A 56288-nucleotide genomic window follows, 5' to 3' on the forward strand; every position below is an offset into this window, starting at 1 on the left:
ACCCATACCAACGCGGCTGTTCTAATCCGTCATTCTTTAACTGATTAAATGTCTGCTCAATCGAGTTGCGAAAACCAAACAACCACTTTCCGAATTCTGTTTTCAAAAACGAACGAATCATCCGACCATAGGCATCTTTTCGTTCATCGCTATTTCGAGGATTAATAGGTGAAACGAAAAAAATTCCTGTCTGTTCGGCTATTTGACGGACTTTTTCGCTGTCATAGGCGGCATCTCCAAGGGCAAATTCAATCTTCCATTCCTTTAAAGATGGAAATAATTCGAGCGCAACGGCTGCATCATTTCGATTCGCAGTCGTGAAGACATGGGATAGGACGATTCCTTCTGTGGTTGTACAAAGGTGCAACTTATATCCTTTGAACCAGTTATACCGAGTCGAAATCCCCCATCTCGCTTGAGAATCATAAAAACTGCTTCGGAGTGCCGTACTGTCGATGATGACAATTTTGGGATACCGAACACCTAAATCTTTTAGAAGTCGAGCATTAAATGTGGAAAATCCTTGTTCTCGAAACCACTTACCTGCACGTGAAAACGTAGAAAGATGTGGAACCTCTTTGAGTCCACAAATACGCCGGAAGTAGCCAAATCGATCGAGTGTTTCCACTAACTGACGTAAAGAATCAATGGAAAAATAGGTTTTTAAAAAGAAACATTTTAACAATGATTTTTTCGAAATCGGTGGTCGCCCGGTTATATAAGGTGTTTCTGGTAAAGAAAGTTGGTCGATGTATTGAAATAAAGCCTGTAAAAGAGGATCCATTTCGCTATTCAGTGCATGTTCGATAACAAAATTGGAAATCATGATAGTGTCCACCCCTTGGAAATGTGTTTTTGGTCACTGTATATGATTTCCAAGACGGTGGATTTTTTGCGTCCTTTTATGCACCCGTTATGCGTTTTGCAACACGTTCGGTATTAATTGCTACTGCAGTGTTATGCTCTAGTCTTTCCACGGTAACCAGCAATACTTTAGCTAATAATAAGGTTACTACAGAACAGCAATTGCAAGCTGAATGGGAAAAGGAAGAAAGAGAAACTCAACAAGCTATCAAAAACTTTCAACCGACTACTGCTGAAGAAAGTAGAAAAAACCTTGAAGCATTGAAAAAAATGGCACCTGAAAAATATGAAGAAGCAACAAAAGTTAACATTCTAGCGAATTCAGGAAAAATGGGAACTGTAGGAGATATTTTAATTACTTACGATAATAAAACATCTGTTTGGGCACATGGACACGCTGCTATTGTTAGAGATAATAATGACTATATTGTAGAAGCGTGGCCGGATGTAGGTGTCCGTGTTTACCAAAATAACTGGGCAAATAGATTCTCTACCAAAAAGAAGTTTTATGTAAAAGACGCATCTTATTCGAAATATGACTCTGCTCAAAAATGGGCTTATTATCAAGTAGGAGATCCTTATAGCCTCACAGCAACAAAAGATAGTGTAGACAAGTTTTACTGCTCACAACTAGTCTGGAAAGCTTGGAACAATACAGGTTATGATTTAGATGCTGATGGTGGCCAAATTGTGACTCCTGCTGATTTAGAAGAGCATAGTTTAACAATAGCATATTAACCATTTTTCAAAAGCAGAACCATTTTTGTTGTTCTGCTTTTGAAAATATAATCATAGAGGAGATAAATTTATTATGAGTCAAAAAGAAAAAAGGACGATAAAAATACTATTAATAATAGTAGCATCAGCTGCATTCATTTGGTTTTTAGGTAATTTACTCTTAGACTTTTTATCTTATAAAAAAAGTAATATTGTAATGAATGAAAATATAGAACTTAAATTAAATGATGGAGAATTGCATTTTATATACTCTCATCCATTCGATGATGGAAGTTATTATTTAAAAACGAAAGACGGCCTTAACTTTGAAAAAGTAAAATTTGACCTAAATGATATATCATATCTTTATAATGACTTTGACAATAATGTTTATTTATTATCGCAACATGCCTTTTCTTATTATAAAATTACAAAAAAAGGAGATGATATCGTTGAAAATAAAATTCCATTTCCTTTAACTTTTATGTTTAAGGATCAAAATCTAGAAGTGTTTGGAATTAATAAAGACATTCAATCTAATACGCTAGATGTTCGTGATTTAAAATATCATAAGAAATACCAAATAGAATATCCCACTTATTTATCTTTAATGAATTATGATGATAAATACATATATTTATCTAATGATGTTATAGATAAGGAAAAATCTGTGATACGAATCATCAGTAGAGAAAATGGAGAAGAAGTTAAAACAATTGAAATATCAAGCACAGCAACTGATTTAGTATTTTATAAAGATAAAGTGGTTGCTGTAACGGATCATTTTCTACATTTCATAGATAAGAATACTTTTGACGTTATGGACATTTCTTATCCATTAAGTTCAGCAGTAGGAGAAGGCGATAAAGCAATAAGTATAAATAATAAACTCTATGTTAGCTACAACAATAAAGGGAAAGTTTCAATTCTTACTCTTGATGAAAAATACAAATGGGAAAATACTATTAACTTGGATATTAATTATGGTTCAGGTAAATTTATCGATCATCAATTTTTTGTATTAGAACAATACGAGCTATCAGAAGATGCTGGTGGCAAATTAAGTGTTTACGACATCACTGAAGATAAAGTTACATCCATTTTTTTACCGAAACAAGATCGTAAAGTTCAAGATTTTGTCCTGACTAAAAATAATTAAATAGGCAGGAATGAATCCATTCTTTGCAGGGCAATATCATACCCGACACTCCATGTGAAGCGGTGAATATGCAATAAATGGTGTCTATCCTTAATTCCCACTAACAATTTTTTCTTTCAAGTCCCCGAAAACCTTTCTAATAGGAATGCTCCCCCACCTACATTTCGCTTAGAGGTGGGAGACTCCTTTAAGAGATTATGGCAGATGGTTTACTTCAAGTGCCACGCGGATTCCTGATTTAATCGCTGTTTGGATCCATCCGTGCGGGACATCCGTGTGCTCGCCGGCAAAATACATTCTTCCTTCTGGAGAAGCGATATGTGGCGAAAGCTCTGTTTCTTGCCATGGTTTATATAATGTAAAACATCCGCTGGAATAAGGATATTTCCCCCAATTATGCGAGATCCCTATCACAAAATGATCGAAAATAGACTGATCATAAATAATCGATAAGGTGTCCAAAGCCTTTCTAATTTGCTCATCTTCGGTTAGGCTTTCCCATGGTAACGCATCATCTTCCCATGTATAGCTAGCTAGCATGACTCCATGTCCTTCTGAGTCGAAATCATGACTTGGAAAATAGGAAAAGCGAGTAGGAAGATCAGTAATGACTCTTCCGCCGTACATTCCTTCCTTTTCCCAAAAACGTTGGCTGAATTGTAAGCCTATTTTGGCCGAAGTAACATAATGAAGCTCGCGAATCGCCTTTCGTTTTTCGTGAGAAACAGAATCGTATGGTTCCATCTGAACAAACTGTAAGGTGGAGAAGGGAATGGTAATGATTGCAATATCACCAGTGTAGTGGTAAAGAGATTTTGTTTGCGGATGAATACAAGAAATGGTCACATCGTGCTGCGTCTGATGAATTTTGACGACTTGACGATTAAAATGAATGTTCGGATATAGTTCAGACAAAAAAGCGTTCGGCAATAAATCGTTGCCGCCTTTAATTTCATAAAAATGCACATCGTCGTTGAAAAGAAGGGACATTTCTCGTAAAACTTCAACCAAAGAAAATTCTGGGAATCCTTCGATCATATGCATAATTTTGATTAATTCAATGGCTGCGTTTGATAAGAAAAGACCATAAGGGTTTGAACGAAGATAGTCGTCCACTGAAAACTTTTCGAAATACTCAATCACAATAGGCCAATGTTTCTTCGGATTTTGAGAGACAAAACGGAAAATCGGTTCGACCATTTTGGTAATGAGTTGATTGACATTTTTTCCTTTTTCCGAAGGGGAGACAGGATAGTTCAAAATGTCAGGATTGCGTAAATATTGACCGTATGTCGTTTTAATTCCATTTAAGTAAAGGATGTCATGAGGGGATGAATTAATGAATGGCTGCAAAGGCAAATTGAATTTTTTTACATATTCCATCACTAAACGGTGAGTGTTCGGAATTCTCATTGCGCCAACATCTAAATAGAGCCCTTCTGTAAATGGAGCCCTTTTTGTAAAAACTCTTCCGCCCACACGGGTCGATGCTTCGATGATTTGCACATTATGTCCGGCGTGGTTTAGCAGGGAAGCTGCCACAAGTCCGGACATTCCTGCTCCTACAATTAAAATTCTTTTGGGATAACTTGATCTTTCTATTCCGCTTTGGATAATTTGGATCATTTTTTTTTCTGATACCATGCTCGTACGATTCCTCCCGCTCTGTGTTCATCACTACATTTTATTTTGCTAGTGAAGGGATTTATGCTATTTTTAACATGTTTTAACATATTTGCTAAAGAGCTTTCGCTTTTTAAAAAAAATATAGCGGGAGAGTTGAAAAGCAGATGCCATATAAAAAGCCATCCATTCCAGAGCGCTTTGGAATGGACGGCTGAAACGATGTCTTGTCTATCTTAATCGGATCGATGTTACCAAAGTTTATAGCCTTTTGAGCCAGGAGGAGCATTTTGGATCATATCAATGAACGGAATCGTATAAGCGATCAAAATCAAGATGATGGCGATGCCGATCCAAAGCTTCCAGTTTTCGAAAACAAGCGGTGTACGTTCTGCCTGTTCGGCTACTTCAGCGACAGGGAACTCTGTTTCTCCTTTTGGAGCAAAGAAAGCTAAATTGGTGACGATAACAAGCACTAAAATAATACCGATGAACAGAATGGTTCCCCCGACGGCTTGGGCAATTTGATATGGAATCCATTCAAGGGCCTGCGGTGAATTCGCATATGTTGAAAATGCCGAACGACGCGGAGCGCCAAGCAATCCAGCAAAATGCATCGCACCGGACATAAAGGACATGCCGACAACCCATACAATTGTTTGGATAATGGCCAAGCGATTCATCGCTCTTGTCATGATGCGGCCGCTTAAATGAGGAATAAGCCAATAGGCTGCGCCAAAAAATGTAAGAACAACGGTAGTAGCCAATGTTAAATGAAAGTGTCCTGTTACCCAAATGGTATTGTGGACAACCTGATCGAGCTGATGCGAAGCATTGACCAATCCGCCAGCTCCTGCAGGAATGAAAAATAACATCCCGACAAACGGAGCGAAAAAGCGGGCGTCCCCCCAAGGAAGCTTGCGCAGCCATCCAAATAAGCCTGCTGCTCCTTTCGAACGGCCGTACATTTCAAAAGTGGCGAACATCGCAAAAGCTGTCATTAATGATGGAATCACGACCATAAATGTTAAGACAACCTGAACGTATTTCCAGAACGGATCAATCCCCGGCTCCATTAATTGGTGGTGGAAGCCGACAGGGATGGAGAAAAGCAAAAATAAGATAAACGATAACCGAGCCAATGAATCAGAAAACATTTTGCCGCCGATTACTTTCGGAATAATGGCATACCAAACCATATAGGCTGGCAACAGCCAGAAGTAAACGAGAGGGTGACCAAAATACCAAAACAAGGTTCGGCTGACAAGTACGTTGATTTGATCGACGAGTCCAAGAGACCATGGTAATAGTTGAATTAAAACAGTGGCTGCTACTCCAAGCGAACAAATCAACCATAGCACCATGTTGACAACAGCCATAAACGAGAGAAGCGGTCCGACCTGGCCTGGATTCGCTTTTTTCCAGCGAGCATAATGAACAAATAAGACGAATCCGCTGATCCAGCTGCCGACGACGACAAGGGTTAAGCCGAGATAAAAGCCAGGATGCGCCTGCAGCGGGGCATAAAATGTATATAAAACAGAGGCTTCCCCAATTAAGATGAAAAAGGCTGTTACGGCTGTACCGATGGTCATCAGCCAAAAACCCATCCATCCCCAAAAGCGGTTGCGGTCGGAAAAGGCCCCAGTCGTTCGACTGACAGCGGCGAATTGAAATCCAATAATAAAGAATGTGGTTAAAACAAGACCAAGCAATACGCCGTGAGTGGTTAAAATGGTATAATAGCTAATATTTGCGGGTAAATTAAACTTTCCGGAACGAACTAGCGTCTGTAACAGACCCGCTAAGCCTCCGAGAGCTAATGCGATAAATGCTACATAAATATGGGCCAGCGCCAATTTAGCATCGCGACGAGCGACCTTTAGCACATCGTTCATTACTTATCCACCACCTTGATTCGGGCTGTCATCATATGGTGACCAGCTCCGCAATATTCATTGCATAAAATGGTATATTCACCGGTTTTGTCAAATGTTTTTGTGAATGAGTTCACATATCCGGGTTCTACCATCATATTTATATTTGTTCCCACTACCTCAAAACCGTGAATGACATCTTTTGTTGTAATATTAATCGTCACTTTTGCCCCTTTTGGAATTTCAACCTGAGCCGGTGTGTAAGCGAATGCTGATGCCACCATGTTGAGCTGATATTCGTTATTTCCTGTTTTGACTAATCCCGGTTTATTAAACGGGGGCGTTTGATCCACTTTCTCTGGATCGATGGTGGTCAAACAGCTTGGCGGCTGGTTTCCTTTAGCGAATGCGCTTACGCCAAGGACGGTTAAAAACACGAATAAGCAGCCAATACCAAAAATCAGCCAAATTTTTTCATATTTGTGTATGTGCATGCCGTCCATTCTCTCCTTTCACTTAAAGACGTTCTAAAAATAGAAAATAAACACTGACCCATGTGAAGATAAGGAAAAAACCTAGCAAAAACACAGCAGCCAGCGTTCCTTTTAAATGGCTGTCTTCTGTCGTTTTTCCTTTTGTCATCCTCCCATCCCTCCTTTCCGCTGTATCCCCCAACAAGTGATTACACCTTCATAATACAAAACAAATGGTCATTTGGTAGGGGATTTTTGTCATTTCACAAATTGTTCATTCCTTGCTTTAGCACTATTGGAATAGTAAGAAATTAATAGATCCACCTTTTTAAGCAAAATCGTTCATAGGAAATATGGCGATATTGTGAACATAGGTTTTCCAGCTGACCTATCATAGATGAACAGTGTTTGTAAAAAATGCACGGTCCGAAGAGTCTTGTGACTTGCTTTTTCATTACACAGCTATGAGGCAAAAGTCGCGACGATGGAGCTTGCAGATCCTGTAAAGCAGCTCGACTGCCTTCCTTTGTTTTAGGGAAATGGACCGGGTTTTCGCTTGTTCATATGTCAAGTTAAAAGATAAAACGAATGATCTCTGGAAAATCAATGAACGGAGGCGAATCTGTCCCTTGTTTTGGCGCGTTTTTGTATAGGAAAAGGAGAGGAATGAATGATAGAAAAGGCCGAGGCAGTGAATGGAATTAGCCGAATAATTCATCTTGTTTTTGTTAAAATGTTCGCTTCTCTCTTGCGATCTCTTTTCAAACAAGGGAAATCATGCTATACTGCTAATAACTTGATATCGCTGACTCACTCATATAATAGCAGGGATATGGCCTGCTAGTTTCTACCGATCAACCGTAAATTGATCGACTATGAGTGGCAATGTCAGAAACGGACGGATGGAATAAATGAAGGCCTTCATTTTGCCACATGACCCCATCCTTTGTTTTCTATTGGCTTAAAAGACATTGCCTTACTCATACAAAGAGTGGGGGCGATGTTTTTTAAGCTTTTTATTTTCAAAGGAGGAACAGCATGCGAGAATTAATGGAAAAAATCAGAGAAGAAGGAGAAGCGATTTCCGATCATGTGCTGAAGGTGGACCGCTTTTTAAACCACCAAGTTGACCCTGAACTGATGATGCGAATTGGCGAAAATTTTGCGGACGCGTTTCGGAATGAGAGGATCACTAAAGTGCTGACATTGGAATCATCCGGGATCAGTCCCGCTCTAATGACCGCATATATATTGAAGGTGCCGCTTTTATTTGCAAGAAAACGCAAATCTTTAACGCTGCAAAACGATTTGTATACAGCCAATGTCTATTCATTTACGAAGCAGGAATATACCGAAATTTCCGTATCCCGTTCGTTTCTTCAGAAAGACGATCGTGTTTTGATTATTGATGATTTTTTGGCAAACGGTCAAGCAGCATTAGGACTAACAGGAATTGTGCAGCAAGCGGAGGCAGAAGTAGCAGGAATTGGCATTGTGATTGAAAAAGCATTTCAAGATGGCGGAGAGCAGTTGCGCCGCTTAGGTTTTCGGGTGGTGTCTCTTGCCCGCATTACCTCTTTAAAAGAAGGCGTACAATTCGCAGAAGAGGTGATGTGCCAATGAATCCAATCAAATTAGGTTCTTTAGGCCTGCAGCATGTTTTGGCGATGTATGCCGGGGCCATTATTGTTCCTTTAACAGTCGGAGGAGCCTTGAAGCTGACATCAGAGCAGCTGACCTATCTTGTGGCGATTGATTTGTTAATGTGCGGGATTGCTACTTTATTGCAAGTATGGCGTACGGGGTTTTTCGGGATCGGCTTGCCGGTTGTATTAGGCTGTACCTTTACGGCCGTTGGCCCGATGATTGCGATCGGACAGCGGTACGGATTGTCAGCGGTATACGGCGCTATTATCGCTTCTGGAATTTTTGTTATCTTCATTGCCAAGTATTTTAGTAAACTGCGTGTTCTTTTTCCGCCGATTGTGACAGGTTCGGTTGTTACAGTCATCGGTTTGACTCTGATTCCGGCGGCCATGAACAACATGGCAGGTGGACAAGGGGCGAAAGACTTTGGTCATATTGATAATATTGCCCTTTCATTCGGTGTTCTGTTATTGATTATCGTGTTGTATCGGTTTTCTACTGGATTTATTCGTTCGATTGCGATTTTGCTCGGCATGATTGCTGGAACCATTGTGGCGGCATGGATGGGGAAGGTTGATATGAGCGCTGTTCAAGAGGCTTCGTGGCTTCATCTCCCTCATTTATTTTATTTTGGGATGCCTACTTTTAATCTAACAGCTGTCTTAACAATGATTTTAGTCGCAATTGTGAGTTTGGTCGAATCGACAGGCGTCTACTTTGCTTTGAGCGATATTTGCAAACAGCCGTTGACGGACAAAGACTTAGCAAATGGCTATCGCGCGGAAGGCTTGGCCATTTTGCTGGGCGGATTGTTCCAAGCGTTTCCTTACACCACTTACTCGCAAAATGTGGGCCTTGTCCAGCTTTCTGGAGTGAAGAAGCGCCGAGTCATTTATGTGGTGGGAACGATTCTGGTTGTGCTCGGATTGATTCCAAAAGTCGCCGCGCTGACCACGATTATTCCGGCTCCTGTGTTAGGCGGAGCGATGGTGGCGATGTTTGGGATGGTCATTGCTTATGGCATTAAAATGCTCAGCCAAGTGGAGTTTGCTTCACAAGAGAATTTATTTATTATTGCTTGTTCAGTTGGCGTAGGGCTTGGGGTCACAGCGGTGCCGAATTTATTTGCGGAGCTGCCGTCAAGCATTCGAATTTTAACCGATAGCGGCATTGTCGCTGGCAGCCTGACAGCCATTGTTTTAAATATCGTTTTCCATGTCTGGCCCGCGAAAAAACGCAGCCATTCCGCTTCTCCCCTTCAAGAGCAGCAAGTATCATAAAGAATAACGAACAGCGCCGTCTCGTATTTAGCAAAAGCGAGATGGCGCTGTTTTGTATTTTTCTATGCTTTTAAACACTGGACAGAAGGGAGTAAAACTAGCTAAAGATGGCTAACTTCATATATAATATAATGTTGTGGCTAGATAAAATGCCTTATGTGGTTTCAAAAGCGTCACAGATGGATCGATATGGCTTTGACAGATTCAAAATATAGAAAGAGAGTGAAGCGGAATGGGACGTAAATGGAACAACATCAAAGAAAAGAAAGCGTCGAAGGATGCGAATACAAGCCGTATTTATGCCAAATTCGGGCGGCAAATTTACGTGGCTGCTAAGCAGGGAGAACCAGATCCAGAGTCAAACCGGGCTTTAAAAATGGTGCTTGAGCGAGCCAAAACATATAGTGTGCCAAAAGCGATTATTGACCGAGCGATTGAAAAAGCGAAGGGAAGCTCGGATGAAAGCTATGATGAATTGCGTTATGAAGGCTTTGGACCAAATGGATCAATGGTCATTGTCGATGCGCTTACGAATAATGTGAATCGGACAGCATCAGAGGTGCGCGCAGCCTTCGGTAAAAACGGCGGCAATATGGGAGTAAGCGGATCGGTATCATATATGTTTGACGCCACGGCTGTCATTGGTGTCGAAGGGAAGACGGTGGATGAAGTGCTTGAACTATTAATGGAAGCAGATATTGATGCGCGCGATATTTTGGAAGAGGATGAAACGGTGATCGTTTACGCCGAACCCGATCAATTCCATGCGATGCAGGAGGTGTTTCAGCGCGCAGGAATCACGGAATTTACCGTGGCTGAGCTGACCATGCTCCCACAAAATTATGTCACGCTTTCTGATGAAGCGCTGGCTCAATTTAAAAAAATGATCGACGCATTGGAAGATTTAGAGGATGTTCAGCGCGTGTACCATAATGTCGATATGGATGAATAATGGCTTAAGCTCCGAAGTGTGTTGAAATAGGAAAAATAATGAACGATCCGTGCTGTGAACGGGAAAGATGGCCGATGTGCCAATCATTTTATCTTTGAGCGATAGGCATGTTGAATAGATTTGATCTGTATGACAGACAGAAGAGGCTGTTTCTATGAGCAGCCTCTTTTTTATATAGAATCGCTTTTCTGTTTCATACGATTTTTCGATGATTTCCATGAATGATGTTCCAACAGCGATGGACGGCACGCTTTTCTGACCAGGTGGAAGAAGAAAAGGAAAGAATGGAATCATTTGCATTTTTTTTTAACACAAAGGGAATAGTACAGGTAGCTGATGAAAAAAGAGGTGGTTGTATGCCTGCGATTATTTCCGCTGGTCTTGCTTCATTGCCATTTACGGTTACGCAAGACGAGATACGTCAATATGTGAAACGGCTTTTTGCGTCCTCTGTTCCACATATCGAGCGGCTGCTGCCGGTCTTTGCGAACGGCGGCATTCAATCGCGATCGTTCGTTCAGCCGCTTGATTGGTATGAAAAACGGCACGGCTTTTCAGAAAAAAACGAGCTATATATAGACCGCGCTGTCCATTATGGATGTGAGGCGATTGAAAAATGCTTAAGCAATGAGACCTTTTTGTCTAAACCGATCAACTATGAAGAAGTAGAAGCGATTTTTTATATTTCCACTACTGGCCTTGCCACGCCAAGTATCGAAGCAAGAATCATGAACCAACTGCCGTTTTCTCCTCATACGAAGCGTGTGCCGATTTGGGGATTGGGCTGCGCGGGTGGAGCGGCCGGGCTAGCGCGCGCTTATGAATATTGCTTAGCGTTTCCGAAAGCAAAGGTGCTGGTCGTCGCCGCTGAATTTTGCAGTCTCACCTTTCAGCCGCATGATACCGGAAAAAGCAATTTGATTGGCACATCGTTATTTGCTGACGGGGTTGCCTGTCTTTGTGTGGCAGGGGATGAAGCTGTCGATAACGTGCCTCGTCCGCATATTGTTGATGTGCAGTCGGTGCTTATGCCGCATTCTGAAGAGGTAATGGGGTGGAACATTCAGGATGATGGTTGGTTTGTCGTCTTTTCCAAAGATATTCCATCACTCGTTCGTTCATGGCTGAAGCCGAATGTAGAAGCATTTTTGCAAAGAAACGGCCTGGCGATGCAGGACCTGCGCCATTTGATTGCCCACCCAGGAGGAAAAAAAGTCATTGAAGCCTATCAAGAAGCGCTTATGATGGATGAGTCAAAAACAAATGGATCATTTGAGATTTTGCGTCGATTTGGCAATATGTCTTCTGCTACGGTCTATTTTGTTCTCGAACAATTTATGCAGCAGCCCATTCCAAAAGGTGATTATGGTTTAATGATGGCCCTTGGCCCAGGATTTAGCGCGGAGCTCATTTTATTGTGCTGGGAGTGAATAACGTATGCTCATTTATGCCTTCTTTTGTCTTATTGTGTCCATGCGGGTGCTTGAATTATGGATCGCTAAACGGAATGAGCGGAGATTAAAGGCGATAGGGGCAAAGGAATTTGGCCGTGCGCACTATCGTTGGATGGTCATTATGCATACGTTTTTTTTACTTTCCTTTTTGTTTGAGTCACTATACAAAGGAGGGCATCTTTCGCCATGGTGGCCGTTCTTTTTTGGCGTGTTTCTTATTGTTCAATGGTTGCGCATTTGGTCCATTGTTTCGTTAGGACTGTTTTGGAATACTAAAATTTTGATCTTGCCTAACGCACATGTCGTGGTAAAAGGGCCCTATCGCTTTTTGCGCCATCCCAATTATCTGGTTGTTGTTCTTGAATTTTTGCTTATTCCTTTGTTGTTTCAAGCGTACATAACGGCGGTTGTGTTTTCTGTTTTGAACGCTTGCGTCTTATTTGTTCGAATTTCGACTGAAGAAAAAGCGCTTGCCGCCATGACAGATTATGAATCTCGTTTTCAAAATCGCTCTCGTTTTTTTCCATTTCTCCCTGCCAAATAACGGCGGGAGATTTTTTTGCAATTTTTTATGTTGGGAAATGTGCGCAAATACAGTAAAATAGGTATATATGTTGCAAACGTAAGGGGTTTTGATACATGGTTCAGATAACACAACGTTCATCATTGCGTCCTTGGCTTGCCAAACTAGCTTATCTTCATGACGAATGGGTGAACAAGGGAGATCAAGAAAATGCCAAAAAAGCACAGCAGCTGTTGCGAAAAATAGCAGATGAGGAATTTTCCATTGCCTTTTGCGGCCATTTTTCTGCTGGAAAATCAAGCATCATCAATGAATTAATCGGTGAACCGCTGTTGCCGTCAAGTCCGATTCCGACAAGCGCTAACCTTGTCAAAGTGAAGGCTGGACGGGAATATGCCCGCGTTTTTTATAAGAACGGACAGTCGGTCGAATATGCGGCTCCCTATGAATATGAACAAATTCGTGCATATTGCAAAAACGGAGAGGAAATTGAAGCGATCGAGATCAGCCGGAAAACGACGCACATCCCCGAAGGTGTGGCGATTTTGGATACTCCAGGCATTGACTCGACGGACGATGCGCATCGGCTTGCTACTGAATCAGCGCTTCATTTGGCAGATGTCGTCTTTTATATGATGGATTATAACCATGTTCAATCGGAATTAAATTTTCAATTTACAAAGGAACTGACAAGTGACGGAAAGGCATTGTATTTAATTGTCAATCAGATTGATAAGCACCGTGATGGGGAGCTTTCGTTTTCAGAGTTTCAGCAATCGGTGCGCGAGGCGTTTCGCCAATGGAATGTTCAGGTGGAGCGTATCTTTTTTACCTCTCTGAAAGAACGAGAACATCCATTCAATGAATTGAATGAGCTTGTCCATTTTTTCCAGCTGCTATTTGCCGAAAAAGAGGCGCGGCTTCTCTCCGGAGTCGAGGTGGCAGCTAAGCGGCTTGTCAGCGATCACCTTGCTTTTATAGAAAACCAGGATGCCAAAGAGGAAGAGGCCATTTATGCTCGTATGGAGCATTTAACGAAATCCAAGGAAGAAAGTGATATCGATGATCTTGAGAGCCGACTGCATGAGATTGATGCGCTTTGCGCGGAGGTGGAGACGAAGTTTCAGCAGGAGCTTGACAGCATTTTAGAGCATGCGTATGTCATGCCGTTTGAAACGAGAGAATTGGCGAAAGCTTATTTGCAATCGGTTCAGCCGGATTTTAAAATCGGGTTCCTGTTTAGTAAAGCAAAAACAGAGCAGGAGCGGAAAGCAAGGCTCACGGCATTTTACGAAAATGTGAAAGAAAAAGCGACATCACAAATCGAATGGCATGTACGCGACCATCTTGTTCGGTTTTTAAAAGAGCATGACATTGGCGATGTCCAGTTAATGAGCCAATGTCAGCAGTTGTCTGCTGCCTGGAATGAGCAGCTGCTAGAGTCGCTTGTTAAAAAAGGAGCGGGGGTTACAGGAGAATCTGTATTAAATTATACAAATGATGTGGCGACGGAATTGAAAAAGCGGTATCGAAGCGATGCGATGCACATCTTTGCCTCTGTTTTTTCCTTCTGGAAAAATACGGTGCAAGCAGAGCGAAATGAGCTTGCCGAGCAATTAAAAATAGAAAAGGAAAAGCAGCAGCTGCTTGATGAATTAGCGAAACGAAAGCAGCAGCGTGACGACCATTACGCCCAATTGCTAGCGCTGTTGGAATCCGAGGCTCCTAGCCATATACAGGAAGCGCGGGTTCAGGAGCTTGTCAGCGAATTAACGCCAATTCAAGTTGAGCAGGCTGTGCCTTCTGTCGGCAAAGAACAGCATTCGAACGCTGCGCGTCAAGCAGAAAAAAGTGAGGCGATTCACAGCGAATCGGTGTCATTAAGCGGTGATAAAACAAAAGAAAAAACAGCGAAAGCGATTGCCGATTTACGCCAAGCTGCCGAGCTTGTGTCTGGCATTCCAGGCATGACACGCTTTATTCATGGATTGACGGAAAAAGCGTGTCGCCTTGAAAACCGAACATTTACCGTGGCGCTGTTTGGGGCGTTCAGCGCCGGAAAATCATCGTTCGCCAACGCGTTAATGGGAGAGCAGTTATTGCCATCGTCACCGAATCCAACGACGGCAACCATTAATAAAATTGTGCCGCCGACTTCTAGCTATCCACATGGCACAGTGGTCGTTCAGATGAAAACAGCCTCACAGCTGTTAAAGGATTTGCAAAACTCGTTGCGCTATTTTCATTTGAAGGCAGAAACGATGGAAGAGGCGCTGGGAGCGTGCGAAAAAGCGCTGTTGATCGAAACGGTCGAAGCGAAGGAAAAGCCGCATTATACGTTCCTGCAGTCGGTCGTCCACGGATACGCAGACGTAAAGGATGTGCTGGGAACCTCTTTGCAAATCGGTCTTGATGAATTCCAGCAATATGTAGCTGATGAGACGAAAGCCTGCTTTGTGGAGTGGATGGAGCTGTATTATGACTGTGCGCTCACTCGGCAGGGCATTGCGCTGGTCGATACGCCAGGGGCGGACTCCATTAATGCCCGTCATACAGGAGTAGCGTTTGAATACATTAAAAATGCCGATGCTGTTTTGTTTGTCACTTACTATAATCATGCCTTCTCGAAAGCAGACCGCGAGTTTTTAATCCAGCTTGGGCGCGTCAAAGACACATTCAGCATGGATAAAATGTTTTTTATCGTCAATGCTGCGGATCTGGCGAATTCACAAGAAGAGTTAGAAACGGTCATTTCCTATGTGAAAGAGCAGCTCGAGCATTTCGGCATCCGTTTTCCGCGCTTGTATGCCTTATCAAGCCGATTGGCTCTTGAGGAGAAAACAGAAAAAAAACAGCAGCACCATTACGGGATTTTGCGCGAATCTGGGATTCGCGCCTTCGAAGCGGATTTTATTCGCTTCATTATGGGAGAATTAACAAATGTAGCCGTAGCGGAGGCGTACGCTGAACTGAAGCGCCTGCGTGCGACTTTGCAAGACTATATGGTCCAAGCGAAACAAGGAAATGAAGAAAAGGCAGCGAAGCGGCAAAAGCTGGGCGACGAACAGGCTCGGATTCAGGCGCTGCTTCAATCCTCTGATCTTGCTATGGATAGGCAAGCATTAAAACAAGAAATTGCTGAATTAGCGTATTATATCAAGCAGCGTATTTCATTCCGCATGGGCGATTGGTTTAAAGAAGCGTTCAATCCGGCTGCATTGCGTGATGATGGCCGAGATATCCGTCAGGCGCTTTCTGGCTGCCTGCGCGAGCTGCTTCAATCTGTCGGTTTTGATTTGGCGCAAGAAATGCGGGCAACGAGCTTGCGCATTGAACGTTTTCTTACAAACAAGGCACAGGATCGCTTTCAACTGCTTGCAAATGAGATCGGCCGCATTCATCAGGGAATTACGCTATCGAAGGTCGAGCTTCCTGCATTTGCGACACTGGAGTTTTCTGAAGGGCTTGAGCAGCTGAATGAATCATACTTTAAAAAAGCGCTGTCGCTTTATAAAAATGCAAAAGCATTTTTTGAACGGGATGAAAAGCGGCTCATGAGAGAAGAAATTGAAAAGCAGCTGCAGCAGCCAATTCATGAATATGTGTCCGAAAATGAAGCGCGCCTCTTTGCATTTTATCAAGAAGAACACGAAAAGCGGATCCATCATTTGCTTTATGCGCTGCAGCAACAAATGGATGACTATTTTGCAGGCCTCATGACGGCACTTACCGAACAAGTGGATGTAGAACATCTCGGTAAAGTGGAGGAGCAGCTGTCGGCTCTCTTACCACAAAATGAGTAATTAGAAAAAACTGAAGCGGTGATTGAACGTGCGATTGAAGATAGGGGGGAAGCGAACGATGACGCGGTTTCATGCTTGTGCCACGTGCATTCATTATCGGATGAAAAAAACAGAGAACGGAATGTACCGCTATTGTCAACGGCTCGGCTATGAAACGAAGCCGCATTATCAATTTCGCTGCTGGACGCCAAAGCCGCACGTTCGATCACTAATGGAAAAAGAACGAGCAAGAGAGGAGAAAAAAGATGAGTGAAGTTCATCATGCGATCACAGCACATTCTCATAAGCAGCATAGACTGATCAAGCAGTTTTTACAGCTCGATGCACAACGCGAGCGCTATATTGAGGAAGCGGTGGAGCATTGCCGAAATGGACAGACATTTACTGTTGAAAAGATTAATGAGACGACCAAGCAAATCAATGAGCTGGCTAAACAAGGAGTGGTTCCGCAGCGAAAATACGTGACTGTCGACATGGTCGCGGAATACGTAGAACGTCTAAAAACGAAAGGGGAACGTAAATGAAATATATCGTTTCGCCACAATGGGTGTCTGAAAGGCTCTCTCGCGATGATGTGCGGGTCATTGACTGCCGCTTTTACATGGGCGATTCTTCCCGCGGCATAAATGAGTACATACAATCTCATATTCCAGGCGCGCTTTATTTTGACTTAGAAAGAGATTTGTCCGGTCCTGTCCGTGAACACGGGGGACGGCATCCACTTCCTGATTTTGATGAATTGATGGAGAAATTATCAGCGGCAGGAATTGACCGTCATACGACGATTGTTGCTTATGACGATCAAGATGGTGCAATGGCCGCTCGTTTTTGGTGGCTGCTGCGCTATTTAGGGCATGAACGTATTTATGTGTTGGATGGCGGCTATACGAGATGGAAAGGGGCTGGATATCCGATAACCGAAGAAGTGGTTGCATTTCCGAAGCGCACCTTTATTCCAGCCTATCAGCCATCTCTTTTGGCGACGACAGAAGATGTAAGACGCGCAAGTGAACAGGATTCCGCCATTTTGCTGGATTCACGTGAGCCGAAGCGTTATTTGGGCATTGAAGAGCCTATTGATCGAATTGCTGGCCATATTCCTGGAGCAAAAAATTGTTTTTGGAAAGATGCACTAACAAGCGAAGGATATTGGAAGAAGCCGCATGAGCAAGCCGCGCGTTTTGCTTCCATTTCGAAGGACGAGAAGATTATCGTGTATTGCGGTTCAGGTGTCACCGCTTGTCCGAATGTTCTCGCGCTATCGGAAGCGGGCTATACGAATGTGCAGCTATATGTAGGCAGCTTTAGCGATTGGATTTCTTATCCGGATCATCCGATTGCAACAGGAGAGAATTAACAGCATACTTTCCATGCGGCTGACGGAAACTACATATGCAGTTCCTGATTTTCAAAAGAGGTGAAGCAAGTGGGCCGCACAAAGCTCGGAAACGCAAATGCACAGCGCAACAATAACGCCAAGCAAAAAAACGGATTCAACAACGAGTTTGCTTCTTATGCTGAAATAGAAGCGAAAAAAATGCAAAACAACCATAAAAACAGTCGCTAGCACGTGTATGTCTAAGACGGGATCAAGTGGAGCTATTTTTTATCAAGCGTTTGTGAAAGGAAAGGGCTGGGAAAATATACAGCCCTTTCTCTTTTTTTTCTTTTATGCTTAAATGATGATAGGAGGGAAAAGCATGAAAAAAATCGTTGCTATTGTTTTGCTGCTCGGTTTGACTGGATATGGGATTTGGCAGGCTTTGGCAGCCGAACAGCAAAATCGGAAAGCGGGGCTGGCCGTTGGTGATATCGCATATGATTTTGCATTAAAAACCCCAGAGGGTCAACAAATTCGTTTATCGGATTTGCGCGGCAAGCCAGTGATCATTAATTTCTGGGCAACTTGGTGCCCGCCTTGTCAGAAGGAAATGCCGGATATTGAGAAGTTTTACAAGCAGTACAAAGATGATGTCGAGCTTTTATCTGTTCATTTAACATCACAGGACCGCCGCGAAAACTTAAGCCCATTTATGAAAAAGTATGGCTTAACCTTTCCGATTGTGATGGATGAAAAAGGAGAGGTATTAAAGCTGTATAACATTCAAACCATTCCGACGACCTATATTATTGATCGTCAAGGTGTCATTCGCAAAAAGGTAATCGGGCCGATGACATATAAACAAATGCAAGATATCATAAGCCGTCTTCCGTAAGAAGCATCCTTCAACATGAAGGAGCTTCTTTTTATTTTTTTCGAAAATTTGTAATAAATTTTGCTTATTTAGGAAATTATTAAAATTATAATAAAAATGAGAGGGGTTGGATCAAATGAGAAAGAACCGAAAGCTGACATTTGAACAATTAGTGTTGGAAAATAAACGGCAATTGTTAAATGATGAGAAAGCGATGGAGGAAATCGAGAAAAAATTAGAGGAACGGATGCTGAAAAAGGCAGAGTAAAATGATGTATAAGCCGATTTAAACCGAGCACACTAGATGGTGAGGAGGCGAGAGTCATGAGCAATCCAAAAGGAAGCAGAAAACATTTCGTTCCAAACCATCTAGGCACTCAGCCGCGTGCTGCGGGCGGAAATAAAGGAAAAAAAATGCAGGATCAATCAGGGCAGCACGCTCAAGTCATCCAGACAAAGGGTGAGTAATTTTTTTGTTAACATAATAAAATTATTATAAAATTAAATCGACATCAAGGAGGAATTGAAGATGGCTTATCAACGTCCAAACCCAGATGATCGCAGTGATAATGTCGAGAAATTACAAAATATGGTGCAAAATACCATTGAAAATATAGAAGAAGCCCACGAAGCCATCCCTTTTTCTTCATCAGAAGAACGAAAACAGATCGAAGCCAAAAATAAACGGCGTGAAGAAGCCATTGCTGCGCTGCGTTCTGAAATTAAAGATGAAGCGGCAGCGCGCCAAAACGGTTATCAGTAACAATGAAAGAAGACGATCCCGCTGATGCTGCGGATCGTCTTGTTTGCTATTTACAGGACAAAAGGTCATTCATATGGTAAGATAAAGAAAAAAGTAAGTGGGGGAATGCCATGAAAATTGCTGAGAAACAAATCGAAGTACGCTATGCTGAAACGGACCAAATGGGAGTTGTTTATCACGCCAATTATCTGATTTGGATGGAAATTGGGCGGACCGAATTTATCAAACAGCTCGGATTTCATTATGCTGATATGGAAAAGGAAGATATCCTCTCTCCTGTAACCGATTTGCAAATTTCATATAAAAAGCCGCTTCGCTATGGCGATATGGCAACCGTTAGAACATGGATTGATGCCTATGATGGAATCCGTGTGACGTATGGTTATGAAATCTTTACATCAGACGGCGAGCTGGCGGCAACTGGAAAAACACAGCATGTGTGCGTCAGACGCGATTCCTTTCGACCGATTTTAATTCGCAAATATTTTCCGGACTGGCATGAAGCTTACGAGCGTGCCAAAAAGTAAGGCGATACATATGGCATTCGGCATTCGAAGGAATGAGCTGGAATTATGGAAGGAAAAGGTGATAAACGGAGAAATCGCTTTTCTCACTCACTTTTGGTATGATCAGCGCTTTCCGCATTATACGACAGTCACAAAAGTGGGGTGCGGCGATTTAGACAAGCTGCTGGCCTGGGGCGAAAAATATCAGCTTCGTCCTGAATGGGTTCATCAACGGGACTCTTTTCCGCATTTTGATTTATTAGGAGAGAAGCAGAAAGAAGTTTTGCGGCAGGAAGGATTGATGGATCATTTAGAGCGATTTCATTTAGAAAAAGGGGATAAATGCAATGAATGCAAATGAAATGGGAAAGGGAACGTTATTAGAAGCGCTTGGAATCGAAATTAAGGAAATAGGGCACGGGCGTGTTGTCGCTACAATGCCGGTAGATCACCGGACGCATCAGCCGTTTGGTTTGCTTCATGGCGGAGCGTCGGTTGCCTTGGCGGAAACCGTTGCCAGTCTAGGCGCTTACGCATTGGTGGATCAAGATACAGAAAGTGTGGCCGGGCTGGAAATCAACGCTAATCACGTACGTCCAGTCCGAAGCGGAACAGTGACAGCGACTGGTACGGTCCTTCACCGCGGCAGAACAACGATGGTATGGGATATTCGCATCGTGGACGATCAACAGCGACTTGTTTGTGTCTCTCGCTGTACCATTGCTATTATAAAAAAAAGCTAGCTTTTTTAAGTCAGCTAGCTTTTTCGCTTTTTATTCAAGTGAAAAAACGGGTTCACTTGCTTGTTCATTAAAATCAACAATCAAATCATGCCCGTCAAAGTACCATATATCGTTGTCCTCAACAAAAAAGGTGATACCATCTATAGTCGTTTGCGCTTTTGGATCGGAAGGGACGCTTTTTTCCATGCCGAGTGAAAAGCCTTTCTGCACGGTGCTGCATCCACCATATCGTGCAAAAAAGCGAATAGAATCTCCTTCGCGTAAATCAAGCTCCTCTTTGTACCATGCTAACGCTTTTGGTTTGATAATAATTTCCATGATAAACCCTCCTTATTCACCATTATAAAGCATTTTTGGCAAAACGGGCGAATATTTGCTGCAGAAATCATTGACTAAACAGGGCGATGATTACATAAAGTAAAGATACATCATCCATGAAGGGGGAAAGGTTCATTGACAAAAAAACAAGCTGATTTTCCGTTAAGCTATGAGTCAGATGGGATCATGAAGAAAAAGCATCAGAAAAAGCCTTCGACACCTAAAAAAGAAAATAAGGATTTTTTCAATACGACGCAAGCAAGTGAATAAAGTAGCCATGCAGCAGGCTACTTTTTTATTGCAATAAACAAATTTTTACTATACAAATAGTTATTTCAACGCTATTATTAATAAGGACACATATTTTGGAGAAGGGGTGACGTTTTCGCATATGAGTAGTCGAAGTTCAAACGAACCTGAGCCGGAATACTGCGGGGAAGCATTGCCTTTTCCTTTGCGAATGAACGAGCTACTCGCCATCCGAAAACGGGCTCCATTCGAAAGGAAAAGATAGCAAGCCTTCCTCGCTTGGAAAAGGAGGAAGCGTGCATATGATGAAGATGTATTTGTCAAATGCTAATGGAAAAATTGAAGAAATTCATGAGCTTAAAAACGGTTGCTGGATTAAACTAGTAGCTCCGACGGAAGAAGAGATTCGTTATATCGCTAATCATTTGGACATCCCGATTGATTCGATCAAAGATGCCCTCGATGATGAAGAACGTTCGCGTGTCGAAAAGGAAGATAATCATGTGTTAATTATCGTGGATATCCCGATCATTACTCATGATGAAGTGGATGGCCCTATTTATGAAACGATTCCGATCGGGATGATTATTACGAATACATGCTTTATTACGGTTTGCCTTCAAGAAAACCCGATTTTTGAAGAATTTGCGAACCATAAAATTAAAAACTTTTACACCTTTATGAAAACGCGTTTTGCTTTGCAAATGCTTTATATGATTTCGACTTACTATTTGCGGTATTTAAAGCAAATCAATCGCCGCACAAGCGAAATTGAAAAAGAGCTGCATCAATCGATGAAAAATCAGGAGTTGTTCTCGCTGTTAAGCATGGAGAAAAGCTTAGTGTATTTCATGACCTCGCTAAAAGCGAATAACATTGTCATGGAACGGCTTATGCGCCTTAATTACTTGCGAATGTATGATGACGATCAAGAGCTGTTGGAGGATGTGATCATCGAGAATAAGCAAGCGATTGAGATGGCTGAAGTATACAGCAGTATTTTGAGCGGAATGATGGATGCTTTTGCTTCGGTCATTTCTAACAACTTGAATATTGTGATGAAATTTTTAACAGCTGTGACGATTGTGATTTCACTGCCAACCATGGTTGCCAGCTTCTACGGAATGAACGTCCCAATTCCGTATCAGCATTCCCCATATGCGTTTATGGTGGCAATGCTTCTGGCCGCTTTGCTATCGAGCATTACCGCCTTTGTTTTTTGGAAAAAGCGATATTTTTAGCAAAACAAAAACCGCCCTTGATAAAAGGGTGGTTTTTGTTTGGGATTAAAACGATCATTACGGCTATTCTACACGCTTTTCCTTGTTTTTGGACGCTGTCATCCCGCCAGAAAGGATGAATTTCATTGCTTCTTCCGGTTTGACGTTGATCACCTCAATCTGCGCTTTGGGCACGAGGACGGTGATTCCTGCTACTTGAAATGTCTGCGGAATGTAGACGGCTACGTACTCTTTAAGAGGATGAAAAAGCGATTCCACTTCTTCTGACGTAATAAAACCAATGCATTTTATTTCCGTGTGCGGCAGATCGATAAGGACGACCTTTGAAAACGACCGTTTTTCACCAATAAAGGAATAGATTGTATCTTTTAAAACCGAATAAACGGTTTTCATCAGCGGAATGCTTTCAAGCAGCCGATCGATCAGCTTAATGAGGCGGCCGCTAATATATTGGGTCGATAGCCATCCTAAAACGGTAATGAGAGCAATCGTGCATAAAATGCCGATGCCGGGTATGTATGTTTCATGAAGATACGGCTTGACATATTTTCCGAGCAGTCCATCGAAAAAAGTGAATATTTTAATAAACACATAGATGGCCAGCACAATTGGAACAACTGTCAATACGCCGTTCATAAAGTTTTTTGCAAGGGTCTTCATGCGTTTGCTCCTTTCTATGTGATCCTCTATCACCTTATCAAGTTTTCTCAGAAAAGACAAGGTTTATAAAAACGAACATTTTTATATTTTTTTATAAAAAAGTTCGTATTTATAATTGACGATTCATCTTATCCTTGCTATAGTTACAAATGGAAAAAAATGATGCGTTGGAGGACAGGATCATGAAGTCACATTATGACGTTATTGTCGTTGGTGCTGGACCGGCCGGTATTTTTACTTGCTATGAATTGACGTTGAAGCGAAAAGAAGCGAAGATTTTGCTCATTGATAAAGGTCACGATATTTATAAGCGGCGCTGCCCGATTCTGGAAAAAAGGATCGAAAAATGTCCGCCGCCGATGGGAAAAAAAGATTATGCTGGCTGTGTGCCCGCCTGTTCGATCACGAACGGATTTGGCGGTGCAGGGGCGTACTCTGATGGAAAATTCAATATTACCAGCGAGTTTGGTGGTTGGATGACGGACTATTTACCCGCTTCGCTTGTGCTCGACTTGATTCATTACGTCGATGAAATTAATTTGCAGCACGGTGCCACGTCTACTATTACTGACCCGACGACAGAAAAGGTCAAAGAGATTGAACGGCGCGCGTATGCTGCTGGCTTAAAACTGCTAAGGGCGAACGTTCGGCATTTAGGAACGGAACAAAATCTCGAGATTTTAAAAAGCATTTATGAATATTTGCGTGAGCGCATTGATATGGCTTTTCAAATAGAAGTAGAGGATATCTTAACTGAGAAGCAAAACGAACGCCATACGGTCAAAGGAGTGGTTTTAAGGGACGGAACTTCCGTAATGGCTGAAAAGGTTGTGATTGCTCCGGGACGTGATGGCTCAGCATGGCTCACCAAAATATTGAAAAAACGCCGTTTACGCATGCTGAATAACCAAGTGGATATCGGAGTGCGTGTGGAAACTGCCAATATTGTGATGGAGGAAATTAACGAACATTTATATGAAGGGAAATTTGTTTTCAACACATCGGTCGGTACACAAGTCCGTACATTTTGCAGCAATCCATCAGGTCATGTTGTCGTGGAAAACCATTCTGGAACGATGCTGGCGAACGGGCATGCGTATAAAGATCCAAAGTTGGGCAGCAATAATACGAATTTTGCCCTGCTTGTCTCACATAAATTTTCTGAGCCATTTGATCAACCAAATGAATACGCTCATAAAATTTCTCGGCTGGCCAATGCTTTATCGAACGGTGGCATCATTGTACAAAAATACGGAGATCTTCTAAAAGGAAGACGGTCAACGGAAAAGCGCATCAAAGAAGGATTTATCGAACCGACATTAAAAGAAGCGGTTCCAGGCGATTTAGGTCTCGTGCTTCCTTACAATACAATGAAAAGCTTAATCGAAATGACGGAAGCGCTGAATCATGTGACACCTGGGCTTGCTTCTGAGCATACTTTGTTTTATGGAGTAGAAGCGAAATTTTATTCTGCGCGTCCGAAACTAACCGATCGTTTTGAAACAGAGATTACGGGTCTATATGTTGGAGGAGATGGCGCAGGAATTACCCGCGGTCTTGCTCAGGCAGGCGCATGCGGTGTTTGGATTGCCCGCGATATCGCGCAAAAGCTAGCAAAATAGCAGGATAGGCGTACGCCTATCCTGTTTTTTATGGTGATTTAACGGTATTTCTATTGAACTGGGAAAATGGAACCTCTGCAAAAAACTCACAGTCGCAAGCAAGCTGGTGGCTTACCTTGGTCACACCATAGTGCTCACGCGGGGATCTATGTTGACGCATCAAGCTATATGGATAAGCACTACGGGTATTTGTTTTCGTAAATGGAAAGAATACTCTCGATGAATGATTGTATTCTTATTGTCAACTTATTTATTAAAAAAGTTGACAATGAGAACCTTCTACCCTACGATAAATGTAATCGTATGGAAAGGGGAGAGAAAATATGAAAAACTGGTTGGAGTTAGCCGATCAAGTGTTGGCTGGATATGAGCTGAACGATGAAGAGGCGCTGGCGCTGTTAGACTGTCCGGATGAACAGCTTCTTCTTTTATTGCAAGGGGCCTATCATATTCGCTGCGCGTATTTTGGAAATAAAGTGAAGTTAAATATGATTATTAATGCTAAATCTGGATTATGTCCAGAAAATTGCGGGTATTGCTCGCAATCCTCGATTTCGACGGCACGTGTCCAACCGTACAAAATGGTAGATAAAGAAACGCTGATTCGCGGAGCGGAGGAAGCTTATCGTTTACAGGTAGGTACATACTGCATCGTGGCAAGCGGTCGCGGGCCAAGCGAAAAAGAGATAGATACGGTTGTTTCTGCTGTCAAAGAAATAAAAGAGCGATTTGGTTTAAAAGTGTGCGCCTGTCTCGGTATTTTAAAACCTCAACAAGCCCTCCGCCTTAAAGAAACAGGAGTGGATCGCTATAATCATAATATTAATACATCGAAAGAGCATCATCCTAAAATTACAACCTCACATACATACGATGATCGTGTACAGACGGTACAAATCGTCAAGCAAGTTGGCATTTCCCCGTGCTCTGGCGTTATTATTGGCATGAAAGAAACGAAACAGGATGTCGTTGATATGGCCAGAAGTTTAAAGGTGCTAGATGCTGACTCCATTCCGGTGAATTTTCTGCATGCAATCGACGGCACGCCACTTGCGGGAACGGATGAGTTAGATCCGCGGTACTGTCTAAAGGTACTGGCTCTGTTCCGCTATATCAATCCATCAAAAGAAATTCGCATCTCCGGCGGACGAGAGGTGAATTTGCGATCACTCCAGCCGCTCGGGTTATATGCCGCCAACTCCATTTTTGTCGGGGATTATTTAACAACGGCCGGTCAAGAAAAATCGGAGGACTATCGCATGATAGAAGATCTTGGATTTGAAATTGATTTTACTAGTCCCGAGCTTGTTGGTTAGCCTGATGCCGCTGACTTCGATGATGAGGGCAGCTTAGACTGTTAACGAACGCTTTCATTCTGCGTCACTGGCCTCGCTTATCCGCTCATGAACGTCTTTTGCTCGATTCGTCGTCTTCACTCAGCCGCGTTCCTTGTTTGCTTCAGTCTCAGGGGAAATCAACACCATGAATGGAGGTTATAGACAGCGGCCCTTTTGACTTTGTCTATCACCTTCGCTGCCGTTTGATGAATCAAAACGGAAAAAGTGAACGACAATAAAAAAGAATGACATCCTAGGGAAGTGAAACGATGAAGGACTATGAATGCATTATTATTGGCGGAGGAATTGCTGGGCTGCAGGCTGCCATCCAATTAGGCCGTTATCATCATCGCGTTCTTGTTATAGATGCTCAGAATGGTCGTTCCACACTGTGCCGAGCTTATCACAACTTGCTTGGCTGGCCGGATGGAGTCAGCGGTGAACAGCTGCGATCAAGCGGAAGGCAGCAGGCAGAACGGCTGAACGTTCACTTCGTAGACGACGAAATTGTCACTGCTTCCAAGGAGGAGGAACAATTTCAGCTTATGGGCAAAAGTGGACGACGGTACGAAGCAAAACGGATTTTATTGGCGACGGGAATAAAGGATCGTATTCCTCCGATTCCTAATCTGATTCCTTGTTTAGGGACGAGCGTTTACGTGTGCCCGGATTGTGATGGATATGAGGTGACCGATAAGAGGGTGATTGTACTTGGTGCCGGAATGGCAGGGGCCAATATGGCGTTGACACTCCTCTATTGGACGAAAGAAATCATTTATATCAATCATGATGGTGAGGATGTGGCTCCAGAGCTAAAGAGAAAGCTGCAAGAACAAAATATTCGCTATGTACGTGAACCGATTGAAGCAGTGTTGGTGAAGGACGGTCCGCTTTTCGGCGGTGTCCGTCTGCAAAACGGCACTGTGATTGCAGGAGAGCGCGGATTTATTGCTTTTGGAAATAATCAGGTGAATACAAATTTAGCCAAACAGCTTGGAGTAGAAAGGTTGGAAAATCGGCACATTCCGACAGACGCGAGAACGAAACAGACAAATGTCCCCAATGTATGGGCTGCTGGCGATATCGGAGTTCATTCGGAGCAAGTAGCGATTGCTATGGGGGAGGGGGTTCAAGCGGCGATTTGGATTCATAAAAGCATTATGGCAGAAAAAAACGCGAGCCTTGGGTGAAAGGCTCGCGTTTTTACATGATGCAGCGCCGAGCATTTCTTTTCATGAAAAAGTTTTGATTCGCATAATATCTCAATACAGAGACAGAAAAGGGGGAAGCAGCTGTGGTGCCTACATATTTGATTAAACCGCATCTCCAGCGCCACTATCCGACCGTGCAGTACGCCAAAGGAATCTATGTGTATGATACGAATGGAAAAAAATATGTAGACGGCTGTTCCGGGGCCGTGACAGCCAATCTCGGGCATGGTGTTCCAGAAATTATTGAAGCGATGAAGGAACAGGCGAATAAAGTATCGTTTGTATACCGTTCCCAATTTACAAGCGAAGCGGCTGAAAAGCTTGCCGAAACGTTAAATGAGCGCATTGGCGGCGAAACTCGCTATTGGACGTTTCTTGTCAACAGCGGATCTGAAGCGACAGAAACGGCTATGAAAATCGTCATTCAATATTGGCAAGAGAAAGGAAAAAAAGGAAAAAATAAAATTTTATCACGTTGGCTTAGCTACCATGGCATTACGCTCGGAGCACTTTCCATGTCTGGGCATACAGCAAGAAGAGAGCGTTTTGTTCCTTTGCTCGAAGATTTTCCAAATGTGCCTCCTCCATATTGTTATCGTTGTCCCTATCAGTTAACTTGGCCATCGTGTCAATGGCGCTGTGCCGATGAATTGGAGGAAGCGATTATTCGCATCGGTGCAGAGCACATTGCTGCTTTTATTGCTGAACCGATTATTGGAGCAGCAGGCGCGGCGCTAACTCCGCCAGAAGGGTATTATGAACGCATTCAAGCGATTTGCCGTCGCCATGAGATTTTATTTATTGCCGATGAAGTCATGACAGGGCTTGGCCGGACAGGAAAAATGATGGGGCTTGACCATTGGCAGGCAAAGGCGGACATTATTGCGCTTGGAAAAGGATTGGGGGCTGGATATACGCCAATTGCTGCTACGCTTGTCAGCGAGCACGTGATTGAGCCGATTAGAAATGGGTCAGGAGTGGTGATGAGCGGACATACGTTAAGCGCAAATCCGCTTTCAGCTGCTGTTGCTTTGGCTGTGCTTCAATATATTGATCAGCATCGTTTAGTTCAAAAAGCAGAGGAGATTGGGAGCGATTTATTTACGAAGCTATGCCGTTTGCAGCAGAAGTTTTCATGGATTGGCGACATCCGCGGCAAAGGATTAATGCTTGGAATCGAGTTCACCGTTCCCGATACCAAAACAATGATGCCCAATAAATGGGCATTTACGGATATTGTTGTGACGAAGGCCCAAGAAAATGGTTTGCTTGTGTATCCGTCTGCTGCGGGAAATGGAAAAGATGGAGCAGCGATCATCATTGCTCCACCGCTCACGATTGAGCGCGCACAACTCGATGAATTAGTAAGTTTGCTAGAGGAAGCCTTCCATCATATTGAAAAGCATTTTCCAATGAAAGGGAATGGTCGCAATGATGGTAGCCGGAAATGAGTATGGCAAAATCGTTTCTATTGAATATGCGATTGACAAAGTAATGGACGGCTGCACCTTGATGGTTGGCGGGTTTGGCGGTGTTGGTTCGCCTCCCACGCTGCTTCAGGAGGTGTTTGACAAAGGAGTGGAGCAGCTGACGCTCATCTGTAACGATACAGCCTTTCCTCATATCGGGGTTGGTCCACTTGTGAAAGAAGGAAGAGTAAAAAAAGCAATTGTTTCGCATATCGGCTCCAATCCGATTGCGGGTTCCTTATTTCAAGAAGGGAAGATGGAGGTAGAGTTTTCTCCGCAAGGAATTCTGATCGAACGAATTCGCGCCGGAGGAGCTGGATTAGGAGGAATCCTTGTGGATATTGGCATGGATCATGAATGGTTGTCAAAAGGGAAGCCAATCGTTGAAGTAGATGGAAAGCGCTTTCTTTTGGAGCGTCCGTTGACAGCGGATGTATCGCTTGTATATGCGAAAAAAGCAGATCCTTTCGGCAATCTAGTATATGGCAAAAGTGCACGCAATACAAATCCGCTTGTCGCGATGGCCGGAAATATAACCATTGCTGAAGTTGAAGAGATTGTGCCGCTTGGCGAACTGAATCCGGAGGAAATTGTAACGCCAGGGATTTTTGTTCACTATATTGTGAAAAGCAGAGGAGTGAATTGGAAGTGGGCATGGGAATAAGGGAGCGTATCGCCAAACGGGCTGCGAAAGAACTCAAGGATGGAATGATCGTCAATCTTGGCATCGGTATTCCGTCACTTATTCCTAATTTTTTGCCGAAAGGGATGCGCATTATGTTTCAGGCGGAAAACGGCATTTTGGGCATGGGGGAAAGTCCGGACAAAGGCAAAGAGGATGCAAACCTTTGCAACGCTGCCGGCTATCCGGTCACGATTGTCGATGGAGCTTCTTATTTTGACAGTGCTACCGCTTTTGCCATGATTCGAAAGGGATTGATTGATGTTACGGTTCTCGGAGGATTGCAGGTAAGTGAACAAGGAGATTTAGCGAATTGGATGGTTCCGGGGAAACGTGTTCCGGGAGTTGGCGGAGGAATGGAACTGGCTCAAAAAACGAAAAAAGTGATTGTGGTGATGAGCCATGTTAGTAAAGATGGCGAGCCCAAAATTGTGACGGAATGCTCTTTACCGCTGACAGCTAGGCAATGCGTCCATTTGATTATTACGGATCAAGCGGTTATTGAAGTGACAAAAGAAGGGTTATTGTTAACAGAAGTGATGGCTCCGTATAATGTGGAAGATGTAGTGGCCAATACGGGAGCGTTTCTTCAGATTGCCCCGTCTCTTAAACGAATCGAATAAAAAAGAGGTGAAAGAATGAAAGATATACAGAATCAGCTTCATCAATGGATTTTAAAAAATCAGGATCAAGCCATCCAATTATTAAGGCGGCTTGTTCAAGAGGCGAGCACACAAAAAAATGAAGCAAACGCACAAGCGCTCATTATCGAAAAATGTCGGCAGCTGCAGTTAGAGCTTGATATATGGGAGCCGGATATCGAAAAGCTGCGACAGCATCCATATTTTGTATCAGCACGCACTAGCTTTAGAAATAGCCCGAATGTTGTAGCTATCTGGAAAGGAGCAGGCGGAGGGCGGTCTCTTATTTTGAATAGCCATATTGACGTTGTTCCTGAGGGAGATACGCAGCAATGGAAAGATGATCCATACAGCGGACAGATAAAGGAAGGAAAAGTATATGGACGAGGCGCCTCTGATATGAAAGGAGGAACCGCATCGCTCTTATTGGCGATCGAGGCACTGCAATCCCTTGGTATCAAGTTAAAAGGAAACGTGATTTTTCAAAGTGTGATTGAAGAAGAAAGCGGTGGGGCAGGCACTTTAGCTGCTGTTTTGCGCGGATACCAAGCGGACGGGGCCATCATTCCTGAACCGACAAATATGAAACTATTTCCAAAGCAGCAAGGTTCTCTCTGGTTTCGTTTGATCGTCTCAGGCAAATCGGCACACGGCGGCACACGTTATGAAGGAGTGAGTGCGATTGAGAAGGCATCGCTTATTTTAGCAAGGATTCAGCAGTTAGAAACAGAAAGAAATCAACGCATGGTCGATCCGCTGTACGAAAATATCCCGATTCCAATTCCAATTAATGTCGGTACGATCCATGGAGGAACATGGCCTTCATCTGTGCCTGATTGTGTGGTTTTAGAAGGGAGAATGGGGGTAGCGCCAAATGAAACGATTGAGCAGGCGAAGCAGGAGATGGCGCGCGCCATTCATGAATGCAATGAACAAGATGAATGGCTTCGAGAGCATCCTGTTCAGTTAGAATGGTTTGGCGCTCAATGGCTGCCAAGCGAGATTGAACCAACGCATCCGCTCATGCAAGCATTGAGCCGTTCGTATCGTCATGTGAAGCGGGAGGAACCGGTGATTGAGGCGGCACCATGGGGAACAGATGGAGGGCTTCTTACACAAGTCGGAAAGATCCCTACCGTTGTGTTTGGTCCGGGAACGACAGCAGTGGCCCATTATCCGAATGAATATATTGAAATATCGCAGATGCTGGAAGCGGCAGAAATGATTGCATTAACGATGATCGATTGGTGTGAAATGGACACATCAGTCTAAAATCTTTTGGCCATTTGTGAGGAAAGGGGAAGTGATATGAACGACTGGATTAAAGAAACGCAGTTTGCCGCTTCTGTCGTCTTTGATGATTTTAATGAACGGTTGCGCGTCGAAGATTATCGCGGGAGCGTTTTACCGCTTATTCATTCTATCAAAACCGCCGCTCAACAAAAGAAATATAGCAAATTAATTGTTAAAGCGAGAAACGAGCATGTGCCATTGTTCATTGAAAAAGGATTTCGCTATGAAGGATGGATTCAAGGATACTTTCATGGGAGTGACGCTCATATTCTTACCTACTATTTTCAGCAAGAGAGGCGCATGAGCGGGCATGAATGGGCAGAGGATCAAATGGTGGCAGACATTCAGACAAAATCGCCGCTCTCTTCCTTGTCGCCGCTTCCTGACCTTTATAAGCTGCGGAACGCGCAAGAAGCGGACGCTGTGGCGCTTGTCGAGCTATATCGAACAGTCTTTAAAATTTATCCCTCTCCATTGCACGAGCTTGGATATATGGAGAGCATTTTGAAAAAAGGCGCGCTCTTTTGCCTGATCGAGTATGACAAGCAAATTGTCAGTGCCGCATCTGCAGAAGTGAATCGGATGTATTACAACGCAGAGCTTACGGATTGTGCTACGCTTCCTGAGCATCGCGAGCATGGACTTATGAAGCATTTGCTTCGCTTTTTAGAAATGGAACTGAAAAAACAAGGCATTTTTTGCGCTTACTCGCTGGCCCGTGCGCAATCGTATGGAATGAACGCTGCCTTCCATCAGCTAGGCTATCGTTATAGCGGCCGGCTGATTAATAATTGCTATATTTTTAATGATTTAGAAGATATGAATATATGGGTAAAAGATTTGTCGGCGACATGATGCCTTTTTAGTAAAAACGCATAAATATGGTAGCAAGCCAAAAAAGGCAGCACGACGATCAAATAAAGGAGGGTTTACTACCTATGAGTCTATATCGGCCGAAACGCCATTGGAAGGAAATCGAGCTTTGGAAGGATGTCACAGAAGAGCAGTGGAATAATTGGCTTTGGCAATTAACGAATACGATTCGTACGCTTGATGATTTGAAAAAGGTCATTCATTTAACACCAGAGGAAGAAGAAGGGGTGAAAATTTCTGCTAAAACCATCCCGTTGAACATTACTCCTTATTACGCCTCATTGATGAATCCAGATGATCCTCGCTGCCCGATTCGCATGCAGTCTGTGCCAATTGGAAAAGAACAGTATAAAACAAAATACGATCTTGAAGATCCGCTGCATGAGGACGAAGATTCTCCCGTTCCGGGACTGACTCATCGCTATCCGGACCGTGTTCTCTTTTTAATTACGAACCAATGCTCGATGTACTGCCGCTACTGTACGCGAAGACGTTTTTCCGGCCAGGTCGGTATGGGGGTGCCAAAAAAGCAGCTGGATGTTGCCATTGATTATATCGCACAAACTCCGCAAGTGCGCGATGTTTTATTGTCAGGTGGCGATGCTTTATTAGTCAATGATCAAATTTTAGAGTACATTTTAAAAAAACTGCGAGCCATTCCCCATGTTGAAATTATTCGCATCGGCACAAGAGCTCCGGTGGTATTTCCGCAGCGGATTACCGAAAATTTATGCAACATCTTAAAAAAATATCATCCAGTATGGCTGAATACCCACTTCAATACTTCCATTGAGATTACGGAAGAATCAAAACGTGCCTGTGAAATGCTGGTTGATGCCGGCGTTCCTGTGGGGAATCAAGCCGTCATTTTAGCGGGAATTAACGACAGCGTTCCAATCATGAAAAAACTAATGCATGATTTAGTGAAAATTCGTGTGCGTCCGTATTACATTTATCAGTGTGATTTATCAGAAGGAATTAGCCATTTTCGCGCTCCTGTATCAAAAGGGTTAGAAATCATTGAAGGATTGCGGGGACACACCTCGGGATATGCCGTGCCGGTTTTTGTGGTTGACGCTCCTGGCGGCGGCGGGAAAATTGCCTTGCAACCGAACTACCTCATTTCACAAACGCCAGAAAAAGTGATTTTGCGCAATTATGAAGGCGTGATTACGTCATATCCGGAGCCGAAGGGTTATGTTCCCAATCGAGCGGAGGCCTATTTTCAAGAAATTTTTCCAGATATGGATCAGAAGCAATCAACGGCGGGTATTTCCGGCATCGCCAATGACACACGATTTTCGATTGTTCCTGAAAAATTAGAGCGCATTGAACGGCGAAAAATGTATGAATCAGATCCTGCTCATAAATCATTAAAGGATTTGCGGGAAAAAAGAGATGAACTGAAAGAGAAAAAATATCAAGCGATGCTGAAAAAAACAAATGAAACGGAGATGAAGAAGGAATGACTACATGCCTTTGGTGCGGGTTTTCACAAGCTCAAGAAACGAAACAAACCGTTTATTGGGAGCTGCCAGACGGGCTTCGGGCTATTGAAATTACCCATACTCCAAGCATTTCCTGTCCGGACTGCCAAATGGTGTATCAAGAAGATGATGTGGTTGAAGAGATTGAGGATCAGCTCTTTTTAATTGATACGAGCCGTTTGTCCAGTACCGTCACTTATGAAGAGCTAATGAGCCAGCCGCGCCGTTTAAAAAGAAATTATTTTAAATAACATCAGATGTGTGGATGATTCACTAAAAACCTATGGATGTCGCTTGATTCCTCGCTTTTCTGCCTTAGACGCAAGCCCTTCTCGAACAACAAACGTTGGCGAAACGGATATGTCTGCTGCCGTTCTTATTCGAAGGAAGAGGAAGAGAAGCCAATGTTTAACCAGATCGTTCTCTGTTTTTGTAAAATAATGGATCATTCACACTTATGAAATGAAAATATCTCTTCACAAATATCATGAAACCCATTAAAATGACAAGCAGCAGAAGAATGAATAAAAAAGAGGATGAGAGAAATGGAGCGTTCATTTTATCGATATTTGCTGAGATTTCGCGATGGAAAAAAAGATGACCCATTTGTTCGCTTGGCGAACGGGGTTTATCATGATCACGGTTTTCCAAAAGCTTCAGCTGATTACGATGAAATCAGCCGTTATTTAGAAATGAATGGGGATTATGTAGAAAGCATGACGGTGTTTGATGAAGTATGGGAGCGTTTTTTGCAAGAAGCGTAAGCGCGTTCAAGCAAGAACGCTCTTTTTTCATTCGATCGCTTACGAAATTGGATTTCTGCATATTCCTTGGATAATGAGTGTCCGCTTGTTTCTATCTGCATATAATTTACTATAGCACTTGATCGAAGGGAGGGAAACTTGATGAAGACGCCAAAATTTGCGCTTGGCGATATTGTTGTCAATACGTTGTATGGAACGGTAGGGATGGTGACTGACATTCAGCATGTTGATGATATGTTTTTGTATGAAGTAAATCATAGTCAAAGCTTATTTATGGAACAATCGCTTGTATTGCTATCAGAATTTTCCGGTGATGTGCTCATTGCGGAAGAAATTGAAATTGAACTTCCTTTCTTTCTTGGTGAGCTTGTGCATGTCCACAATTATGATCACGATTTATTTAAAATTATTGGTGTACGGACGGAGATCTATCGTTATCAAGAAGAAAGCTGGGAGGAAATTGTATATGAGCTAAAGCGCTTAGAGGACGGTTTAGAAATCGAGGCGAATATTGAGGATGTCATTTCCATCGCGTCTTCAGAAGAAACATCGGTAACGGTTTTACAAGATATCACACTCCTTGGGTATCTTGGTGAGCATCAATTGCTTTCTTCGTATTTACCGCTTCCAGAACGCCCGACAGAGGATGGATCAATCGATCAACTGTTAGATGCTTATAACGATTATCAACGGCTATATGAATGGTTTGGCGACGAACAGTATAAGAGCATGATGGAAATGACAGTCACTCGTTTACAAAAGCTTGTCCAAAAGAAAGATTTACCATCATAAAAATTGGATAAGTATATAGAAAAAATAAGGGATACCTAAGCAAACAATCGCTAAAAATAGGCTGTTTGTGACGGTTTCCATGACATGATCAATGATTTCGTCCATTTTATTCAAAGCAACCCCTCCCTTGTTTTGCTATTTCTAATGTATGAGCGACTCTTTTTTTGCATACATACGGATGAAAAAATCTTTTGACATAAATCGGAGTTTTGCCACATACAACAATACAAAGGGGGCGATAGGATGAAAGAAATCGAGGTCGTCATTGATACGGAAGAAATTGCGGAATTTTTTTTTAAAGAACTGATTCGCCGCGGTTTTGTTCCATCGCGGATGGAGCTTGAGGAGATGGCGGATATTACGTTTGACTACTTAATTGAGAAATGCATTATTGATGAAGAAATGGATGATGATGAATAAGAAAAGAAAAAACGACGAGATGACCTCGTCGTTTTTAGTTTGTTAACTTTGTGGCAGCAAGTAGCTTTTTGAGATTTTGCTTATAATGACTGGTGATTTCTGGCGCTTTGACGAATGGAAGTTGTTTGATTTCTTGTAGGATTGCGAGATCGTGAAACCAATCGCGGCGATCAGAAAAACGATGCGTCACATCAGCCCACGCTTCTTGTAAGTGCGGGCTGTAGATATGAGCGGCTTTTGTATGGTTGATCGCCGAAAAAATATGCGGCCAAAAATCAGCGCGCGATCCTGTATGCTTGGTTTGGCTAACAAAACGGCCCACGCCTCTTAAAATACGCTTTCGGTAAAACAGCATGCCATAAAGAGCTTTTCCTATCTGAATGCGGTGATATACATCAGCGAAGTCACGAGCCGTGATCCCAGCAAGATGGATTCGCTCGTTATGCACATAAGGAATCAATAAATCATTCAATCCGAGCCATTGCTGAATGAGAAATGGAAAAGAATCAAGAACGTGCCGTTGATAGAACGGATGGTCAACGACCCGCTGTTGAATATATTGCTGCTCGTTAATAATGAGTGCTACGGTCAATAGTGGAGAATCCTTTGTTTGATAAAAATACTCCCAAAACGGGCGCATAAATGAAGAAACAGAGAAGGCGGGAAGCAGATGAAACAGCGCTTTGTTATGTTGCCTGCTTGCTTCATATAGCAAAAGCTGAGGATAAGCATCGTGGAAGATTAAGGCATTGGCTCGTTCTAAAAATAAAAAAAGCGGCTGAATTTGCTCATGGCCAATAATCGATGGGATTAACCCGCCTTTTAGATCAGTCATATTCCAGCCTCCATTACGCGAAACGAGATGTGCTACAAGCGCCCAATGAATCTCGGGAAAGCGTGTGAAAAAAGAAAGATACGCTTGTGTACGTGTAACGTTATTGCGGTTATGATGCTTTGTTTGTTGGCGAATCCAGGAGATAAGACGCTTTTCTTCGTCCGTGAACGGCTGGCTTTTTTCTGGCTTCTCCCACTGTCGGCATAAGTATTCACATATAGAAGATGAGGCAATCGGAATGGACTCCCGATATAAAAGATGTCGATATAGTGATTGGAATGGGTGAGAAATCTTGGCGATCCAATTGTGAAAACTGTCCATTGCAAGTATCTCCTTAAAACTTTTTGAAACTTCCTTTGCCTTTTGACGTATATATAAGGGACTATGGATCAAAGGGAGCGATGGCAGTGTTAAGAAAAATCATGAAGTCGATTCTGAAAGAAAACTTTTCGCGCCGCCACCATAAGCCACATTATTCGAGCAGCGATCATTATTCAAAATATCGTAAGCCTATTCATCCATCTCATTACGGTCATGGGCATTATAAAAAGAAGCATCGCAGCGGAAGCTTTTTTTCCAGCTTCTTTAGCAGCTAACCATGAATCTTTCTTATTTTTTCACGAACATTCAGCGAATATTCGAACGGCGCTATAAAAAAGGAGCTGTTTTGTATGGCCGCTACGAAATCATACAGGAGCTAGGGATGGGAAGCTATGGCATCACGTATTTGGCGAACGATTTGCACACAAATAAACAAGTCGTGATCAAGCAAATGCGAAAGCGGAAGCGGAAAACAAGAGAAGATTCTTTTAGAAGAGAGGCCGCTATTTTAAGGCAACTCAATCACTCGCAAATTCCTGCTTTATACGACACGTTTACTGTGCGTCATACTCCCCATCTCGTAATGGAGTATATGGAGGGGGACACGGTAGAATCGCTTATCTTCGCAAAGGGAAAAGTATTTACGGAAGAAGAAGCCTTTCAATTATTAAAACAAGTATTAACGATTGTTGAGTATATTCATGCAAAAGGAATTGTTCATCGTGATTTGCGAATCCCGAATATCTTGCTGCGCGATGAGGATGTTTGCATTATCGACTTTGGTCTGGCGCGCTTTTTATCCGAACAGGATCCTCATATAGAAACATATATTCTGGAAAAAAAGCTACGCCGGCAGATTGATGTGAAAAGCGACATTTATGCATTGGGACACTTTTTATTGTTTTTGCTCTATTCTTCCTATGAGCCGACGACGAAAGAGGAAAGAAGCTGGGAAGAAGAATTGGGAATATCGAATTTCGCTCGCACCATTTTGCGAAGGATGCTGCAAATTACGGAGCCTTATGACGAGATCGCGTCATTAAAGGAGGATATTGATTGCATGCTCAAACGAAAGGAGAGGAACAAGCATGTCATTGTTTCATAAAATGCTGGCAAGCATCGGAATAGGAGCGGCTAAAGTAGATGCCAAGCTGATATCTGAAAGGCTTATGATCGGCGACGATGTTCAGGGAGTGGTCGATATCATAGGAGGCAGCAGCGCGCAAGAAATTGATCATATTTATATTTCTCTCTATACTACGTATACAGTGGAGATTGATGATCGAAAAAGCACGCGCCATGCGTTGATTGGCAAATGGCGCATCACTGACAAGTTTACGATCGGAGCTCATGAGAGGCGGCAAATCCCTTTTCGTTTTACTCTCCCGATTGAGACGCCGATTTCTGTTGGAAGGACAAAGGTATGGCTTCATACAGGATTGGATATCAAGCAAGCGCTTGACCCAACAGATGAAGATTATATTCGCGTTGAACCGTCTCCGGTCATGACCGCTGTATTAGCGGCTGTGGAACAGCTTGGATTTCGATTGCGTGAGGCGGAATGTAAAAAAGCGCGAGGTGCGAACGGTCTTCCTTTTGTTCAAGAATTTGAGTATGTTCCGAAAGCCGGATCATTCCGTAGTAAATTGGATGAGATTGAACTTGTATTTTCGCCGATTTCGAAAGATGAAGTCGAAATATACATGCAGATTGATCGTCGGGCGCGTGGATTGGGCGGCTTGCTGGCAGAAGCGATGGATTTAGATGAATCGCATGTTCGGTTTCGCGTCACCACTGCTGAAATTGCCCAGCTTCCTCAAAAGCTTTCCCGTTTGCTACAATCGTATTGCTAAAAATGGAGCGACAAGCAGACGATGAACAAACGCTTTCATACTGTGCCACTTGCCTCATTGATGAACGTCTTGATTCGATTCGCTTCTTTGTTCAGCCGCGTTTCTTATCTGAAAAGCGTCAAGACAGTTGAAGATGGAACATTCGAAATGAGTGGATGTCGGAGAGATAGGGAAAGTCAAAATGAATTTTGTCTGAAATCTGAAAGATTGGGCTATAAGCCCGATCTTTTTTTTGTTCGACAAAACAACTGTTATTTTGCTAAAGGAATCGACAGTCAACATGACTAATAAATTGATAAAAGAAAAGAAAGGGAGATGTTATATGGTTCGGCTTTTAGTGAAAAAAATGTTGAGATCACGGCAAATCTACGATGCGACACTGCTGCAGACGCCAAGATACGGACAGGTGAAGGGATATGAGCCTGTTTATCGTTTAACGGTCAATGCTACTACGCACGATGAAGCACTGGCGATGATTTATCGCATGTTTAACGTAGCGGATTTGCTTCCAAAAGACTATAAGGCGCGGTATGTTAGTACAGGAGATGTTGTCCTCATTGATGAAGGAACGTACGGAAAAACGTATTACAAGCTTTGCGCAGAAGGATGGAAAAAAATCAATCGTGTCCACATTCGATAATGATTAATTTTAGAAAATTCTAAAAAATTATTTTGTTTGTCGAGAAAGTATGCTACAATGAAAAAAATCGAATAGTTTCGTGGACACAAGGGAATGGATAAAAATAAAAAAGGAGGCGAGGATTTGAAACGGCAACAAGAGCCACCGACTGTGGCGCCGGGAATAGACGATGATGAAGAATTGAGACAAAAAGCTTCAAAAGAGGAAATTGCGCGCGGAGACTATACGAAGGTTGTGACGCTCGCGCTGGATGAAGTAGATTCATCGTCGTAAAAACAAACCCTTGTGTTCAGCAAGGGTTTGTTTCGTTTTACCGTTAAATTTTGTAAGACGTATTAGCTGTCAGGATTGTCGTGATGGCCGGGACCGTTTTTTCGTCCGGTTGCTGAATACTCCTTAGCATGTGCTGCGTTTTCTGACTGTAGCGCCTCTTTTGGAATATGATTATTCTTCTTCTGTCCGTTTATTCGGTTTCGATGTTTTTTCCCCATTGTTTCGCCTCCTTTGTGTTGTTTGCCTATTAGTATGTGCCGCTTCTATTAGGATTATCGTTGGAGATTTTTTGCAGGGTTTTGACTTTAAATGCTAAATAAAGGAAGGAGATTGAAGAATGATGACGGCATTAATCGCTTCTGCTTTTCTTTCGGTAATATTGACAATGGTTTTATTGTCTATAAAAGCAGTCATAGAGAGAAAGTTTAACCGGCGCAGAAAAATTTCGAGTTTGCATGTTGCCAATGTGTTGCTGCTCGGCATAATCATTGCTGGCTTGTATTATATATTAAGCGAAGCGAATAGTCGGCCCTCGTTTCCGTCATTCTTTTATGTATATTTTGGAGCCATTCAACTGCTGTTGCCAATCTATGCCCTTGTTTGCATCGGATTTTCAAAATACGAAAGAAAAAGGAAAAAATATATAATAAGTCCTGATAAAAAGGTATTGTATATTAAAGAGGAGTATTTAGCTCGGGGGCGGCATGATAACTATCAATCGAAGACTTCCTAGCTTTTTGGCTATCGTTGCTTTTTCTTCTATATGAATGTGGTCAGTAGAGAAAATAGGGAGGACACTCCCTACCTTTTTTGTGCTTCTGGTCTTTTCCTACGAAATCTTCTTCCAACTGTACCTACTAATAAAATTTTTTAATCATGAATTAAATAAAAAGATGTCCATAATATAAAAAAGAAAGGGCCGCTCGTTGTACGGATTGGGACAGATGTAACTGGAAATGTTTATATTTGTATCAATATGGATTTATAGTTGGGCTTTTATGGCATCAATAGCATAGACAGGTCCATAGAATGGTCTCTTGCCGTCGGTTTTTCAAAGATGATTCATTCCGTCTTCCGTGTGTGGAACGATCCATCATTCTTACCATTGTGCATATTCAGTAAAGAGTGTACAATGGTTGAGTAAAACGATCTTTTTGAAGGAGGACATGGAATGAGTATCCATATCGAAGCGAAAGAACATGAAATTGCTGAGAAAGTTTTGCTGCCAGGAGATCCGCTTCGAGCACAATATATCGCAGAAACATTTTTAGAAGGGGCAACGTGCTACAACCGCGTACGCGGCATGTTTGGTTTTACAGGTACATATAAAGGACACCGAATTTCTGTTCAAGGAACGGGAATGGGGGTACCGTCTATTTCGATTTATATAAATGAACTGATGCAAAGCTATAACGTCCAAACGCTGATTCGTGTAGGCACATGCGGAGCGATTCAAAAAGATGTAAAGGTGCGCGACGTGATTTTGGCCATGAGCGCATCAACTGATTCACAAATGAACCGTGCCACGTTTGGGGCTGTGGACTATGCGCCAACAGCGAACTTTGATTTGCTGCGAACAGCATATGATATTGGCGGTGAAAAGGGCCTGCAGCTAAAAGTAGGGAACGTATTCACAGCCGATATGTTCTATAACGAAAATGCAGAGTTTGAAAAATGGGCGCGTTACGGAGTGTTGGCGGTTGAGATGGAAACAGCTGCACTTTATACATTAGCCGCTAAATTTGGCCGTAAAGCCCTTTCGATTCTAACGGTGAGCGACCATATTTTAACTGGCGAAGAAACAACAGCGCAAGAGCGTCAAACAACGTTTAATGATATGATCGAAGTCGCTTTAGAAGCGGTGATCCGTTCTTAATCCGTACAATTCGAAGTGAGCCAAGAATGCTCAAAAGCAAGGTGAAAAACATGCAAAAAGTAATCATCACAGCCATAGCGGCAGCGTGTCTGCTCGGTGGTTGCGCAACGCAAAAAGAACATATGCAGCATCAGTCGCAAGAACAAACGGAGCCGACAGATCAGCATCCGGAAAAAGTGAATACAAAGGAACAAGGCAATGAGACGAAAGCGCCAGTGACCGAGCAAGAAACAAAGCCGCCAACAGATCCCGATCTAGTGCTTGAATCGCAATATTGGAATGTAGTTGAAGTAAAAAACGGCATGAAGGTCATTATGAACCCTGCTAATATATTGGCGATGGTGAACAAGGAACAGAGTTTGCCATCTACCTATAAACCAAGTGACTTAGTGATTCCAAATGTACCGTTTTCTTTTTCTGAAACGAATGTTGAAAAGCGCCATATGCGCAAAGAAGCGGCAAACGCTCTCGAACAATTATTTACAGCTGCCCGTCAAGCGGGTATCCAGCTTGTAGCCGTATCGGGATATCGATCTTATGATCGGCAAAAGGTTTTATTTGATGAAGAAGTGCGAAAGAATGGAAAAGCGAAAGCGGTTCAAGCTGTGGCGATCCCAGGACAAAGCGAACATCAAACAGGGCTGGCTATAGACATTTCAAGCCCGAGCGTCCGCAATGGCTTAACGGAAGCTTTTGGCCAAACGAAAGAAGGGAAATGGGTAGCAGCCCATGCTCATGAATACGGATTTATTGTTCGCTATCCAAAGGGCAAGGAAGCGATTACCGGATATGAGTATGAGCCATGGCATTTGCGCTATGTCGGAACAAAAGCCGCTAAAGTCATTTTTGAAAAAGGAATTACGCTAGAAGAATATTTCCGGATTGTAAAAAAAGTATAGCGTTTTCTTATGCTTTCATCATGCAAAACAAAAGCAGCGGATCTACCATGGATCCGCTGCTTGCTCATTTAGGGAGTTCTGGAACTCACGAGAATCGCTAGGAATGAATCACATTTAGCAGATGGCGATCTTCTCCTTGCGTTTGAACGCTAAAACGGAAGCGAAGTTGCGTTTTTATCCTTCTAACCGTACAGGCAACTAAACTGAAGCGCAGATGTTTTCGACTCATTAGTGAATAGGGAAATCTGCGGAGCAGATGGAGAAGATTCATGAGCAAGGATACTGTCCGGTTTTTTAGGAAGGAAAAAGAGAAAGCCTACCAGAATAATCCGACTAATGCGATTCCTGCAATTGCCCCGAGTGCAATTCCATAGCCAAATCCCCAACCCCAGCCCCAACCCCAGCCTGGATATCCGTATCCAAATCCGCCTAAATTTCGTTGGTTATTAGGGCTGATATAGACACGATTGGGCGTGACGCGAGTAATTCGGCCAACATGAACATTGCCGGATCGATCATGAATTCGCACCACTTGGCCGCGATAACGGCAGCAGACATCGTACCATTGTTGTGACATGTATAGTCCTCCTTTTTATTGATATATTTATAGGGTATGTGTCGAAAAAAAAGAGGTTTGTACCAATGTCTACTTTTGGCACGAAAATATGCAATAACCAAGCTGAGTTCCATATCGTTTTTTCATATATTCATGTGTGTTTAAGATCGCCATTGTCTCAGCAGATAAACGAGTTTCCAGTGTAAAGATCGTTTGGTCGGCAGGATATTGGGTGGCGGAATAGGCAGCCATTTGAATTGCACGAAATCCGTATTGGCGTAAAAGAAGATGCCACTCTTTTTTTGTAAGAAGCTGTCGAAATTGATAAAACGAACAAATTTCCTTTTTATCGCTTTCGGACAACTGCGCATGAGCCGCTTCAATACCAATGAGCTTCCCATGCGGTTTTAACGCTCGATAGATTTCTTGTAACGCTTTTGGCAGTTTGACGAAAGAAAGAACAGATTCGCATAATACAATATCAAATTGCTTAGGTTGAAATGGTAAAGATTCAACGGAAGCTTGATATAGATGAACCGGCTGCGGAAGGGAAGAAAAGCGGCTTTTGGCTTTTTCAAGCATTTTAGGATGAATATCAATAGCGGTTACGTGAGCGCCGTATGTTTCGGAAATGTAAGCAGCCGTTTGTCCGGTTCCGCATCCGACATCGAGAATTCGGGTTGTTGGTTGTATATTAAGTTTACGTAATATTTTGTGGGTTAACAAAGGTCCGCCGGGATGTGCACTATCGATTCCTAACTCTGCTAAAACATCAAGATATGTTTTCAATTTTTCGTCCTCCAATGATTCTTTTTTATAATTTATGCGCAATGAGTGAATTTTGCCTTTATGCAATAAAGTTCCCTCAATAGGAAAAAGTTTGTCTTACTCTATAGTCCTTCTGTACGCCAATTTTGTTGTTGTAGACCCACATGGTGTTATGCTGATAAACTATTACATGCAAATAGAAAAAGAAAGGTGAAATGCATGAAAGCAGAAGTTGGGGCTTGGGTGAGTATAGGGAGCTATCTAATCTTAGCGGCAGCGAAGCTTGCTATCGGTTATATTGCTCATTCGGATGGGGTGACGGCCGATGGATGGAACAATTTTACGGATATTGTTGCTTCTGTTGCCGTTTTAGCGGGAATAAAAATTGCGCAGAAACCGAGAGACCACAATCATCCATATGGACATTCGCGGGCAGAAAACATTTCATCGCTGATTGCCGCCTTTATTATGATGTCTATTGGAATCGATGTTGCTCTGAAGGGGGCTTTGTCGCTTTTTCATCAAGAACAAAATGAATCGCCGCAATGGCTGGCTGCGTGGGTAGGAATCGTTTCAGCTTTGGTGATGATGCTAGTGTATCGATTTAATCATCGTCTTTCTCAGCGTGTCAATAGCCCGGCATTGGCGGCAGCGGCAAAGGATCATTTATCGGATGCGCTCGTCAGCATCGGGACGGTCGTTGGAATTATTGGTGCACAGTTTCATCTTTTTTGGCTTGATCCATTAGCGGCCTTTATGATTGGGATCATGATTTGTAAAACGGCTTGGCACATTTTTGCTGAAACCTCGCATTTGTTGACGGACGGATTTGATGAACAGACTTTAGCTGTGTATGAGCAAGAAATTGCTGAGATTGAAGGGGTTAAGCATGTTTCAGATGTGAAAGCGCGAATGGTGGGCAATCAAATCATTTTGGATGTGACCATTCATGTTGATGCAGCGCTGACAGTGGCGAAAAGCCATGAAATCGCTGATGAAGTGGAACGGATGATGAGGAACAAGCATCAAATTGAAATGACTCATGTTCATATTGAGCCAGCCTTCAACCTTAATCGTTCATAAATGATTAAGGTTTTTTTCATACTATAGAATAAATGCCGTAATGAAGAAAGGATTGTATCGATGCGACACGATGGAATAGCAGAGAAATGCTGGATTCATTTTACCGAGAGAACAAAACACGAGTTGAAATTGCTGGCGGAACAATTGAAGCTTCATCCACTCGCAACGCAATCTCTTTTGAGCGAGAGCCATTTACCGAAAATTGACGTATATGATGACAGTCTTTTTATTTCGCTGGCTTGGATCCAGGAGGAATGGCGTGTGAGCCGCTTACAGCTTATTATCACCAAGCAATATGTGATTAGCTATACAAAGAATAATGAGCCAATGATTGAGCAAGTAGAAAAAAAGCTGCTTCATCATCCTGAAGAAGCGGTTGATCCGTGCTTTGTTTTTTATCGGATGTTAGATGTAGCTACGTTTCATTTTTTACATGTGATTGATGAAATAGCCAATAAAATTCAAGCGCTTGAAAAACAAGTATTTAAAACCCCTTTTGAAAATGAGATTGGCCATAGCGTATATCGCTGGAAAGTAAAAATTCACGAGCTCCGCCAAACGATTGAAGCTCAAGAAGAAATGATGAAAACGTTAAACCATCCAGAAATTCCGCATATAAACGAAAAAATCCGTCCTTACCTTCAGGATGTGTCAAGCCGTTTCTCAAGGAGTACAGCCGCACTTGATGCGTTTAAGGAAACGTTATCAGATATTTTTAATTTACAGCTTTCATTGAAATCAGACCATATGAATACGATTATGAAGACGTTAACATTAGTTAGTGTGATTTTTATGCCAATGACCTTTGTTGCTGGTGTGTATGGGATGAATTTTAAATGGATGCCAGAGTTAACATGGACATATGGGTACATTTATGCATTGGGATTAATGGGAGGATTAGGAATAGCGATTGCATTTTATTTTAAGAAAAAAGGCTGGTGGGGAAAAAAGAAGGACGGCTCTATATAAGCAAAAGGACCATTAGTGTAAAAAGAAAAGGAAGGACGGGTGCTGCATCGATAGATGATATAACTCGATAGTTGTATGAATATGGAGCTATGCTGGTTCCATGACGAAGGCAAATCTGCCGATGACCGTGGTGATTTTGATCCAATAACAGTCTCCGCCCTAAGAGAAGAAGAGAGAGAATTTTTCTGTAAAAGATCTTTTGCTTGGAAAGCTATGTAAAACGATTTATAATAGTAGCATTATGATAGCTGTTTGGTCTGGAAGCTGTCAGGCAAGACAAAGGGGGATTGTTTTTTGAAGGGAGGTCAGATTTGCCTGCTCTTCGGTGGTTCTTAGTAGATACTTTGAAACAGACAGAGAGTGGGTAGCTGATTCTGAGCCTACGAAAGCGGAAGCACAAAAAGGGGATAAGCAAAATGAAGCAACACAATGAAAAAGTAGGTATCCTGTATACGGCTGCAGCCTATTTGATGTGGGGAGTTTTACCTCTTTATTGGAAATTGCTCGATGAGCGTCAAGCGAGTGAAATTTTAGCGCATCGCATTGTTTGGTCATTCGTTTTTATGATTGCGTTGTTGACGTTAACAAAACAAATGCGTTCATGCTGGAAGCAATTTTTTGAGATGGTAAAGCAGCCAAAACAAGCATGGGGGATCATTGCGTCTTCATGCTTAATTAGCGGCAACTGGTTTATCTACATATGGGCGGTGAATCACGGACATATTGTGGAAGCAAGTCTTGGCTACTATATCAATCCGCTCATTAGCGTTGTTTTAGGCATGATTGTGCTGAAAGAGCGTTTAAACATATGGCAGTGGCTCTCTTTTTTACTCGCGTCTATCGGTGTTTGTCTCATTACTCTTCAATATGGAAAGTTTCCTTGGGTTGCGTTATCGCTTGCGTTGTCGTTTGGATTTTATGGATTGGCGAAAAAGTTGACATCGTTTGATTCCGCCATCGGTTTGACGATTGAAACGATGATGGTGACACCGTTGTCCTTTATTTATCTCATTTTTTTATATGCCCAGTCTCAAGATTTGCCTTCCTTTTCATGGTGGCAAACGCTTTTGTTAATCGGTGCAGGTCCAGTTACAGCGTTGCCGCTGTTGTATTTTGCGAAAGGTGCCAAACGCATTTCACTGACAATGCTCGGTTTTCTTCAATATATCTCGCCAACGTTAAGCTTATTATTTGGGGTTTTTCTGTTTCACGAAGCATTCACTAAGACGCATGTCTATGCATTTAGTTGTATTTGGTGTGCCCTGCTTATTTTTTCGTTTGCAAATGTGAAGCAGCTGCAACTGCCAAAGCGAAATTCAATGAAAATATAAACGAAATAAAAAATAGTCTTCGCCATGCGAGGACTATTTTTTTATTTATGAAAGCTCATAATACTCAGATCCAATCGATTCACTGATGATCCTCGATACATATGATGAATGAACAGTATATGTAAAAAATGACGGTCGGTCGCCTAACCGTCAAAGGCGGATCACCCCCCACTCACATAGAAAGTGATATCGATCAGCGTTGCATGTAATGATGAACGAGCGTTACGGGTTCATGGAATGATATACAAATACCCATTTTTATAAAAAAGTCTAACCATTTTCACCTAAAGTGAATAGTCTACTAGTACAAAAGCGAAGGAGGTGCTCAAAGATGGGTGCAGCTTATGGCGGCGGTTTTGCGTTAATCGTTGTATTGTTTATTCTGTTGATTATTGTAGGTGCAGCATTTGTTGGTGGCTGGGTGTACTAATTCACCCTGCCATCATAACATGGCAATAAAAGGAGGGGTGTAGCATGTCATTTGGATACGGATGGGGCTATGGCGGCTTCGGTGGTTGCGGCGGCTATGGTGGCTACGGCGGCTACGGTGGCTACGGATATGGACGTGGCTTTGTGCTTATCGTCGTCTTGTTTATCCTGTTAATTATCGTTGGTGCAGCTTGGTGCTAACGAAAGCCAGCTGAAAATAAAAAATAAAAAAAGATAAAACGGAAGAAGCCGACTAAGCTTCTTCCGTTGCTTTTTCATGATGATTGTATTTTTTTTGGATCAGTACGAGCCGGCATGAAAGAAAGATCGCGCCAGCAGCCAATCCAGTAATTAATCCGATCCAGTATCCGAACGCTCGGGCAGCGGTAAAATTGGCGAGAATATATCCGACTGGCAATCCGATAGCCCAGTATGATAAGAAAGCAGCAATAAACGTGGCATTTACATCCTTATATCCCCGTAGTGCTCCTTGGATAGGGGCAGCTACTGCATCAGAAAACTGGAAAAAGATTGCATAAAGTAAAAATTGTTTGGTTAACAGCAGCACTTCTTGTTCACTTGTATATAAAGCGGCCACTTCGCCGCGGAAGAAATAAAGCAGCAAAGAAGTAATGACAGCAATGGCGACCGCCATTCCAACACCAAGTGCGCTATATTGCTTAGCATCGCGCTGCCGCTTTGCCCCGACTTCAAAACCCACGGCAATGGTTAAAGCCATAGAAACGCTTAGGGGAATCATATAAAGAAGCGATGCAAAATTGATGGCACTTTGGTGCGCAGCAATGGTCATTGTACCGAATTCGCTCATTAGTAAAGTTACAGCGGAAAAGATACTGGTTTCAAAAAAAATCGAAAATCCGATGGGAATTCCTATTTTCAGTAGTTCCTTCCATGCCAAAAGGGACAGCCGATATAATCTCTGAAAAATGTGATATCGCGAAAAGCGTTTTAATTTGTAAACCATAAAAAAAGAAAGAAAACAGCAAAACCAATATGTAATGGCTGTAGCGTATCCCGCTCCGACACCACCTAATTTTGGAAAACCTAAGCGTCCGTAGATCAGCAAATAGTTAAACACAATATTAACGGGCAAAGCGGATAACGTAATCAACATGGTGATTTTCGTTTGACCGAGCGCGTCCATAAAGCAGCGAAGAACATAATAAATGAACAGCGGCACAATTCCCCAAGCAAGAGCGAATAAATAGCGGGAAGCAATGGCTTGCACGCTGCTTTCTAGTTTCATGCTTGTCAAGAGTCTCTCCACTCCTAGTGCGCCGATCAAAAGCACGAAGACAGCGATGGTAGCAGCTAAATAAACCGCTTGAATGACATAATAGGGAATTTGCTCATGCCGTTGGGCGCCAAGATGTTGAGAGATAATGGGGGTTAGGGCTAATAGGATTCCACTAATTCCAGTAAAGACAGGGACCCAAATATTTGAACCGATGGCTACTCCAGCTAAATCTTGGGCGCTGGCATGCCCCGACATGGTCACATCAGCAAAATTCATGGCATAAAGGCCGATTTGAGTGACGAAAACTGGAAAGAGAAGATGAAAAAATTGAATCATTTTTTGCTTGAGAGTAAAAGTTTGTTCCATAAAAGTCCCTCCCTCTTAGTGACGAAGCGGTATCAATCGCACAAGGGCCTTTACTTGATGGGCTGCTTCGTTAGTGTGATGGTTGCAATATCAATGCTTCAATGAAATTGCTGGAAATAGACCTTGCAGATTAAAGGATTTTTGAGAAAGTCAACGGGCGAACAACATCGCTTTCCGACAGATTCGCGAATCTATGGAGTAGATGTTGTTTCATTGGCCGATAAAAAGCGGCCGAAAAATCATGAAAAATAAACAAAATAAGAAACTACCCCCCATGTTAAGAGGCAGCTTCCCGTTGATTGATCGGCAATTCAATGATAAAGCATGTTCCGTCTTCGCCGCTTTGCACTTTCATTGTGCCTTTATGCAATTCCACAATTTTTCTTGAGAGAGAAAGACCAAGTCCTGTTCCCGCTTCTTTTGTTGAGAAAAATGGATCAAAAATATGCTCAATAATCGTCGGCGGAATTCCTGGACCGTTATCTTGAAAATAAATTTGCACAATATTATTGTGCAGCTTGCTCGAAATAGCAATGCATAATGTTCTTTCTGTCTTTGCTTCAATCGCGTTGCGAAATAAATTGAGAAATACTTGCAGCAATTGATTTTTATCGGCTTCGACATCGTACATACCCAATCGTTCATCTAAATCAAAATGAACCTTAATATTGTGAAGCAGCGCTTCGCTTTGCAGTAGAATGCCTAAATCTTCAGTGATAAACTGATTAATGTTGATGTTATTTGTTTTTACTTCCGCTGGTTTAGCGATGTTTAGAAAGTCGGTGATAATGCCGTTTGCCCGATCCAGTTCGGGAATCAGCAGCTTATCAATCAGCGCAATAATTTTATCTGGAAGATCGTTTTTAAAAAATTGCAAATATCCCCGTACAGTCGTAAGCGGGTTGCGAATCTCATGAGCAATTCCAGCTGCAATGCGTCCTGCTACGGCCAGTTTTTCTGTTTCCTTCATCAAGTTAAGCGACTGAAACATGCTGATAACCCGTTTAATCGATCCATCGGCGTTATGAATCAAACGCGTATTTATAATGCCGTAATAGCGGTCAAGCACTTCCTGATTATAAATAGGTTCATTTTTTTCGATGGATTTAAGCGTCACAATGAGTTCATCAGGCAATTGCAGCAATTCGCGTATATGTTTGCCGATGACTGAGTCGCGGTTCACTCCTGTATCGTTGGCCGCCTGTAAATTACAAAGTGTGATCATACCGTTACCGTCCACAAAAACGATATGATGCGGAACAAGATCAAGGATCGGCGACAAAAACGCCTCAATTTGCTCAAATGGCAAGTCATTGCTTAAATCAACATCCAACTGCAGATGAGCGCCATTTTCATGTTGAACAGGGAGGAAGCCGATGATGGGCTCTTTTTGACCCCGTTTTTTTTCCATCGTCATCCCTAATGTATAGTCAGTAAATTCAAAAGGAAACGTTAATTCTTTGATAAAATTTTTATAGAATTGCAATTCTTTTTCTAATTGAGCAATCCGTTTATTTAATTGTTGATGAGATGTATTTAGCATAATTAGCCACTACTCCTTAATGAAAACAGCCTTCGTTAAGTAGTGTACAGAAAATTTTTTGTTTTCGCCAGAGGAAATCATAAATTTTGTAACAATTTTGTAATATAATATTTGGTTGTACGACAAAAAGATCCGATCCAATGAATGATGGTGATCATGTATGGATCGATAACCCATTTTGCAGCTGCTGGATAAAGGAAATTAACTCATCGTTAGTCAGAAAGACAGCCTGCGCTTGTCGGTCATTGCCGCCTCCTTTGCCATTTGTGGCTTCAAGCTGTTGTTTTAGCACATTTCCAGCATGAAAAGAATGGCTAGGGGATTTGACAATAATCAAACGAGATTCGGCTTTTGTTGCTAAGATGGCCGTTTTTTGATAATGAGTAACCACTTCGCTGGCAATGATTTGCAAGTCTTTGCTTGGAAGATCCTCATAGATGCGAAAAACAATGGAAGAATCATTCGCTTCTTGAACGATTCCTTCTGCTTCTATGCGGGCCATCATTTGTTTCATGTGCTGCAGTTGCTTTTGGTATTCCTTATTTTCTGCTTCTAGCTTGTATAGAACATTGGCAAGCATCTCTCGATGAGCGCCGAAATGCTGGCTTAATGATGTTAAGAGGCGATGGGATGTTTGATAATCGTCAAGCGCTCGCCTTCCACATTTAAAGAATAGGCGCGTCATCCCACGATGCTTTTCCGTTTTAAGCAGTTTAATGATGCCAATTTCTCCTGTTCTTGAGACATGGGTGCCGCAGCAAGCGGAAATGTCAACTCCTTGAATTTCTACGACCCGAATATCTCCGTCCAGCTCTGGCAGCTTGCGGAATGGCAGCTTTTTTGCTTCTTCCTGTGATACGTAATAGGTTTTAATAGGGATGTTGTTATAAATCAACATATTGGCCTGATCTTCAATAGCGAGTAATTGCTGCTCTGATAAAGCAGGGGTATCTAAATCAATCGATACGATATCACGGCCAAGATGAAAGCTTTTGGTATGCGCATCTAGTAGCTCTATGCAGACGGCCGAAAGTAGATGCTGGCCGCTATGCTGTTGCGTGTGATCCCACCGGCGCTGTGCATCTATTTCACAGTGAACAGATGATGAGGCCGGGAGCGACGATAAGCGATGATATACTTCACCGTTTTCCTCAAACACATCCATGACAGGAATCGCTTCAATGGTTCCACAATCAGAAGGCTGTCCGCCTCCTTCAGGATAAAAAGCTGTTTCTGCTAGAGTCACAATGTATGTATCTTCGTCCTTTTGGCTGCTTGTAATCGTTGTTTTCCAGCTTGTTATAGAAGGGGAAGTATAATAGAGCTTGACTGTCATATAGGTCACCCTTTCTCTCTTATTTCTTTCTCATCTTAACCATATAAGATGGGAGTTTCAACAAAGATATTTCCAATTCTAACATATTCATCGAGAAGTTTCCTGCCTTTAACCTAAAAATCAATTCAAAAAAGAGCAGCGGATAGAAAAAAGCCCGTTGCTAAACACGACTTAAAGATTGAGAGAACAGAATCCGTAAAAAATCACGGTCAGAAGGCAGCTCCTCAAGCTTGCCTTTTCGTTACATATCGGCTGACAAAGGTAGGAACCCGTTGTTTTCAGGCCTATTCTTAGTTCTATGAAGCAGCGTTGTTCGCTTCCGACTGTCAACGGTGAAAAAAAGTGTAAATTCCAGATCGATGCAAGTGCTAGCAAGATAAGTTCTAAAGGCGGCTGGGCCTTTTATATGGTTCGCTTCAACTCTTATCCATAACAATCTTTCTATTCTACCATATCACAAACAATAATACAGAAGTTTATTTAATTTAATTAAACTATGTTCTAAATAATCAATATAAATTTATGAAAAAAGGATCATTAAGAAGTAGTTTGCTAGTTGAGAAAATTATGATAAAATGTCAATGGAAAAGAAAGGGAGATATGGACATGTGGAGAAACAGAAATGTATGGATCATTTTGTCAGGAGAATTCATAGCAGGGCTTGGGCTATGGGTCGGCATTATCGGAAATTTAGAGTTTTTACAGAGGCACGTCTCTTCTGATTTTTTCAAATCGCTTATTTTATTTATAGGGCTGTTAGCCGGTGTTTTAGTCAGCCCGATGGCCGGGAAAGTGTGCGACCGTTTTCCTAAAAAAACCGTTTTATTATATTCAGGGTTATTGCGGATGATTAGCGTTATTTTTATGATGCTCGCCCTTCATTTTTCTTCCATTGGCTGGATGATTATGTTTACCATTGTCATTCAAATCGCCGCCGCTTTTTATTTTCCAGCGCTTCAATCAACCATACCGCTCGTGGTGGAGGAGAGACAGCTTCTATCTATGAATGGCGTTCATATGAATGTATCGACCATTTCTCGTATTCTCGGTACAGCTTTAGGCGGCCTGCTGTTAGCGGTCGTTAGTCTTTATTTTTTATATATTGCCAGTTTTATCGCATATGGCTTGCTTCTTGTAGCGACCTGCTTTTTACAAGTGAGCGAAGAAAAAAGCCTCACTGGCCGTCAGCAAGGCAAAAAGGCCAATTTTAGCGAGATGATCCCTATATTAAAGCAATATCCGCTCGTCAAAATTTCCTTATTGCTGACGATTATCCCGACCTTATTCCTAGGAGGATTTAATTTAACGGTCATTAATATAAGTGAATTGCAAAATGATAGCACGATCAAAGGCTTGCTATATACAGTAGAAGGAATTTCGTTCATGGTAGGGACGTTCGTTTTAAAACGGATTGCCGCAAAGTATGATATGCAAAAAATGCTATACGCCTTCTCTTTATTGATTGCTTTTGCGCATGTGTCCTTATATTTTGCCGATATCAAAATAACATCGCTTCTTTCCTTTGCTTTGTTTGGATTTAGTGTCGGCTGCTTTTTTCCAACAGTCGCTACCATTTTTCAAAAAACGATTCCGAAAGAATATCATGGCCGTTTTTTCTCATTAAAAAATATGCTGGATCGTATCATGTTTCAAATTGTTCTTCTTGGAACAGGATTTTTGCTTGATATGATCGGATTGAAAAATATGATGGTTGTATTCGGTGCGGTTTCTTTCATATTAGTCATTTATTTTTTTGCAAAAGAATCGCGACAATCGGTCACTGTTCAAGGCCACGATTCATCTCTGTAAAGCTTGTTCTTTTTAGATCTAGAGGCGAGTTTTGCTGACAAATGGCTATGTTGGAATAGCCAACTCTTATTAATAAAGAAAGATGGGGGTGTCTAATAAGTCGATTTATCGGCTTATAGACACCCTCTTAATGTTTTAGAGACGTTGATATCTCAATGTTTATGATGTTTCGTTTTCAATGGATTTTGACTTTCTGGACAGCCCCGTTTTTTATGAAGCGGTTTGGTGCTTCTCTTTTTGCTTATACACAAATAAATAGTAGCAAGAGAGGGCCAAAACAGACAGGATCACTCCAGATATATAAGGAAGGGTGATGGTAATTGTAAATAACCATCCTGCCACTGGAGGACCGATAATGCGTCCTAACGAGTCGAAAGAGGAGAGAAATCCTGTTGCGCTCCCTTGACCTCCGTTTGTCTGTTTCGTAATAAGGGAGGAAAGACAAGGGCGAATCATGCCATTTCCGACACCAAAAATGGATAAATATAGAGCGGCTGTCCAAAAGTCATGAATCAGTAAAATCAGGGCAAAGCCAGCTGCCGAAATCACAATGCCTGCTTGAATGACTCTTCCCTCTCCAAAGGCGCGAATCAGCTTGCCGATGAGTCCTCCTTGAATAAGAGCGCTGGCAAGTCCCATGATCATAAAAATATATCCAAGCTCCGTCGAGTGAAGATGGGCCCGTTTTGCTGCGAAGTAAGCAAAAGTGGCTTCAAGACCTGATAATGAAAAAGAAATAAACCATTGTAGAATATATAAGAGTAGGATCGGACGGTTAAGATCTTGCCAAATGGAAGCCGATGGGGCCACTCGATTTGCTTGTGCTTGCTCCTTCGTAAGCGATTCTTTTAAAAACAAAAACACGAATAATGAAGTAAGCAAAGACAGGGTTCCAGCTATGAAAAACGGCGTATGTAAGTTTATTTTTGAAAAAATTCCCCCGATGGCTGGTCCAAAAATAAATCCAAGTCCGATGGCTGCACCGATCATTCCCATTCCTTTCCCTCTCTCCTCAGGGGAAGTAATATCAGCTACATAAGCCATTGCGGTTGGCATCGTAGCGGAAGAAAGAATCCCGCCGACGATGCGGGCTATAAACAGCAGGGAAAGAGTTTTCGCCACAGCGAATAAAAAAAAGGAAAGAGATAAACCTATAATTCCTACAAGTAAAATTGGTTTGCGGCCATATTGGTCCGAAATGCGTCCCCAGATGGGAGCGAACAGAAATTGCATCAAAGAATAGATAGACATAAGCAGTCCAAGTTCCGTTGGGGTGGCACCAATGCTTTCGGCAAAAAACGGAAGAACCGGGATGATAATGCCAAACCCGCACATGACTAAAAACATAACAGAAAATAAAAGTGCTAATGATGTTTTCAATAAGCTTCCGTTACGCAAAACTTACAAAACTCGACAAAAGCCTTGTGAAAGTTTCTGTTTGCTTCCTCATTCATCGCGCCCAATTTCGCCAAGGCTACTCTCGTTTGGTGTAACGCTCCAGAGGCTTCACTTCCCGCGTAACTCGCGGTACGAAACAAATGCAGTATATTTCGATAAATTTATGCTCGCATTCAAATCTCTGTCGATACTTATTCCGCAAGCATCACATCTAAATGTTCGTTCAGATCATTTCAATGATTTCTTTAAATATCCGCATGAACTACACATTTTTGAGGATGGATACCATTGGCTTGCTTCGATAAACTCAATGCCATATGCCTCGCACTTATGTTTTAGCTTTTGCTTAAAAAAGCATACAGGCGTTGTTGTTGTATCGCTTTTGATCAATGGCGGTTTTTCTTATCCCTTTAATGTTTAGATCTTCCATTATGATTCGAGTGGGCTTGGTTCTCACCAGCTCATTTGACCCTTTTATTTTCATAATCCTCGCGGATATTTTTCATTTGAATGCGCAATTTCTGCATTTCAAGTTTTGTCATGTTGCGTGTTTTGACGTAACGGATTACACCTCCTTCTTCTTGGATTTTGTTCCTTTCATACTTTCTCGAACATTTCCGTTGCAACCGACGGAAACGCTTCTCTAACCGCTTTAATCGTTTTGATTGGGTTACATGGGGGTATATTGTACCATTTGAACAAACAACAATTGAACAGGAATTTCTCCTTTTTCTGACAGAAGGGGATCCATCCGACTTTTTCAATATACACATGTGTATCGCTGAATTTAATTTTGGCTGTATCTTGATAGAACGATGGTTTGTTTTGTTTCTTGCTTTTAAACTTTGGCTTATTTGCTTTTCTATTAAAAAACTTCTTATATGCATCACATAAATCTTTAATCGCTTGCTTGGCAATATTGTTGCTATAATCATACAACTATTTGTAATCAGGATTTGTCTGTTTTAATCCCGTTAGCTGTTTGCGCACATCTCCATCTTTGATGAAATTCCCGCCGTTTTTATCGTTATTTTCTTGCTGTTCTAATGCCCAATTGTACGCCCATCGAGCAACACCAGCGCAACCAAACAGCTTGGTGCGCTGTTT

Annotated in this window: 63 protein-coding genes, 1 pseudogene and 1 riboswitch; of the genes and pseudogenes, 47 read left to right on the plus strand and 17 right to left on the minus strand. The window is 42.4% G+C overall.

Annotated features, from left to right (window positions below):
- On the minus strand, positions 1 to 826 hold an 826-nt coding region (locus tag B6A27_RS07330; protein WP_080861023.1), incomplete at its 3' end, for a transposase.
- Positions 827 to 855: 29 nt separating this feature from the next.
- Between B6A27_RS07330 and B6A27_RS07335 the strand changes: the two genes are divergently transcribed.
- Together B6A27_RS07335 and B6A27_RS07340 are read left to right on the plus strand one after the other, a co-directional pair.
- Positions 856 to 1602, plus strand: coding sequence for a YiiX/YebB-like N1pC/P60 family cysteine hydrolase (locus B6A27_RS07335; RefSeq protein ID WP_139788092.1), 747 nt, complete (start codon positions 856 to 858; stop codon positions 1600 to 1602).
- A gap of 73 nt (positions 1603 to 1675) precedes the next feature.
- Positions 1676 to 2740, plus strand: coding sequence for a hypothetical protein (locus B6A27_RS07340; protein ID WP_080861025.1), 1065 nt, complete (start codon positions 1676 to 1678; stop codon positions 2738 to 2740).
- A 195-nt stretch (positions 2741 to 2935) separates the two neighbouring features.
- On the opposite strand, the gene B6A27_RS07345 is transcribed toward B6A27_RS07340, so the two are convergent.
- From B6A27_RS07345 to B6A27_RS07360, 4 genes are all read right to left on the minus strand, one after another.
- Complete coding sequence (locus tag B6A27_RS07345) at positions 2936 to 4384, minus strand: flavin monoamine oxidase family protein (protein ID WP_080861027.1); 1449 nt, start codon at positions 4382 to 4384, stop codon at positions 2936 to 2938.
- A 230-nt stretch (positions 4385 to 4614) separates the two neighbouring features.
- On the minus strand, positions 4615 to 6261 hold the full coding sequence (locus B6A27_RS07350; RefSeq protein WP_080861029.1) for a b(o/a)3-type cytochrome-c oxidase subunit 1: 1647 nt from the start codon (positions 6259 to 6261) through the stop codon (positions 4615 to 4617).
- Entirely contained in the window at positions 6261 to 6734 is a 474-nt protein-coding gene (locus tag B6A27_RS07355; RefSeq protein WP_080861031.1) for a cytochrome c oxidase subunit II, read from the minus strand. The genes B6A27_RS07350 and B6A27_RS07355 overlap by 1 nt, the downstream gene beginning before the upstream one ends.
- Before the next feature lie 22 nt (positions 6735 to 6756).
- Complete coding sequence (locus B6A27_RS07360; protein WP_066149097.1) at positions 6757 to 6882, minus strand: subunit I/II of b(o/a)3-type cytochrome C oxidase; 126 nt, start codon at positions 6880 to 6882, stop codon at positions 6757 to 6759.
- 625 nt (positions 6883 to 7507) lie between these two features.
- A riboswitch (purine riboswitch) is annotated at positions 7508 to 7609 on the plus strand.
- A 142-nt stretch (positions 7610 to 7751) separates the two neighbouring features.
- Between B6A27_RS07360 and B6A27_RS07365 the strand changes: the two genes are divergently transcribed.
- The 17 genes from B6A27_RS07365 (at position 7752) to B6A27_RS07440 (ending at position 20579) form a co-directional block, all read left to right on the plus strand.
- Positions 7752 to 8336, plus strand: a complete 585-nt coding sequence (locus B6A27_RS07365; protein WP_080861034.1) for a xanthine phosphoribosyltransferase — start codon at positions 7752 to 7754, stop codon at positions 8334 to 8336.
- Entirely contained in the window at positions 8333 to 9640 is a 1308-nt protein-coding gene (locus tag B6A27_RS07370) for a nucleobase:cation symporter-2 family protein (RefSeq protein ID WP_080861036.1), read from the plus strand. Before B6A27_RS07365 ends, B6A27_RS07370 begins: the two co-directional genes overlap by 4 nt.
- Positions 9641 to 9872: 232 nt before the next feature.
- Entirely contained in the window at positions 9873 to 10592 is a 720-nt protein-coding gene (locus B6A27_RS07375; protein WP_044746036.1) for a YebC/PmpR family DNA-binding transcriptional regulator, read from the plus strand.
- A gap of 356 nt (positions 10593 to 10948) precedes the next feature.
- On the plus strand, positions 10949 to 12022 hold the full coding sequence (locus B6A27_RS07380) for a type III polyketide synthase (protein ID WP_080861426.1): 1074 nt from the start codon (positions 10949 to 10951) through the stop codon (positions 12020 to 12022).
- 7 nt (positions 12023 to 12029) lie between these two features.
- Positions 12030 to 12590, plus strand: a complete 561-nt coding sequence (locus tag B6A27_RS07385) for an isoprenylcysteine carboxyl methyltransferase family protein (protein ID WP_080861038.1) — start codon at positions 12030 to 12032, stop codon at positions 12588 to 12590.
- Between the two features lie 95 nt (positions 12591 to 12685).
- The gene (locus tag B6A27_RS07390; protein ID WP_080861039.1) at positions 12686 to 16372 is read left to right on the plus strand and encodes a dynamin family protein; all 3687 of its coding nucleotides are present in this window, start codon (positions 12686 to 12688) and stop codon (positions 16370 to 16372) included.
- Positions 16373 to 16430: 58 nt separating this feature from the next.
- A complete protein-coding gene (locus tag B6A27_RS07395; RefSeq protein ID WP_044746032.1) occupies positions 16431 to 16625 on the plus strand; it encodes a hypothetical protein in 195 nt (64 codons plus the stop codon).
- Positions 16618 to 16896, plus strand: a complete 279-nt coding sequence (locus B6A27_RS07400; RefSeq protein ID WP_080861040.1) for a YpbS family protein — start codon at positions 16618 to 16620, stop codon at positions 16894 to 16896. Before B6A27_RS07395 ends, B6A27_RS07400 begins: the two co-directional genes overlap by 8 nt.
- Positions 16893 to 17729 carry a sulfurtransferase gene (locus B6A27_RS07405; RefSeq protein WP_080861041.1) on the plus strand — a complete coding sequence of 279 codons (837 nt, stop codon included), beginning with the start codon at positions 16893 to 16895 and terminating at the stop codon, positions 17727 to 17729. Before B6A27_RS07400 ends, B6A27_RS07405 begins: the two co-directional genes overlap by 4 nt.
- A gap of 69 nt (positions 17730 to 17798) precedes the next feature.
- Positions 17799 to 17939 carry a hypothetical protein gene (locus B6A27_RS18800; protein WP_183186774.1) on the plus strand — a complete coding sequence of 47 codons (141 nt, stop codon included), beginning with the start codon at positions 17799 to 17801 and terminating at the stop codon, positions 17937 to 17939.
- A 133-nt stretch (positions 17940 to 18072) separates the two neighbouring features.
- On the plus strand, positions 18073 to 18588 hold the full coding sequence (locus B6A27_RS07410; RefSeq protein ID WP_066149088.1) for a TlpA disulfide reductase family protein: 516 nt from the start codon (positions 18073 to 18075) through the stop codon (positions 18586 to 18588).
- 115 nt (positions 18589 to 18703) lie between these two features.
- Positions 18704 to 18835, plus strand: coding sequence for an FbpB family small basic protein (locus B6A27_RS07415; RefSeq protein WP_080861042.1), 132 nt, complete (start codon positions 18704 to 18706; stop codon positions 18833 to 18835).
- A gap of 56 nt (positions 18836 to 18891) precedes the next feature.
- On the plus strand, positions 18892 to 19035 hold the full coding sequence (locus B6A27_RS07420; protein ID WP_044746028.1) for an acid-soluble spore protein N: 144 nt from the start codon (positions 18892 to 18894) through the stop codon (positions 19033 to 19035).
- Between the two features lie 61 nt (positions 19036 to 19096).
- Positions 19097 to 19330 carry a small acid-soluble spore protein Tlp gene (gene tlp / locus B6A27_RS07425; protein ID WP_044746027.1) on the plus strand — a complete coding sequence of 78 codons (234 nt, stop codon included), beginning with the start codon at positions 19097 to 19099 and terminating at the stop codon, positions 19328 to 19330.
- Between the two features lie 110 nt (positions 19331 to 19440).
- The gene (locus B6A27_RS07430; RefSeq protein ID WP_044746026.1) at positions 19441 to 19857 is read left to right on the plus strand and encodes an acyl-CoA thioesterase; all 417 of its coding nucleotides are present in this window, start codon (positions 19441 to 19443) and stop codon (positions 19855 to 19857) included.
- A 10-nt stretch (positions 19858 to 19867) separates the two neighbouring features.
- Positions 19868 to 20197, plus strand: coding sequence for a hypothetical protein (locus B6A27_RS07435; RefSeq protein ID WP_080861043.1), 330 nt, complete (start codon positions 19868 to 19870; stop codon positions 20195 to 20197).
- Complete coding sequence (locus B6A27_RS07440) at positions 20184 to 20579, plus strand: hotdog fold thioesterase (RefSeq protein ID WP_139788093.1); 396 nt, start codon at positions 20184 to 20186, stop codon at positions 20577 to 20579. Before B6A27_RS07435 ends, B6A27_RS07440 begins: the two co-directional genes overlap by 14 nt.
- Positions 20580 to 20609: 30 nt before the next feature.
- On the opposite strand, the gene B6A27_RS07445 is transcribed toward B6A27_RS07440, so the two are convergent.
- Positions 20610 to 20897, minus strand: coding sequence for a HesB/YadR/YfhF family protein (locus B6A27_RS07445; protein ID WP_044746023.1), 288 nt, complete (start codon positions 20895 to 20897; stop codon positions 20610 to 20612).
- A 135-nt stretch (positions 20898 to 21032) separates the two neighbouring features.
- Here B6A27_RS07445 and B6A27_RS19220 point away from each other — a divergent pair, with 135 nt between their 5' ends.
- Both B6A27_RS19220 and B6A27_RS07450 read left to right on the plus strand, forming a co-directional pair.
- Complete coding sequence (locus B6A27_RS19220) at positions 21033 to 21167, plus strand: hypothetical protein (protein ID WP_255357507.1); 135 nt, start codon at positions 21033 to 21035, stop codon at positions 21165 to 21167.
- 281 nt (positions 21168 to 21448) lie between these two features.
- Positions 21449 to 22387 carry a magnesium transporter CorA family protein gene (locus B6A27_RS07450; protein WP_044746022.1) on the plus strand — a complete coding sequence of 313 codons (939 nt, stop codon included), beginning with the start codon at positions 21449 to 21451 and terminating at the stop codon, positions 22385 to 22387.
- A gap of 63 nt (positions 22388 to 22450) precedes the next feature.
- On the opposite strand, the gene B6A27_RS07455 is transcribed toward B6A27_RS07450, so the two are convergent.
- Positions 22451 to 23047, minus strand: coding sequence for a DUF502 domain-containing protein (locus B6A27_RS07455; RefSeq protein ID WP_066149083.1), 597 nt, complete (start codon positions 23045 to 23047; stop codon positions 22451 to 22453).
- A 182-nt stretch (positions 23048 to 23229) separates the two neighbouring features.
- On the opposite strand from B6A27_RS07455, the gene B6A27_RS07460 reads away from it, so the two are divergent.
- From B6A27_RS07460 to B6A27_RS07520, 13 genes are all read left to right on the plus strand, one after another.
- Positions 23230 to 24669, plus strand: coding sequence for an NAD(P)/FAD-dependent oxidoreductase (locus B6A27_RS07460; protein WP_066149082.1), 1440 nt, complete (start codon positions 23230 to 23232; stop codon positions 24667 to 24669).
- Between the two features lie 323 nt (positions 24670 to 24992).
- Positions 24993 to 25985 (plus strand): biotin synthase BioB, encoded by a 993-nt coding sequence (gene bioB, locus B6A27_RS07465; RefSeq protein WP_080861045.1) that lies wholly within the window; start codon positions 24993 to 24995, stop codon positions 25983 to 25985.
- A gap of 290 nt (positions 25986 to 26275) precedes the next feature.
- Positions 26276 to 27196 (plus strand): NAD(P)/FAD-dependent oxidoreductase, encoded by a 921-nt coding sequence (locus B6A27_RS07470; protein WP_080861046.1) that lies wholly within the window; start codon positions 26276 to 26278, stop codon positions 27194 to 27196.
- A gap of 104 nt (positions 27197 to 27300) precedes the next feature.
- Positions 27301 to 28668 (plus strand): aspartate aminotransferase family protein, encoded by a 1368-nt coding sequence (locus B6A27_RS07475; protein ID WP_080861048.1) that lies wholly within the window; start codon positions 27301 to 27303, stop codon positions 28666 to 28668.
- A complete protein-coding gene (locus B6A27_RS07480) occupies positions 28649 to 29350 on the plus strand; it encodes a CoA transferase subunit A (protein ID WP_080861050.1) in 702 nt (233 codons plus the stop codon). Before B6A27_RS07475 ends, B6A27_RS07480 begins: the two co-directional genes overlap by 20 nt.
- A complete protein-coding gene (locus tag B6A27_RS07485) occupies positions 29329 to 29991 on the plus strand; it encodes a 3-oxoacid CoA-transferase subunit B (protein WP_066149075.1) in 663 nt (220 codons plus the stop codon). Before B6A27_RS07480 ends, B6A27_RS07485 begins: the two co-directional genes overlap by 22 nt.
- Positions 29992 to 30006: 15 nt before the next feature.
- Positions 30007 to 31281: a peptidase gene (locus B6A27_RS07490; protein ID WP_044746014.1), complete on the plus strand. Its 1275-nt coding sequence runs from the start codon at positions 30007 to 30009 to the stop codon at positions 31279 to 31281.
- Between the two features lie 36 nt (positions 31282 to 31317).
- Positions 31318 to 32157 (plus strand): putative beta-lysine N-acetyltransferase, encoded by an 840-nt coding sequence (gene ablB / locus B6A27_RS07495; RefSeq protein WP_080861052.1) that lies wholly within the window; start codon positions 31318 to 31320, stop codon positions 32155 to 32157.
- 83 nt (positions 32158 to 32240) lie between these two features.
- Entirely contained in the window at positions 32241 to 33644 is a 1404-nt protein-coding gene (kamA, locus tag B6A27_RS07500; protein ID WP_044746012.1) for a lysine 2,3-aminomutase, read from the plus strand.
- Positions 33641 to 33913, plus strand: a complete 273-nt coding sequence (locus B6A27_RS07505) for a YokU family protein (protein ID WP_066149071.1) — start codon at positions 33641 to 33643, stop codon at positions 33911 to 33913. The genes kamA and B6A27_RS07505 overlap by 4 nt, the downstream gene beginning before the upstream one ends.
- Before the next feature lie 294 nt (positions 33914 to 34207).
- On the plus strand, positions 34208 to 34426 hold the full coding sequence (locus B6A27_RS07510; RefSeq protein WP_044746010.1) for a YozE family protein: 219 nt from the start codon (positions 34208 to 34210) through the stop codon (positions 34424 to 34426).
- Positions 34427 to 34567: 141 nt separating this feature from the next.
- Complete coding sequence (locus B6A27_RS07515) at positions 34568 to 35218, plus strand: hypothetical protein (RefSeq protein WP_044746009.1); 651 nt, start codon at positions 34568 to 34570, stop codon at positions 35216 to 35218.
- Between the two features lie 243 nt (positions 35219 to 35461).
- Positions 35462 to 35638, plus strand: a complete 177-nt coding sequence (locus tag B6A27_RS07520; RefSeq protein ID WP_080861053.1) for a YozD family protein — start codon at positions 35462 to 35464, stop codon at positions 35636 to 35638.
- A 34-nt stretch (positions 35639 to 35672) separates the two neighbouring features.
- Here B6A27_RS07520 and B6A27_RS07525 read toward each other — a convergent pair whose 3' ends face one another.
- Positions 35673 to 36794 (minus strand): DUF2515 family protein, encoded by a 1122-nt coding sequence (locus tag B6A27_RS07525; RefSeq protein ID WP_066149066.1) that lies wholly within the window; start codon positions 36792 to 36794, stop codon positions 35673 to 35675.
- A gap of 277 nt (positions 36795 to 37071) precedes the next feature.
- Between B6A27_RS07525 and B6A27_RS07535 the strand changes: the two genes are divergently transcribed.
- The 4 genes from B6A27_RS07535 to B6A27_RS07550 all read left to right on the plus strand — a co-directional run bounded on the left by B6A27_RS07535 (position 37072) and on the right by B6A27_RS07550 (position 39560).
- Entirely contained in the window at positions 37072 to 37899 is an 828-nt protein-coding gene (locus B6A27_RS07535; protein WP_080861055.1) for a serine/threonine protein kinase, read from the plus strand.
- Positions 37883 to 38647 (plus strand): sporulation protein, encoded by a 765-nt coding sequence (locus B6A27_RS07540; protein ID WP_080861056.1) that lies wholly within the window; start codon positions 37883 to 37885, stop codon positions 38645 to 38647. Before B6A27_RS07535 ends, B6A27_RS07540 begins: the two co-directional genes overlap by 17 nt.
- 322 nt (positions 38648 to 38969) lie before the next feature.
- On the plus strand, positions 38970 to 39287 hold the full coding sequence (locus B6A27_RS07545; protein ID WP_080861061.1) for a YodL domain-containing protein: 318 nt from the start codon (positions 38970 to 38972) through the stop codon (positions 39285 to 39287).
- Between the two features lie 93 nt (positions 39288 to 39380).
- A complete protein-coding gene (locus tag B6A27_RS07550) occupies positions 39381 to 39560 on the plus strand; it encodes a hypothetical protein (protein ID WP_044746003.1) in 180 nt (59 codons plus the stop codon).
- Between the two features lie 62 nt (positions 39561 to 39622).
- Here B6A27_RS07550 and B6A27_RS18805 read toward each other — a convergent pair whose 3' ends face one another.
- Complete coding sequence (locus tag B6A27_RS18805; RefSeq protein ID WP_172798633.1) at positions 39623 to 39778, minus strand: hypothetical protein; 156 nt, start codon at positions 39776 to 39778, stop codon at positions 39623 to 39625.
- Between the two features lie 119 nt (positions 39779 to 39897).
- Between B6A27_RS18805 and B6A27_RS07555 the strand changes: the two genes are divergently transcribed.
- The 3 genes from B6A27_RS07555 to B6A27_RS07565 all read left to right on the plus strand — a co-directional run bounded on the left by B6A27_RS07555 (position 39898) and on the right by B6A27_RS07565 (position 42335).
- Complete coding sequence (locus B6A27_RS07555) at positions 39898 to 40293, plus strand: hypothetical protein (protein ID WP_080861063.1); 396 nt, start codon at positions 39898 to 39900, stop codon at positions 40291 to 40293.
- Positions 40294 to 40731: 438 nt separating this feature from the next.
- Positions 40732 to 41436: a purine-nucleoside phosphorylase gene (gene deoD, locus B6A27_RS07560; RefSeq protein ID WP_066149061.1), complete on the plus strand. Its 705-nt coding sequence runs from the start codon at positions 40732 to 40734 to the stop codon at positions 41434 to 41436.
- A 50-nt stretch (positions 41437 to 41486) separates the two neighbouring features.
- Positions 41487 to 42335, plus strand: coding sequence for a M15 family metallopeptidase (locus tag B6A27_RS07565; RefSeq protein ID WP_080861428.1), 849 nt, complete (start codon positions 41487 to 41489; stop codon positions 42333 to 42335).
- A 316-nt stretch (positions 42336 to 42651) separates the two neighbouring features.
- On the opposite strand, the gene B6A27_RS07570 is transcribed toward B6A27_RS07565, so the two are convergent.
- Both B6A27_RS07570 and B6A27_RS07575 read right to left on the minus strand, forming a co-directional pair.
- A complete protein-coding gene (locus tag B6A27_RS07570) occupies positions 42652 to 42912 on the minus strand; it encodes a hypothetical protein (protein WP_066149060.1) in 261 nt (86 codons plus the stop codon).
- Between the two features lie 69 nt (positions 42913 to 42981).
- Positions 42982 to 43680, minus strand: coding sequence for a class I SAM-dependent methyltransferase (locus B6A27_RS07575; protein WP_080861432.1), 699 nt, complete (start codon positions 43678 to 43680; stop codon positions 42982 to 42984).
- Positions 43681 to 43878: 198 nt separating this feature from the next.
- Here B6A27_RS07575 and B6A27_RS07580 point away from each other — a divergent pair, with 198 nt between their 5' ends.
- The 5 genes from B6A27_RS07580 to B6A27_RS07600 all read left to right on the plus strand — a co-directional run bounded on the left by B6A27_RS07580 (position 43879) and on the right by B6A27_RS07600 (position 47672).
- Complete coding sequence (locus B6A27_RS07580; RefSeq protein ID WP_080861065.1) at positions 43879 to 44742, plus strand: cation diffusion facilitator family transporter; 864 nt, start codon at positions 43879 to 43881, stop codon at positions 44740 to 44742.
- 60 nt (positions 44743 to 44802) lie between these two features.
- Positions 44803 to 45711 (plus strand): magnesium/cobalt transporter CorA, encoded by a 909-nt coding sequence (gene corA / locus B6A27_RS07585; protein WP_080861067.1) that lies wholly within the window; start codon positions 44803 to 44805, stop codon positions 45709 to 45711.
- Positions 45712 to 46127: 416 nt separating this feature from the next.
- Positions 46128 to 47042: an EamA family transporter RarD gene (rarD, locus tag B6A27_RS07590; protein ID WP_080861069.1), complete on the plus strand. Its 915-nt coding sequence runs from the start codon at positions 46128 to 46130 to the stop codon at positions 47040 to 47042.
- Positions 47043 to 47373: 331 nt separating this feature from the next.
- Positions 47374 to 47472 (plus strand): YjcZ family sporulation protein, encoded by a 99-nt coding sequence (locus B6A27_RS07595; RefSeq protein WP_080861071.1) that lies wholly within the window; start codon positions 47374 to 47376, stop codon positions 47470 to 47472.
- Between the two features lie 44 nt (positions 47473 to 47516).
- Entirely contained in the window at positions 47517 to 47672 is a 156-nt protein-coding gene (locus B6A27_RS07600; RefSeq protein ID WP_063504935.1) for a YjcZ family sporulation protein, read from the plus strand.
- Between the two features lie 52 nt (positions 47673 to 47724).
- On the opposite strand, the gene B6A27_RS07605 is transcribed toward B6A27_RS07600, so the two are convergent.
- The 3 genes from B6A27_RS07605 to B6A27_RS07615 all read right to left on the minus strand — a co-directional run bounded on the left by B6A27_RS07605 (position 47725) and on the right by B6A27_RS07615 (position 51974).
- Positions 47725 to 49095 (minus strand): MATE family efflux transporter, encoded by a 1371-nt coding sequence (locus tag B6A27_RS07605; protein WP_080861073.1) that lies wholly within the window; start codon positions 49093 to 49095, stop codon positions 47725 to 47727.
- 277 nt (positions 49096 to 49372) lie between these two features.
- On the minus strand, positions 49373 to 50638 hold the full coding sequence (locus tag B6A27_RS07610; RefSeq protein WP_080861075.1) for a two-component system sensor histidine kinase NtrB: 1266 nt from the start codon (positions 50636 to 50638) through the stop codon (positions 49373 to 49375).
- Positions 50639 to 50792: 154 nt separating this feature from the next.
- Positions 50793 to 51974 (minus strand): alanyl-tRNA editing protein, encoded by a 1182-nt coding sequence (locus B6A27_RS07615; RefSeq protein WP_080861077.1) that lies wholly within the window; start codon positions 51972 to 51974, stop codon positions 50793 to 50795.
- A 606-nt stretch (positions 51975 to 52580) separates the two neighbouring features.
- Between B6A27_RS07615 and B6A27_RS07620 the strand changes: the two genes are divergently transcribed.
- Positions 52581 to 53783 carry an MFS transporter gene (locus tag B6A27_RS07620; protein ID WP_066149053.1) on the plus strand — a complete coding sequence of 401 codons (1203 nt, stop codon included), beginning with the start codon at positions 52581 to 52583 and terminating at the stop codon, positions 53781 to 53783.
- 210 nt (positions 53784 to 53993) lie between these two features.
- Here the strand turns inward: B6A27_RS07620 and B6A27_RS07625 are convergent, their stop codons facing one another.
- From B6A27_RS07625 to B6A27_RS19495, 3 genes and pseudogenes are all read right to left on the minus strand, one after another.
- Complete coding sequence (locus B6A27_RS07625; protein WP_080861435.1) at positions 53994 to 55130, minus strand: MFS transporter; 1137 nt, start codon at positions 55128 to 55130, stop codon at positions 53994 to 53996.
- A gap of 159 nt (positions 55131 to 55289) precedes the next feature.
- Positions 55290 to 55571 (minus strand): annotated as a pseudogene (locus tag B6A27_RS19490) (zinc ribbon domain-containing protein).
- Positions 55572 to 56120: 549 nt separating this feature from the next.
- Positions 56121 to 56273: a helix-turn-helix domain-containing protein gene (locus tag B6A27_RS19495; RefSeq protein WP_483294911.1), complete on the minus strand. Its 153-nt coding sequence runs from the start codon at positions 56271 to 56273 to the stop codon at positions 56121 to 56123.
- Positions 56274 to 56288 lie beyond the last annotated feature (15 nt).

The sequence above is a fragment of the Anoxybacillus sp. UARK-01 genome (assembly GCF_002075365.1).
Taxonomy (GTDB): Bacteria; Bacillota; Bacilli; order Bacillales; family Anoxybacillaceae; genus Anoxybacteroides; species Anoxybacteroides rupiense.

What these genes read in the sequence shown, in the direction of transcription:
- B6A27_RS07440 (WP_139788093.1), top strand. Translation starts at nt 20,184, where the DNA reads ATGAATGCAAATGAAATGGGAAAGGGAACGTTATTAGAAGCGCTTGGA.
- B6A27_RS07445 (WP_044746023.1), bottom strand. Translation starts at nt 20,897, where the DNA reads ATGGAAATTATTATCAAACCAAAAGCGTTAGCATGGTACAAAGAGGAG.
- B6A27_RS07620 (WP_066149053.1), top strand. Translation starts at nt 52,581, where the DNA reads ATGTGGAGAAACAGAAATGTATGGATCATTTTGTCAGGAGAATTCATA.
- B6A27_RS07540 (WP_080861056.1), top strand. Translation starts at nt 37,883, where the DNA reads ATGTCATTGTTTCATAAAATGCTGGCAAGCATCGGAATAGGAGCGGCT.
- B6A27_RS07450 (WP_044746022.1), top strand. Translation starts at nt 21,449, where the DNA reads ATGATGAAGATGTATTTGTCAAATGCTAATGGAAAAATTGAAGAAATT.
- B6A27_RS07570 (WP_066149060.1), bottom strand. Translation starts at nt 42,912, where the DNA reads ATGTCACAACAATGGTACGATGTCTGCTGCCGTTATCGCGGCCAAGTG.
- B6A27_RS07430 (WP_044746026.1), top strand. Translation starts at nt 19,441, where the DNA reads ATGAAAATTGCTGAGAAACAAATCGAAGTACGCTATGCTGAAACGGAC.
- ablB (WP_080861052.1), top strand. Translation starts at nt 31,318, where the DNA reads ATGAACGACTGGATTAAAGAAACGCAGTTTGCCGCTTCTGTCGTCTTT.
- B6A27_RS07435 (WP_080861043.1), top strand. Translation starts at nt 19,868, where the DNA reads ATGGCATTCGGCATTCGAAGGAATGAGCTGGAATTATGGAAGGAAAAG.
- bioB (WP_080861045.1), top strand. Translation starts at nt 24,993, where the DNA reads ATGAAAAACTGGTTGGAGTTAGCCGATCAAGTGTTGGCTGGATATGAG.
- B6A27_RS07360 (WP_066149097.1), bottom strand. Translation starts at nt 6,882, where the DNA reads ATGACAAAAGGAAAAACGACAGAAGACAGCCATTTAAAAGGAACGCTG.
- B6A27_RS07625 (WP_080861435.1), bottom strand. Translation starts at nt 55,130, where the DNA reads ATGTTTTTAGTCATGTGCGGGTTTGGCATTATCATCCCGGTTCTTCCG.
- B6A27_RS07420 (WP_044746028.1), top strand. Translation starts at nt 18,892, where the DNA reads ATGAGCAATCCAAAAGGAAGCAGAAAACATTTCGTTCCAAACCATCTA.
- B6A27_RS07535 (WP_080861055.1), top strand. Translation starts at nt 37,072, where the DNA reads ATGAATCTTTCTTATTTTTTCACGAACATTCAGCGAATATTCGAACGG.
- B6A27_RS07390 (WP_080861039.1), top strand. Translation starts at nt 12,686, where the DNA reads ATGGTTCAGATAACACAACGTTCATCATTGCGTCCTTGGCTTGCCAAA.
- B6A27_RS07545 (WP_080861061.1), top strand. Translation starts at nt 38,970, where the DNA reads ATGGTTCGGCTTTTAGTGAAAAAAATGTTGAGATCACGGCAAATCTAC.
- B6A27_RS07415 (WP_080861042.1), top strand. Translation starts at nt 18,704, where the DNA reads ATGAGAAAGAACCGAAAGCTGACATTTGAACAATTAGTGTTGGAAAAT.
- B6A27_RS07505 (WP_066149071.1), top strand. Translation starts at nt 33,641, where the DNA reads ATGACTACATGCCTTTGGTGCGGGTTTTCACAAGCTCAAGAAACGAAA.
- B6A27_RS07385 (WP_080861038.1), top strand. Translation starts at nt 12,030, where the DNA reads ATGCTCATTTATGCCTTCTTTTGTCTTATTGTGTCCATGCGGGTGCTT.
- B6A27_RS07480 (WP_080861050.1), top strand. Translation starts at nt 28,649, where the DNA reads ATGATGGTAGCCGGAAATGAGTATGGCAAAATCGTTTCTATTGAATAT.
- B6A27_RS07520 (WP_080861053.1), top strand. Translation starts at nt 35,462, where the DNA reads ATGAAAGAAATCGAGGTCGTCATTGATACGGAAGAAATTGCGGAATTT.
- B6A27_RS07525 (WP_066149066.1), bottom strand. Translation starts at nt 36,794, where the DNA reads ATGGACAGTTTTCACAATTGGATCGCCAAGATTTCTCACCCATTCCAA.
- B6A27_RS07455 (WP_066149083.1), bottom strand. Translation starts at nt 23,047, where the DNA reads ATGAAGACCCTTGCAAAAAACTTTATGAACGGCGTATTGACAGTTGTT.
- B6A27_RS07410 (WP_066149088.1), top strand. Translation starts at nt 18,073, where the DNA reads ATGAAAAAAATCGTTGCTATTGTTTTGCTGCTCGGTTTGACTGGATAT.
- B6A27_RS07550 (WP_044746003.1), top strand. Translation starts at nt 39,381, where the DNA reads ATGGATAAAAATAAAAAAGGAGGCGAGGATTTGAAACGGCAACAAGAG.
- B6A27_RS07565 (WP_080861428.1), top strand. Translation starts at nt 41,487, where the DNA reads ATGCAAAAAGTAATCATCACAGCCATAGCGGCAGCGTGTCTGCTCGGT.
- B6A27_RS07610 (WP_080861075.1), bottom strand. Translation starts at nt 50,638, where the DNA reads ATGCTAAATACATCTCATCAACAATTAAATAAACGGATTGCTCAATTA.
- B6A27_RS07405 (WP_080861041.1), top strand. Translation starts at nt 16,893, where the DNA reads ATGAAATATATCGTTTCGCCACAATGGGTGTCTGAAAGGCTCTCTCGC.
- B6A27_RS07580 (WP_080861065.1), top strand. Translation starts at nt 43,879, where the DNA reads ATGAAAGCAGAAGTTGGGGCTTGGGTGAGTATAGGGAGCTATCTAATC.
- B6A27_RS07375 (WP_044746036.1), top strand. Translation starts at nt 9,873, where the DNA reads ATGGGACGTAAATGGAACAACATCAAAGAAAAGAAAGCGTCGAAGGAT.
- B6A27_RS07400 (WP_080861040.1), top strand. Translation starts at nt 16,618, where the DNA reads ATGAGTGAAGTTCATCATGCGATCACAGCACATTCTCATAAGCAGCAT.
- tlp (WP_044746027.1), top strand. Translation starts at nt 19,097, where the DNA reads ATGGCTTATCAACGTCCAAACCCAGATGATCGCAGTGATAATGTCGAG.
- B6A27_RS07340 (WP_080861025.1), top strand. Translation starts at nt 1,676, where the DNA reads ATGAGTCAAAAAGAAAAAAGGACGATAAAAATACTATTAATAATAGTA.
- B6A27_RS18805 (WP_172798633.1), bottom strand. Translation starts at nt 39,778, where the DNA reads ATGGGGAAAAAACATCGAAACCGAATAAACGGACAGAAGAAGAATAAT.
- B6A27_RS07395 (WP_044746032.1), top strand. Translation starts at nt 16,431, where the DNA reads ATGACGCGGTTTCATGCTTGTGCCACGTGCATTCATTATCGGATGAAA.
- B6A27_RS07555 (WP_080861063.1), top strand. Translation starts at nt 39,898, where the DNA reads ATGATGACGGCATTAATCGCTTCTGCTTTTCTTTCGGTAATATTGACA.
- B6A27_RS07365 (WP_080861034.1), top strand. Translation starts at nt 7,752, where the DNA reads ATGCGAGAATTAATGGAAAAAATCAGAGAAGAAGGAGAAGCGATTTCC.
- B6A27_RS07460 (WP_066149082.1), top strand. Translation starts at nt 23,230, where the DNA reads ATGAAGTCACATTATGACGTTATTGTCGTTGGTGCTGGACCGGCCGGT.
- B6A27_RS07355 (WP_080861031.1), bottom strand. Translation starts at nt 6,734, where the DNA reads ATGCACATACACAAATATGAAAAAATTTGGCTGATTTTTGGTATTGGC.
- B6A27_RS07615 (WP_080861077.1), bottom strand. Translation starts at nt 51,974, where the DNA reads ATGACAGTCAAGCTCTATTATACTTCCCCTTCTATAACAAGCTGGAAA.
- B6A27_RS07345 (WP_080861027.1), bottom strand. Translation starts at nt 4,384, where the DNA reads ATGGTATCAGAAAAAAAAATGATCCAAATTATCCAAAGCGGAATAGAA.
- B6A27_RS07510 (WP_044746010.1), top strand. Translation starts at nt 34,208, where the DNA reads ATGGAGCGTTCATTTTATCGATATTTGCTGAGATTTCGCGATGGAAAA.
- corA (WP_080861067.1), top strand. Translation starts at nt 44,803, where the DNA reads ATGCGACACGATGGAATAGCAGAGAAATGCTGGATTCATTTTACCGAG.
- B6A27_RS07380 (WP_080861426.1), top strand. Translation starts at nt 10,949, where the DNA reads ATGCCTGCGATTATTTCCGCTGGTCTTGCTTCATTGCCATTTACGGTT.
- rarD (WP_080861069.1), top strand. Translation starts at nt 46,128, where the DNA reads ATGAAGCAACACAATGAAAAAGTAGGTATCCTGTATACGGCTGCAGCC.
- B6A27_RS07490 (WP_044746014.1), top strand. Translation starts at nt 30,007, where the DNA reads ATGAAAGATATACAGAATCAGCTTCATCAATGGATTTTAAAAAATCAG.
- deoD (WP_066149061.1), top strand. Translation starts at nt 40,732, where the DNA reads ATGAGTATCCATATCGAAGCGAAAGAACATGAAATTGCTGAGAAAGTT.
- B6A27_RS07600 (WP_063504935.1), top strand. Translation starts at nt 47,517, where the DNA reads ATGTCATTTGGATACGGATGGGGCTATGGCGGCTTCGGTGGTTGCGGC.
- B6A27_RS07515 (WP_044746009.1), top strand. Translation starts at nt 34,568, where the DNA reads ATGAAGACGCCAAAATTTGCGCTTGGCGATATTGTTGTCAATACGTTG.
- B6A27_RS07595 (WP_080861071.1), top strand. Translation starts at nt 47,374, where the DNA reads ATGGGTGCAGCTTATGGCGGCGGTTTTGCGTTAATCGTTGTATTGTTT.
- B6A27_RS07470 (WP_080861046.1), top strand. Translation starts at nt 26,276, where the DNA reads ATGAAGGACTATGAATGCATTATTATTGGCGGAGGAATTGCTGGGCTG.
- B6A27_RS07605 (WP_080861073.1), bottom strand. Translation starts at nt 49,095, where the DNA reads ATGGAACAAACTTTTACTCTCAAGCAAAAAATGATTCAATTTTTTCAT.
- B6A27_RS07350 (WP_080861029.1), bottom strand. Translation starts at nt 6,261, where the DNA reads ATGAACGATGTGCTAAAGGTCGCTCGTCGCGATGCTAAATTGGCGCTG.
- kamA (WP_044746012.1), top strand. Translation starts at nt 32,241, where the DNA reads ATGAGTCTATATCGGCCGAAACGCCATTGGAAGGAAATCGAGCTTTGG.
- B6A27_RS07370 (WP_080861036.1), top strand. Translation starts at nt 8,333, where the DNA reads ATGAATCCAATCAAATTAGGTTCTTTAGGCCTGCAGCATGTTTTGGCG.